Below are 55,443 nucleotides of genomic sequence, written 5' to 3'. Positions count from 1 at the left end.
CCTTCAATCACCCAGGGCTGGCGGCCGTATTCGGCCACGAACCAGCCGCTTTCAATGGCGACCCACGGCAGCGGCAAGCTCCACAGCGCCACCTTCAGCAAGCCACGGCGGCTGTCCAGACGGCCGCGCGAGGCCAGCCAGAAGGCCACGCCGAAGAACAGGATCAGGTACATGCCCACCGCCACCATGATGCGGAACGCCCAGAACAACGGCGCCACGTTGGGCACGGTGTCGATCGCGGCCTTCTTGATGTCGGCCTCGGTGACCTTGGTCATGTCTTCCTGATAGCGCTTGACCAGCAAGGCGTAGCCCAGGTCCGGCCAGGTCTTGTCAAAGACCATGCGCGCATCCACGTCCTTGGGGTTGGCGCGGATCTTCTGCAAGGCGTCGTACGCCACCATGCCATCGCGGATGCGGTTTTCAGCGCGCAGGATCAGGTCGTCGATACCCAGCAGCGGCGTGGTCAACGAACGCGTGCCGATGATGCCCATCACGTAGGGAATCTCGATGGCGAAGTCGTTCTTGCGTTCGGCTTGGTTGGGAATCGCGATCAGGTTGAAGGACGCGGGCGCCGGCTCGGTGTGCCACATGGATTCCATGGCCGCGATCTTCATCTTCTGATGTTCGGTGGTCAGGTAGCCGCTTTCATCGCCCAGCACCACGACGGACAACGCGCCCGCCAGGCCGAAGCTTGCGGCCACCGCCATCGAGCGCTTGGCCAGATCGGTGTGACGGCCCTTCAGCAGGTACCAGGCGCTGATCGACATCACGAACATCGCGCCCGCCACATAACCGGCGCTGACCGTGTGCACGAACTTGGCCTGCGCGACAGGGTTGAAGATCACCGCGGCGAAGTCGGTCATCTCCATGCGCATGGTGTCGGGGTTGAAGATTGCGCCCACCGGGTTCTGCATCCAGCCGTTGGCGATCAGAATCCACAGCGCCGAGAAGTTGGTGCCGAAGGCCACCAGCCAGGTCACGACCAGGTGGCTGACTTTCGACATGCGGTTCCAGCCGAAGAAGAACAGGCCGACGAAGGTGGCTTCCAGGAAGAAGGCCATCAGCCCTTCAAGCGCGAGCGGCGCGCCGAAGATGTCGCCTACATAGTGGCTGTAGTAGGACCAGTTCATCCCGAACTGGAATTCCATCACCACGCCAGTGGCGACGCCGAGTGCAAAGTTGATGCCGAAGAGCGTGCCCCAGAACATGGTCATCCGCTTCCAGATGGGGCGGCCGGTCATGACGTACACGCTTTCCATAATGGCCAGGATGAACGACAGGCCAAGCGTGAGGGGGACGAACAGGAAGTGGTAAAGCGCGGTCGCGGCAAACTGGAATCGCGACAGATTTACAACGTCGAGATCAATCATTGGGGCGCTCCCAAGCTGTTGAGGTGCCGCGGCAACCGGCATGGTTCCCAGGCCGACGCTGGCGCCATGTTAAGAGCGTTGGATACAACTTCATAGAGGTTTCCTGAAAAATCGAGGCGGATGGGACTTAGCCCTTGCCCCGCAATTTGCCGGCGAAGCCCAGTACTTTTTGCACTTTCGAACCCATTTTCATCAGGGTCTGAAGGGTTTCTGGCGGCAGGCGTTGAACCTCATCGAACCATCCCGTGGACAGTTCGATGAGCTCCAGCATTTCGGTCATGCGCTGCTGCGCGTAGGCGTCATCGGGACCTGAGGGCCCTTCAAGAAGCGTGTCGCGCAACAGGGTGAGCGTGGGTTCGATTTCGCGTTTGCGCTTTTCTTCCATCAGGATGCGGAAGATTTCCCAGACGTCTTTGGGCGTCTCGAAATAGTCGCGGCGGTCGCCCACTTGGTGGATCAGCTTGACCAGGCGCCACGATTGCAGCTCTTTCAGCCCCAGGCTGACGTTCGAACGGGAAAAGCCGAGGGTCTCGGCGATGTCGTCCGCGTTCAATGGTTCAGGGTGCAGAAAAAGCAGCGCGTAGATTTGGCCGACAGTGCGGTTCACGCCCCAGCGGCTGCCCATTTCGCCAAAGTGCAGGACGAAACGTTCGTTTTGAGGGGTGAGGTCCATGAGTGTTCAGCGCCAGGGTCAAGAGTGCGGCTTGGCTGTTAGATACCGTTACACCGCTTTCAGTAATTCCTGAAATTATCGAACAAACTGTGCGAAAGAGCAAACCACAACATCGATAGGGGTATTTGCGCAAGTGTTGGCGGGCGAGTGGGAAAGCGTCAACTTAGCCTGAGGATGTGACAGGCGATCGCAAATGGGGACGATGTAGCAGGCGCCATGTAAACAGCCACCGGCCGTGAGGCGGGTGGCTGTGAGGGGCCGGTGGCGATGCGGGTCCAGCAAACGGGGCAGCGATTGCCCCCGGGAATCAGCCCGCCTTGACGGAGACGGCGGCGGACACGCGTTTGGCCTTGGCGCGGGCGGCGGCAACGTCGTCGGCCACGGCCAGGCCCACGCCCATGCGGCGCTTGACGAAGGACTCGGGCTTGCCGAACAGGCGGATGTCGGTGCCGGACTCGGTCAGGGCCTCGGCGACGTTGTGGAACGACACGGCGGCGGCATCGACCCCGCCATAAATGACGCTGCTGGCGCCCGGCTGGCGCAGGCTGGTGTCCACCGGCAAGCCCAGCAACGCGCGGGCGTGCAGCTCGAACTCGTTCTGAGCCTGGGTGATCATGGTGACCATGCCGGTGTCGTGCGGACGCGGGCTGACTTCCGAGAACCACACCTGGTCGCCCGCCACGAAAAGTTCCACGCCGAAGATGCCCAGCCCGCCCAGGTCGGACGTGACGGCCAGCGCGATTTCCCGGGCGCGTTCCAGCGCGGCGGGCGACATCGGGTGCGGCTGCCAGCTTTCGACGTAATCGCCGTCGACCTGCTTGTGGCCGATGGGCTCGCAGTACTGGGTTTCGACCTTGCCGTCGGCGCCACGGGCGCGCACGGTCAGCAAGGTAATTTCGTAGTCGAAGCGGATGAAGCCTTCAACAATGGCGCGGCCGCCGCCCACCCGGCCGCCTTCCTGGGCATAGCGCCAGGAGGCCGCGACGTCGTCGGCGCTCTTGATGACCGATTGGCCCTTGCCCGACGAGGACATGACGGGCTTGATGACGCAGGGGTAGCCGATGCCGCCGTCGATGGCGGCGCGCAATTCTTCTTCGGTGTCGACAAAGCGGTACGGGGACGTCGGCAGGCCAAGCGTCTCGGCGGCCAGGCGGCGGATGCCCTCGCGGTTCATGGTCAGCTGGGCGGCGCGGGCGGTCGGCGTCACGCGCGCCACGCCCGCAGCTTCCAGCTCCACCAGCAAACTGGTGGCAATGGCTTCGATTTCGGGGACAATAACGTGCGGCTGCTCTTGCTCGATGATCTTCTTCAGGGCGTCCGCGTCGGTCATGGAGACCACATGCGCCCGGTGCGCCACCTGATGGCCCGGGGCGTCGGCATACCGATCCACTGCAATGACTTCCACGCCCAGCCTTTGCAGGGCAATGATGACCTCTTTGCCCAATTCGCCCGATCCGAGCAACATGACTCGGGTGGCCAAGGGGGACAAGGGCGTGCCAAGGACGGGGCTGGAAATGCTGGACATGGAGCGGGCCTGGAGTGAAGGATTGAAAGCCGTTGAAAAGAGCCGCCAGAATGCCATACCCCCCTGCCGGGGGCAAACGCGCCCACTGATATTAAAATCCCTGAATGACTGATCATCCCTCTACATCGTCCGATACCGCGCTGGCATCTGCTCGCCGCACGTTGCAAATCGAAAGCCAGGGTCTGCAAGACCTGTCCGCACGGCTGGACGACTCCTTCACCCAAGTGGTCGCGCTGCTGCTCGCGTGCCGTGGCCGCGTGGTGGTCACCGGCATCGGCAAGACCGGCCATATCGCCCGCAAGATCGCAGCGACGTTCGCCTCGACCGGCACGCCCGCCTTCTTCGTGCACGCCGCCGAAGCCGTGCATGGCGACCTGGGCATGATTACGAAGGACGACGTGGTGATCGCCGTGTCGTACTCGGGCGCAGGGCAAGAGCTGCTGACCATTCTGCCCGTGGCGCGCCGCATGGGCGCCAAGCTGGTGGCGATTACCGGCAACCCGCAATCCGAACTGGCCCTGCTGGCCGACGTGCACCTGGACGGCAGCGTGGCGCAGGAAGCCTGCCCGCTGAATCTGGCGCCCACAGCCAGCACCACCGCGGCGCTGGCCCTGGGCGACGCCCTGGCTGTGGCCTGCCTGGAAGCGCGGGGCTTTGGCCCGCAGGACTTCGCCCGGTCGCATCCGGGCGGCGCGCTCGGCCGCCGCCTGCTGACGCACGTGCGCGACGTCATGCGCCAAGGCGACGCCTTGCCGATCGTGCTGGCCGGCACGCCCGTGTCGCAAGCGCTGGAAGTCATGTCCGCCAAGGGCATGGGCATGACGGTGGTGACCGACGCGCAGCACCGCCCGCTGGGCATCTTTACCGACGGCGACTTGCGCCGCCTGATCGCCCGGCATGGCGATATCCGCAGTCTGACCGTGGAGGCGGGCATGACCCGTTCGCCACGCAGCATCAACCCCGACGCGCTGGCCGTCGAGGCCGCCCAACAGATGGACGAGCTGCGGCTCAACCAGATGCTGGTGCTGGACTCCGACGGCGCGCTGCTGGGCGCCTTGCATATGCATGATCTGATGGCCGCTAAAGTGGTATGACTATGACTCTTCCTGCTTCCGTGAATCACCCGGCCGAAGCGCTGGTGCTTGCCCGTATTCCCGCCACCGTGCGCGACCGCGCCGCCACCGTGCGTCTGATGGTGTTCGATGTTGATGGCGTGCTGACCGACGGCAGCCTGTACTACGGCGAAAACGGCGAACTGCAAAAGCGCTTCAACGCCCTGGACGGCCACGGCCTGCGCCTGCTGATGGAAGGCGGGCTGACGGTGGCGCTGATGACCGGCCGCTCGGGCCCCATCGTGGCGCGCCGCGCCGCCGAACTGGGCATTGCGGAAGTCATGCAGGGCGTGCGCGACAAGGGTGCGGCTTTAGCCGAACTTGCGCAGCGCTCGGGTGTCCAACTGAACCAAACCGGCTATATGGGCGATGACATCATCGACCTGCCGGCCATGCAGCGCGCGGGCTTTGCCGCCAGCGTGCCGAACGCGCCGGGCTATGTCAGCCAGGCCGCGCACTGGGTGTCCACGCAACCGGGCGGCAGCGGCGCGGTGCGCGAATGCTGCGATCTGCTGCTGGCTTCACAGGGACGCCTGGGCGCGTTCCTGGCGGCGCCGGGCTTGCTCGGCCCCGGCGCCATCCAATGACCGCTCTGACCCCCCAACCGCCCTTGTGGCGAACCCGATGAAAGAACGTTTTCCTTCCCTGATCGCGCTGTTCCTGCTGCTGGTGCTGGTCACCAGCTCGTGGTGGGCGGCCGATTACGCGCAGCGCGCCATCCAGGTGGACCCGCCCCGCCGCATCACCCATGAAATGGACGCATGGTCGCGCAACTTCGTGATGCTGCGCACCGACCCCACCGGCCGCCCCATCAACCGGCTCGAAGGCGAATACGCGGAACACTTTCCAGACGATGACTCGTATCACATCACCGCGCCCCGCGCGGTGGGCCAGCGCGAGGCCAACCCTATTACCGTAGGCGTCTCGAAAACGGCAGTGATGGAACAAGGCGGCAAGCGCATCGTCATGAATGGCGACGCCCACGTGCACCGCCAGCCCGACGCCAACAATGACGTGCTGGACGTGCGCAGCCAGCAACTGATCATCCTGCCCGACGACGACGTGGTCTTTACCGACCTGCCCGCCGAGGTGATCAAGGGCCGTTCGCGGATGAACGGCAAGGGCATGCACTACAACAACAAAACACGCCAATTGCAGGTGTCGGCGTCGACGGATGTTGAAATTGCCGGTTCTGAAGGCAAGCAACAACGCCGGACCGAGATACCCGCCAACAACTCTGACCAGAAGAAACCATGACCGACCTTCGGACTCTCCTTGCCCCGACGACTCGCCTGCTTGGCGCCGTTCTGCTGACGGCTTCGGTGTTTGCGCCGGCGCACGCGCAGGACGCGGCTGCGAAGCCCGCCGCCGGCTCCAGCAAGGCGGCCCCCGCTGAAGAGCCCAGCACGCTGATCCTGTCGGACACGCTGCACTACGACGACGTGAAGAAACAAAGCGTGTTCACCGGCAACGTGAACATGACGCGCGGCCTGATGACGCTGACGTCCGACACGCTGGAAATGCACGAAGACGCGCAAGGCGGCCAGTACGGCACGGCCACCGCCAACAAGGGCAAAGTCGTGACGATCCGCCAGGAACGCCCCGAAACGTTCGAGCTCATCGAAGGCAAGGGCTTGCGCGCCGAATATGACGGCACGAAGAGCACGTTCGACCTGATCGGCCAGGCCGTCGTCATCCGTTACGTCTGTGGCAAACCGTTCGACACGATTCGCGGCGAACGGGTACGCTACAACGAAAAAACCGGCACCTACGAAGCCCAGGGCGGCCCTAACTCCGCTGCGGCGGGCGGCCGGGTGCGCTCGGTGGCCGAACCGCGCGCCAAGTCGGATGCCGCCGTGGCTGAATGCCGCAAGCAGCAAGCCGCCAAGAAAGGGCGCTAAAGCGCCCCCCCCTGCAACACCATACGCACCCACGATGAATCAACCTTCTGTGCCGACACCCGTGACCTCCTCCCCCTCGGGGGTCAAGCAGGGCAGCCTGCGCGCAACCGGTTTGCGCAAGACCTATAACGGCCGGACCGTGGTGCAGGATGTATCCCTGTCCGTGGTCAGCGGCGAAGTCGTCGGCCTGTTGGGCCCCAACGGCGCCGGCAAGACCACCAGCTTCTACATGATCGTCGGCCTGGTGCCGGCGGACGCCGGCCGCATCGAAATCGACGGCTCCGTCATCACCGCGATGCCGATTCACAAGCGCGCGCGCATGGGCCTGTCGTACCTGCCGCAGGACGCGTCCGTGTTCCGCCGCCTGACGGTCGAACAGAACATCCGCGCCGTGCTCGAATTGCAACTGGGCCCTGATGACCGGCCGCTGTCCACACCGAAGATCAACGAGCAGATGGAGTCCTTGCTGGAAGAGCTCCAGATTGGCCACATCCGCAGCAACGCCGCGATTTCGTTGTCGGGCGGTGAACGCCGCCGCGTGGAAATTGCACGGGCGCTGGCCACCAGCCCGCGCTTCATTCTGTTGGATGAACCGTTTGCCGGCGTGGACCCCATCGCCGTGATTGAAATCCAGCGCATTGTGCGGTTCCTGAAGGGCCGCGGCATCGGCGTGCTGATCACCGACCACAACGTGCGCGAAACGCTGGGCATCTGCGACCGCGCCTACATCATCAGCGAAGGCAAGGTGCTGACCGACGGCCACCCCGATGAAATCGTGGGCGATCCGGCCGTTCGACGCGTTTATCTGGGCGAGCACTTCCGCATGTAACAGGCCCTGGGGAAGACCCCTAGGCCCCCCTCGGGCAAAGGCAAATACTCCCTAGGGCTTGCGCCATAAAAATGCCATGTTCTTGCGCTAGGTCAGCTTGTTTTATCGGCCCGAGTCTATACACTAGTACTAAACGCACCCACCCAATCAAGGAGAACGCCTAACGACCTCACCGCGCATTTTGCGCAACCATTTTTTCTCTTTTAGAAGGAGAGCACACTATGAACCTGAGCATCTGCGGTCGTCACCTCGACGTCACCCCGGCAATCCGGGAATATGTCATGAACAAATTGGCGCGAGTGCTGCGGCATTTCGATCACGTCATCGATACCCAGGTCATGCTCTCAGTAGAGCCCCTGCGGCATAGAGCCGAAATCACCATGCGTCTAAGCGGTAAGGACATTCATTGTGAAGCAACCGATGAAAACCTCTATGCAGCCATAGACCTTCTTGCTGACAAAGTCGACCGTCAGGTCATCAAGCACAAGGACAAGGTACGTAGTCACTCAGCGGAGTCCGTGAAGCGGCAAGCGGCGAACCTTTCGCCACCCCAGCAGTAACGCGCTTCATGATCACTCGCCCTGAGCGATTGAGTTAAACAGCGATTGAAAAATCCTGCCTAAGTCCCGGTGTCCCGCTAGACGTCAGTCCAGCCGGGGCATCGGCAAGACTCCCCTCCTGCACTATCCCCTCCTGCACGACTCCCTTCTGCACCACCCCTCCCCAGCTTTGTCCCTTTATTCCCGGTCCTGCCGGCGGATCTGCGTTGCGTTCGCGCTTTGCCGCTTTTACCGCGGAATCCGGTGCAATCCGGGCGATTGGCGGGGCTTGCGTGGCCGGAATGCCCACAATCCGCCGTGATCAGTCTATGCTGTCGCTCTTGCCATGCCGTCGGCCGCCCACGCAATGGGCGCCGCACGAGGCCAATTTATTGCACTGCGTCATATAACCATATAATGATCCGATGAATCATTTGTCGCGCATCCTACCCGCCGGCAACGTCGTGCTCGATATGCTCGCAACGAGCAAGAAACGGGCGTTCGAACAAGCTGGCCTTCTTTTTGAAAACAACCATGGCTTGGCACGAGCGCTCGTGTTCGACAGCCTGTTTGCCCGGGAACGTCTTGGCTCCACTGCTCTTGGGCAGGGCGTAGCCGTTCCTCACGGCCGAGTAAAGGGACTTGAGCAGGCGCTGGCGGCGTTCATCCGCTTGGCGCAGCCCATTTCCTTTGACGCGCCCGATGGGCAACCCGTGTCGATGCTGCTCTGTCTGCTGGTGCCGGAAACGGCCACGCAGCAGCACTTGGACATCCTGGCCGAACTCGCGCAGCTCATGTCGAACAAGGCATTGCGTGAAGCCCTGGCCACGGAGGCCGATCCGGCCATCGTCCACAGAATGCTCACGACCGGCCAACTCTGACCACGCGGAAACGCTGCCATGCTCACGGTGCAGGAACTCGTCGACGACAACGCCGACAAAATCCCCTTTAACTGGATTTCGGGCCAAGGCGCGGCAGACCGCGCCATTCCCGATGACGGCATGGCGGCCGCCGACCTGGTCGGCCACTTGAACCTGATCCACCCCTCGCGCATCCAGGTGTTCGGGCAGGAAGAGCTGGCGTATTACACGCGCTTTGACCTGCGCCGCCGCATGCACCACATGGACGAGCTGCTGATCGGCGGCGTGCCCGCCATTCTTCTGGCTGACGGCCTGACGCCCCCGCAAGATCTGGTTGATCAATGCGATCAGCATCAGGTGCCGCTGTTGTCCACCCCGGTAGCTGCGGCGCAGCTGATTGATCTGCTGCGCATCTATCTGGGCAAGAAGCTTGCGCCCACCACCACCGTGCACGGTGTGTTTCTGGACGTGCTGGGGTTGGGCGTGCTGATCACTGGCGAATCGGGCCTGGGCAAAAGCGAACTGGCGCTGGAACTGATTTCGCGCGGACACGGTCTGGTGGCCGATGACGCCGTGGAATTCTCGCGCACCGCGCCCAACATGATCGAAGGCCACTGCCCGCAGCTTTTGCAAAATCTGCTGGAAGTGCGTGGCCTGGGTCTGCTCGACATCCGCACCATCTTCGGTGAAACCTCCGTGCGCCGGAAGATGCGTTTGAAGCTCATCGTGCATCTGGTGCGCGCCACCGCGCAAGACAAGTTCGAACGCCTGCCGCTGCAAGACATCACGCAAGACATGCTGGGCCTGCCCGTGCGCAAGGTGATGCTGCAAGTGGCCGCTGGCCGCAACTTGGCCGTGCTGGTCGAAGCCGCCGTGCGCAACACGATACTGAAGTTGCGCGGCATCGATACGCTGGGCGAGTTCATGGAACGCCAGGCCATGGCGATCCTGCAAAGCAGCAAATGAACGCGCGTCGCTTTGCGGCACCGTGAGCCTGTACGAAACCCTGGCCGACGAGATCGCCAAGTCGATCCGGGACGGCGTGATGCGCGTGGGCGACAAACTGCCCTCGGTGCGCGACGCCTGCGCCGCGCGCGGGGTCAGCCCGTCGACGGTATTCCAGGCCTATTACCTGCTTGAAGCGCGCGGCCTGATCCGCGCCCAGCCACGCTCGGGCTATTACGTCCACGCCCCCGCCGAATCCCTGCCGCCTGAACCGGGCGCATCGTGCCCTGACGGCGAATCCACCGAACTCGCCATCAGCGAACGCATCTTCGACATCCTGGGCTCCGTGCGCAATCGCGACGTGACGCCGTTGGGGTCCGCCTTCCCTTCGCCCTTGCTGTTTCCGTTGCCCCGCCTGGCGCAAGCCATGACCGCGCATCTGAAACGCCAGGACCCGCTGGACACCGTCGAAGACCTGAGCCCGGGTAATCCGAACCTGCGGCGGCAGATCGCGCTGCGCTATCTGATCGGCGGCATGAACGTACCCGCGAACGATATCGTCATCACGAATGGCGCGCTGGAAGCGCTGAACCTGTGCCTGCAAGCCGTGACCCAACCCGGCGACACCGTCATCGTCGAAGCGCCCACGTTCTACGGCGCGTTGCAGGCGTTGGAGCGCCAAGGGCTGAAGGCGCTGGAAGTGCCCACGCATCCGCGCACGGGCATAGACCTTGCCGCGATGGAAGCGGCCATCAAGCGGCATGCGCCCAAGGCGTGCTGGCTGATGACGCAATTCCAGAACCCGCTGGGCAGCCTGATGCCGGACGACAGAAAGCGGCAGTTGGTGGAACTGCTGGCGCGCCATGACATCCCGCTGATCGAAGACGACGTCTACGGCGAACTGTATTTCGGCGCGGCGCGCCCGGTGCCCGCCAAGGCCTACGACAAGCTTGGGCTGGTGCTGCATTGCTCGTCGTTTTCGAAATGCCTGGCGCCGGGTTACCGCATCGGCTGGGCGTCTGCCGGCCGGTACACGCAACGTGTGCAAAGGCTGAAGCTATCGTCCACGCTATCGGCATCGGGCCCCGCGCAAGGCGCAATTGCTGAATACCTGGAGCAAGGCGGCTATGACCGTCACTTGCGCCGGTTGCGCGACACGCTGCAAACGCAGCAAGAGCGCATGGCCAATGCGATTGCGCATGAGTTTCCCGCCGGCACGCGCGTGACGCGTCCGCAAGGCGGCTTCTTCCTGTGGGTGGAATTGCCCGCCGCCGTGGACGCGCTGGCCCTGCATCGTGAGGCGCTGGCGCGCGGCATCAGCGTGGCGCCCGGCCCGATCTTTTCGGCAAGCGGACAATTCGCAAGCGCGCTGCGCCTGAACTACGGCCACCCCTGGAACGCGTCGCACGAGGCCGCCATCCGCGTGCTGGGCGAGCTGGCGCGCGAGGCGTGCGCGCGCGCCGTCAGGCCCGCACGCTAGCCGCGCATCAATTCAACGTAGACGCCGCCCGCGCCCGCTTTACCTCAAGCGCCGTCACGCCACCGGCCTCGTTGCCCCAGCTGTTCCGGATGTAGGACACCAGCATGGCGATATCGCTGTCATTCAGTATCTGCCCGAATGGCGGCATGCCATGCGGCCGCGGGTTCGCTGCCGTGGCGGGCGCGTAGCCGCCATCCAGCACCATGCGGATCGCGTTGACCGGCGACGGCGCCGTCACCGTGGGGTTGCCCGCCAGCGCGGGCCACGCGGTGCCGCTGCCCTCGCCCTTCGGTTGATGGCATTGCGCGCATTGCTGGCTGTAGATCTTGCTGCCCAACTCCATCGCGGCGGGCGCTACCGCCACGCTCTGCCGAGGCAGCGAGGCCGGCGTCGCGGGCAGCGACTTGATGTAGACGCCAATCGCCAGCGCGTCGTCATCAGTCAGGTGCTGCGTGCTGCCCAGCACCACTTCGGCCATCGGGCCGCTGGCGCTTGAATGCGCCGAGATACCGGTCTTGAGCAGCGCAGCAATGTCAGCCGCCGACCAGCGGCCCATGCCCGTCTGCATATCGTTCGTGAGCGGCGGCGCGTACCAATCCAGCACCGGAATGACGCCGCCTGTCAGCGGCTCGGACGAACGCGTCGCGCCAAGCCGGTTGCGCGGCGTGTGGCAAGCGGCGCAATGCCCCAGCCCTTCCACCAGGTAGCGCCCCCGGTTCCATTGCACGGACTGACTGGCGTCGGCCTCTTGTACGCCCGGCTTGAAATACAGCGCGCGCCACGCGGCCAGCAAAGCGCGCTGGTCGTAGGGGAAGTCCAGCTCGGGCGGCCGATTGGGCTGGCTGACCGGCGCCACGCTGCGCAGGTATGCGTACAAGGCATCGGCGTCGGCTCGCGTGACGCGTGTGTACTCCGTGTACGGGAACGCCGGGTACAGCAGCGAACCGTCTTTGGATTTTCCGTTGTGCAGCGCCTGCCAGAAATCGTCCGCGCTCCAGGTGCCGATGCCGGTCTTGTCGTCGGGCGTGATGTTCGGGCCGTACACGGTGCCGAACGGCGTGGGTATCGGCGTGCCGCCGGCCAAGGCTTTGCCGCCTCGGCTCGTGTGGCAAGCCATGCAATTGCCGGCCAGCGCCAGATAGCGGCCGCGCTCGACAAGTGTGGACGCGTCGGCCGCCGCCGCGGCAGGCCCTGTGCTGGCGTCATCACGCGTGCCCAGCCAATACAGGCCGCCCACGGCAATGACCACAGCCAACAGCACCACAGACAGGATTCGTTTGATGAGTGACATCGCGGCCCCCGGTCAGCGTTGCGCCTGGCTGCCGCATTCCGCGGGCAGTTTCAGCGAACCCGCCGCTTCGGGCGCATACGGCTCGACGACAGTTTGAGACGACAGCCACGCCGCCAGGGCGCCGATGTCGGTGGGGGTGAGTTTGTTGGCGATGTCCGCCATGCAGTCAGGCTCGGCGGCGCGGCGCAGACCGTTTTTCCAGCTGCCGATCTGCGAACCGATGTAGTCGCGCGGCAAGCCCAGCAAGCCGGGGATGGCGGGCATCAGGCCGCTGAGCGCGGCGCCATGACAGGACGCACAGGCGGGCAAGCCGCGCGCGGCGTCGCCCTGCATGGCCAGCGTGCGGCCGGCTTGCAGTGTGGCGCTGGACACGTCGGCGCGCGCAGGCGGCGGATACGGCACGTGCTGCTCGGAAAAGTACGCGGCCATTTCACGCAGGTAATCGTCGGGCAGGCCGGCCAGCAGATGCGACATGGGCCGGTACTGGCGGCGGTCATCGCGGAAGTTCAGCAGTTGGTGATACAGGTATTCCTGCGGCTTGCCGGCCAGACGCGGGTAGTAGCCGTCGGCGCCAGCCCGGCCCTGCGCGCCATGACAGGCCGTACAGGCCGCGACGCGAGCCGCCATGGTGTCGGGGCGCAGCGTGTTTTGGGCGGGCTGTTGCGCGTGCGCGGCACTTGTCATAAAGACAACAGCAACCGTCGCCAACACGCGGGAAATCGCCCCAAACCGCGGCAGTGAAACACTACTAATGGAAATGAGGGCTAACATCTAGGTCGAATTCCAATCCCCCGAATCGCATGACGGCGGGGCGCGTAAGTGAATCGATCGAGTATCCGGCCCACAGCTTACGCCACGGGACGAACCAGGGTACAGGCGCAGATTCTGAGTTTACGGCCATATCAGATGCTATCCCGCCGGCATCGTCCTGGAAAAGCGTGCCACAATCATGACCATGTTGAAAGTCGTCCTTGTCACCGGCATCTCAGGCTCAGGCAAATCCGTTGCCCTGCGCATGCTCGAGGATGCCAGCTACACCTGCGTCGACAACCTGCCCGTCCGCTTCCTGACCGAATTCATCGCCAACGCGCGCGACGACGGCATGGAGCGCGTCGCGGTGGCCATCGACGTCCGCTCCCCTGGCGAACTGGCCGAGCTGCCGGATGTCGTCACGGCATTGCGCGCCATGGGCACGAGCCTGCGCGTGGTCTTCCTGGACGCCAGCACCGCCACGCTGGTGCAGCGCTACTCGGAATCCCGCCGCCGCCATCCGCTGACCGACCGCCTGCAACATGGCGGGTCCACGCCATCGCTCACGGACTGCATCGCGCTTGAGCGCGAACTGCTGGCTCCGCTGCGCGAGCAAGAACATGTGATCGACACCTCGGACCTGACGCCCGGCCAATTGCGCGCCTGGATTCGCGACCTGATCAAAGCCGACCGCGCCCCGCTCGTGCTGACCTTCGAATCCTTCGCCTACAAGCGTGGCGTGCCGGGCGACGCCGACCTGGTGTTCGACGTGCGCTGCCTGCCCAACCCGCACTACGACCGCAATCTGCGGCCGCTGACCGGGCGCGACGAGCCCGTCGCAACCTGGCTGGCCGGATACGAACAGGTCGGCCAGATGATCGACGACATCGCCGGCTTCCTGAACCGCTGGCTGCCGCAATACACACAAGACACCCGCAACTACCTGACCGTGGCGATCGGCTGCACGGGCGGCCAGCACCGTTCCGTCTATGTGGTCGAACAGCTGGCGCTGCGCTTCGCCGACCACGACCCCTTGCTGGTGCGCCACCGAAACCAACTACCCGTCGAATCCGCATGACCCTGTCCCGCCCGCTCCACCTGATCCTGATGCTGTTGCTGGCCATTGCCGTGGCCGGCTGTTCGTCCACCGGGGGTCGCAAAAAGGGCGGCGGGTATTACAAGGACGACGGCCCGGACGCGAACCCGCCGTCCAACCTGGACCAGGTGCCGGATGCGGTGCCGCGTATCGAGCCCTACGCCAGCGGCGCCAACCGCCCCTACGTGGTGTTCGGCCAGCGTTATGTGCCTGACACCACCGGCCAGCCGTACAAGCAACGCGGCACGGCGTCTTGGTACGGCAAGAAATTCCATGGCAATTCCACGTCCATCGGCGAGTCCTACGACATGTACGCCATGACGGCCGCCCATACGACCTTGCCGATTCCCAGCTATGCGCGCGTTACCAGCCTGGTCAACGGCAAGACGATCGTCGTGCGGGTGAACGACCGCGGGCCGTTCCACAGCGACCGCATCATGGACTTGTCCTACGTGGCCGCGTACAAGCTCGGCATCATCGGGCCGGGTAGCGGGCAAGTCGTGGTGGAAAGTATTTCGCAAGACGAGATTCGCCGCCTGGCCTCGCAAGGCGCCCCCGCGGCGCCCGCCCCCGAACCCGCATCGGCCACAGGTTCCTTGCCGGTCATGGCGCCGGTTGCGGCCGTGCCGGTGGCGCTGGCTGCGGAACCGCTTTCGGGCGCGGCGGCGGGTCCCGCTTCCGGCTCGGCGCCGGTCCGTCAGGCGCCTGCCGCGGGTGGCATCGGCAATGTCTATTTGCAGGTGGGCGCGTTCAGCCAGCCGGGCAACGCGCAATCGCTGGTGGCCCGCATCAACTCGCAATTGAGCACGGCGGGCGCGCCGCCCGCGCAGGTTGAGCAATCAAACAACCTGTACCGCGTGAAGATCGGCCCCTACCCCGACCGGCAAAGCGCCTTGAACGCCGTGCCGCTGGTGTCCGACCGCATCGGCATTCTGCCTAGCATCGCCACGCAATAGTCGCCACGCAAAAAACGCGGCCGTCGGTTTGATCTGGCGTGTGATCTGGCGTGTGATCCGGCTGGCCGGGGAACGCGCTTGCCAGGCAACGCGACAGCCCTGACCCGCCTTCGCCCTTACCAGGGCAATTCCGCCTGACCGTCGCAAACGCGACGCGCGCGGGCGTTGCGGCTCAGGTAACGGTTGCCTTCATGCGCCAGCAGTGCCTGCTTGCGCGGCAAGCCGCCGCCAAATCCCGTCAGCGACGTATCGGCGCCGATCACGCGGTGGCACGGGATGATGATGATGATCGGATTGCGCCCCACCGCGCCGCCGACTGCCTGCGCGCCCTTGGGCCGCCCGACAGTGCGCGCCAAGTCGCCATAGCTGGCCAGCTTGCCGAAGCCCAGATCGCACAACGCATGCCACACCTTGTGCTGGAACGTGGTGCCGATGGGGTCCAGCGCCACGTCGAAATGGCGGCGCTTGCCGGCGAACCAATCGTCAAGCTCGCGGCGGGCCTGTTCCAGGATGGGATCGGTTTGCGACAGCGTCCAGCCCTCGGCGGACGGCAGCCCTTCCTGGTCGGTGAACCAGGCGCCGCGCAGGCCCTTGGGGCTGGCGACCAGGCGCAACTCGCCCAAGGGCGTGGCCATGTCACGATAGGTAATGGGCTCCAGCGGGTCGGCGGGCTTGTTCGATACGAGGGTTGCGTACGCCATGCCTTACTCCGACTCCGCCGACTTCTTGCGCGATAGCGCGCGGTTGTACAAGACGTCACGCGGCTGGCCCGTGACCTTGGCGGCGACACGCGCGGCGTCGCGCACGGACATGGATTCCAGCAACGCGTCCAGCAGCACGTCAGTGCGCGGGTCGGCGTCTTCGTCAATCTCTTGTTCGGCCTTGGCGTGCGCGATCAGCACGAATTCGCCCTGCTCGCGATGCGAGTCCGCAGCCAGCCAGGCGGCGGCCTCCCCCATCGTGATGGTGGCGATTTCCTCGAAGCGCTTGGTGAGTTCGCGCGCTACGGTCAATTGGCGGTCAGGGCCACAGACTTCCAGCAAATCGGCAAGCGTTGCCGCCAGCCGGTGTGGCGATTCGAACATCACCACGGGCGCGGGCAAGGCGCACCACGACCGCAGCCAACGCTGGCGGGCCACGGCCTTGGGCGGCGGGAAACCGGCAAACGCATAAGCGGGATTCTCGTCAGTGGTGACGCCGCTGCCCATCAGCGCCGCGATCACCGCGCTGGGACCTGGCACCGGCACCACCGCAAAACCGGCTTCGCGCACCGCGCGCACGACGCGGGCCCCGGGGTCGCTGACGGCGGGTGCGCCTGCGTCTGACACCAGCGCCACGCGCTGGCCTTGGGCCAGGCGTTCACAGATGGCTTGGGCAGCGGCCGCTTCGTTGTGGCGGTGGGCCGCCATCAACGGCGTGTTGACCCCCCAGGCGTCCAACAAGGTTCGGCTGGCGCGCGTGTCTTCGGCCGCGATCACGTCGGCGCGTTGCAGCGCATGCCAGGCACGCAGCCCCAAGTCGCCCAGGTTACCGATCGGCGTGGCCACGACGTACAAGGTCGACGCGGGCCAATGCTGCCCGGCAACGCGTTCAGCGACGCGGCTCCAGGCATCGCCGGCAGGCGGGGGTGAGACATTTTGATTCATTGCAGCCTACTGACACGGAAAACCATGTCAGTGTAGCCGCCAATGCCCGCCGCCTTGCGGCCGCAACCCCTTGGAGCCTTCATGACGGATGACGCTTTGCGACTGGCCTGCGAACTGGCGCTGGCCGCCCGCGTGCGCGCAAACAAACGCCGCAGGCGCGCCCGGCCGCGCGTCGCGCCCAACGCCATCCCCGACGATACGCCGGTGCGCCGCTCACCCATGCAGCGCCGGGGCGACGGCCACGAAGACGCCGCGCTGCGTCTGCTAAAAGCGCAGGGCCTGGTGCTGCTGGCGCGCAATCTTTGGACGCGGATGGGCGAGATCGACCTTGTCATGCGTGATGGCGACACCTTGGTCTTCGTCGAAGTCCGCGCCCGCGCACGCACGCGCTTCGGGGGTGCCGCCGCCAGCATCGGCCACGACAAGCAGGCCCGGCTGGCCCGCGCTGCGGCGCAATGGCTGCCGGAGCTGGCCCGGCGGCACTGGGCGGGTTGCCCGCCCGCCGCCCGCTTTGACGCCGTCGTCTTTGAGGCCGGCCAGCCGCAATGGCTGCGCGACGCTTTCTCGCTGCCATGACGCGGCGGACCCGCTCCGTAACGACCATCCGCACAGTCGTTACGGATGGACAGAACAGCGGGGCGGCCCCGTGAGATAATCGCGCCCATGGATATGACCTCTCGTATGACGTCGCACTTTCGCGACGCCATGGCTGCGTGCGAACAAAGTATGAACGTCCTGGCCGAACCGCTGGCAGTGGCGGTGGACGTGCTATTCGGCGCCTTGGCGAACAACGGCAAGATTCTGGCTTGCGGCAACGGTGGCTCGGCCGCCGATGCGCAGCATTTCATCGCCGAACTGGTGGGCCGCTTCGAACGCGAGCGCCTGCCGCTGGCGGGCATCGCGCTCAATACCGATACCTCGATCCTCACCGCCGTCGGCAACGACTACGGCTTTGACGAGATCTACGAACGCCAGGTCAATGCATTTGGCCAGGCGGGCGATGTGCTGGTGGCCATTTCCACCAGCGGCAATTCGCCCAACGTGGTCCGCGCCATGGAAGCCGCCAGCGCACGCGAAATGCACGTGCTGGCCCTGACGGGCAAAGGCGGCGGCGTCATGGGGGAACTCATCACGCCCATGGACGTCCATCTATGTGTTCCCAGCGATCGCACGATGCGTATCCAGGAAGTCCATATTCTGCTGCTGCACGCACTGTGCGACGGCATCGACGCTCTTCTGCTTGGAGATACCGAATGATGTCTGACGTCAGAACCGCCGTCCGCCCGCTGATGCTTGCCGCGGCCTTGTCCACGGCCGCGCTGTCGTTGTCGGCCTGCGCGCCGCTGATCGTAGGCGGCGCCGCCGCCACCACGGCGGTTGTCGTCACCGACCGCCGCACCTCCGGTATCCAGCTTGAAGACCAGAACATGGCCTTCAAGGCGCAAAGCCAGATTTCGCAGAAACTGGGCGACACCGCCCGGGTCAACGCCATGGCCTACGGCGGCCACCTGTTGCTGACGGGCGACGTGCCCACCGAAGAGGCCAAGTCCCAGGCCACCGCCATTGCGCAAAGCATCGAGAACGTCAAACAGGTCATCAACCAGTTGAACGTGGGCCCCATCGCCTCGTTCGGCACGCGTTCGAACGACACCTGGCTCACCTCCAAGGTCAAGACCGCGCTGATCAACACCAAGTACGTGCCGTCCGGCACCATCGCCCTGACCACCGACCACAGCGTCGTCTACCTGATGGGCAAGGTCACGCAGGCTGAAGGCGAGTACGCCGCCAACGCCACCGCGGACGTGGGCGGCGTGGCCAAGGTGGTTAAACTGTTCGAGACCATCAGCCGCGAAGAAGCGATCCGGCTGTCCAACAGCAGCACCCGAGACGCCTCCACCGAAACCAAAGCGCCCATTCAAAGCGGCGCCGGCGCAGCACCCAGCGATAACAACGCGGCCGGCACAAGCAATGGCGTAGAAGCAATGCCCATCAAATGAAAAAAGCCATCGTAGCCCTGGCCGTCCTGGTGGCGGTTGGTATCGGCGCCTGGTTCGTCTGGCGCCCAGCCCAGACCGCGCCCGACGTCACCTTCACCACCCTGGAAGGCAAAACCTTCTCAATGCAGGATCTGCGCGGCAAGGTCGTGCTGGTCAAATTCTGGGCAACCAGCTGCGTGACGTGCGTGAAGCAGATGCCGGAAACCATCGCCGCCTATAAGGAATACGCCGGCAAGGGTTACGAGGCCGTGGCGGTCGCCATGAATTACGACCCGCCCAACTTCGTCTTGAACTTCGCCGACCAGCGCAAGCTGCCGTTCCCCGTGGCGCTGGACACCAAGGGCGACATCGCGCGCGCCTTCGGCGACATCCGGTTGACCCCGACGGCCTTTTTGATCGACAAGCAGGGCCACATCATCAAGCGCTATCTGGGCGAATACGATGTGGCCGAATTCCACGCCACCGTGGAAAAGGCGCTGGCGGCGGGTTGATGCCCCGGGCATCGCCCCCGCCTCCAAAGACCGCCCGCTTGGGCGGTTTTTGTTTTAGAACGCCGGAACCACGGCGCCCTTGTACTTTTCCTGGATGAATTTCTTCACGTCCGGCGAGTGCAGCGCGTCGACCAGCTTCTTGATGCCCGGCGCGTCTTTGTTGTCAGTGCGGGTGACCAGGATGTTGGCGTAGGGCGAATCGGCGCCTTCGATGAACAGCGCGTCTTTGGTCGGCACCAGACCGGCTTCCAGCGCGTAGTTGGTGTTGATCAGCGCCAGGTCCACGTCGTCCAGCGAACGCGGCAACATCGCGGCTTCAAGTTCGCGGAACTTCAGCTTCTTGGGGTTCTCGACCACATCAGCGGCGGTCGCCAGGATGTTGGACGGGTCCTTCAGCTTGATCACGCCCTGCTTTTGCAGCAGCACCAGCGCGCGGCCGCCGTTGGACGGGTCATTCGGGATGGCGACCGTGGCGCCGTCCTTGAGTTCGGACAAGCTCTTGATCTTCTTGGAATAACCGCCAAACGGCTCGACGTGAACCAGCGCCACCGGCACCAGCGTGGCCTTGCGGTCTTTGTTGAACGAATCCAGATAGGGCTTGTGCTGGAAGAAGTTGGCGTCCAGCTGCTTGTCGACCAGTTGCAGGTTGGGCTGCACGTAATCGCTGAACACCTTGATGTCGAGCTCGACGCCTTGCTTGGCCAGCTGCGGCTTCACCACTTCCAGAATTTCGGCATGCGGCACCTGGGTTGCGCCCACCACCACTTTTTCAGCATGAGCGGCATTGGCTGCCACCAGGAAGGCCGATGCCATCAGGGCAGAGCGGACGAAGTTCAAACGCATGTGTCGCCTCTTTTATAGGATAAAAATTGGGGGCTGATGCCCAACCGGTGCGGATTCACCCCCTTTTGCGGGGCGCCGCGTGCTGGAAAACGCCCCCAATTTACCTGAATGACGGTTATTTGTCGGGCATATGAACATGGGTTTTGGGTATATGAAACGTGTGGTACTACAATCCGTCGTATGCTTGCGCTACCGCGTGCCAAACGCGTTTTTGTGCAGGCATTTTTTCTAACCACTTACACGTATATTGCCGACTTAGCTGCCATGACCGACACCCCCGACCCTGCTGCCGTTTCGTCCCCCGCTGTCAAAGCCGCTGTGCTGTCTGAAGCACTGCCGTATATCCGACGATTCCACGGCAAGACCATCGTGGTCAAGTACGGCGGCAACGCCATGACGGAAGAGCGCTTGCAGCGTAGCTTCGCGCACGATGTCGTGCTGCTCAAGCTGGTGGGTCTGAACCCGGTGGTGGTGCACGGCGGCGGTCCGCAGATCGACGACGCGCTGCGCCGCATCGGCAAGCAAGGCACCTTCATCCAGGGCATGCGCGTGACCGATGCCGAGACCATGGAAGTGGTCGAATGGGTGCTGGGCGGCCAGGTCCAGCAAGACATCGTCATGATGATCAACGAGGTCGGCGGCAAAGCCGTGGGCCTGACCGGCAAAGACGGTGGCTTGATCCAGGCCCAGAAAAAGCTGATGGCCAACAAGGACAACCCCGCTGAACCGATCGACATCGGCTTTGTGGGCGACATCACGCTGGTTGAGCCGGCCGTGGTGAAGGCCTTGCAAGACGACCAGTTCATCCCCGTCATCTCGCCCATTGGTTACGGCGAAGACGGCACGGCCTACAACATCAACGCCGACGTGGTCGCCGGCAAGATGGCCGAAGTGCTGGGCGCTGAAAAGCTGCTGATGCTGACGAACACCCCGGGCGTGCTGGACAAGGCCGGCAAGCTGCTGCGCAGCCTGTCTGCCCAGACCATCGACGAACTGTTCGCTGACGGCACCATCTCGGGCGGCATGCTGCCCAAGATCTCGTCGGCGCTGGACGCCGCCAAGAACGGCGTGAACTCTGTCCACATCGTCGACGGCCGCGTGCCGCACTGCCTGCTGCTTGAAATCCTGACCGATCAAGGCGTAGGCACGATGATCAGCTCGCATTGATGCGAGCACAGCGTCTGCTGTTGCGGCCGGCGGTGCGCATGCGCCGCTCGCGCCGCGTCGCCACGGGCGTTTCCGAACGCCTGTGGCTGTTTGACCTGGACAACACGCTCCACGACACCTCTCACGCCATCTTTCCGAAGATCGACCACGGCATGACCATGGCCGTGGCCGAGGCGTTGAATGTCGATATCGATACCGCCAACGACTTGCGCCGCCAATACTGGCAGCGCTACGGGGCCACGATGATCGGCATGGTCCGGCATCACGGCGTGAACCCGCACGATTTCCTGCATCGCAGCCATGACTTCGACGTCAACCCGCTGGTGCGCGCCGAAAAGGCGCTGGCCTACAAGCTGCGGCAACTGCCGGGCCGCAAGGTGCTGCTGACGAATGCGCCGCTGCACTATGCGCGATCGGTGCTGGCGCGGCTGGGTATCTTGCGCCAGTTCGACAGCCTATGGGCCATTGAACACATGCGCCTGCATGGCGAATTCCGCCCCAAGCCGTCGCCCGCGCTGCTGCGCTACGTGCTGGCCCGCGAAGGCGTGCCGGCTCACCGCGCGGTGCTGGTGGAAGACACGCTGGCCAACCTGCGCGGCGCACGGCGCGTCGGCGTACGCACCGTGCACGTCTATCACCCTGGCACCCCCTTTTCGCGCGGCCAATCCCACCGTCCGGGCTACGTCGACTTGCGAGTAAACTCCGTCAGTGATTTGTTGTTACGCCGGCGTCCCCTGCGGGGATAGCGGCGCGCTCCACCCCCCTTTCACCGTCAAGCCTGCGCGAGAGCAGTCCCTTCCATGGCGAGCAAACCCGGCGAGCGCAAGACCCAGATTCTGCAAACTCTGGCCGAGATGCTGGAGCAGCCGCATGCGGCGCGCATCACCACGGCCGCGCTGGCCGCGCGTCTTGAGGTGTCGGAAGCCGCGCTGTACCGGCACTTCGCCAGCAAGGCGCAGATGTTCGAAGGGCTGATCGAATTCATCGAAACCAGCATCTTCACCTTGGTGAACCAGATCGCCGCCGCCGAACCCTACGGCGTGCCGCAAGCCCACAAGACCGTGGCCATGCTGTTGACGTTTTCCGAACGCAACAAGGGCATGACGCGCGTGCTGACCGGCGATGCGCTGGTCACGGAAGACAATCGGCTGCAAGAACGCATCAACCACATCAACGACCGCATCGAAACGTCGTTAAAGCAATCGCTGCGCATCGCCATCACCGATGGCGGTTTGCCCTCGGACGCGAATGTGGCCGCGCACGCGAGCCTGCTGACGCATCTGGTGCTGGGCCGCTGGCTGCGCTATGCGCAAAGCGGCTGGCGGGTGGCGCCGACGTTGCACCTGGATGAGCAACTGCGTCTGGCGCTGGGCTGACCCCCACCGCCCAAGGCTTGCGACCAGCGCGGGCGGACGAGCATAATGCCCCGGGTGGCTTTCCTCAAGCCCAAATTTCCATCGGTTTGATCCACATCAATGCGGGTTTTCCTCAATGCCGTCACGATCTTCCTGTAGCGTCGACACATCGAATTAGATAAACCCGTGCTCGCGGGGAGTGTGTCGTCAGTTTGACTTCAACCGGAGATGGATATGACCGCGCCAGCCGCTGTCCCTGCCTCACAGGCACCCAAGAAAGCAAAAATTCCAATCGGACTCGTCGCCGGCATCGTGGTGATGATCGGAGTGCTGATGATGCCCCTGCCCGCCGATCTGCCCGTCGCGGGTCACCGCATGTTGGCGATCCTGGCGTTTGCGGTGGTGGTCTGGATTACCGAAGCCGTGTCTTACGAAGCCAGCGCGATCATGATCACGACGCTGATGGCTTTCCTGTTGGGCACGGCTCCGACAATCAAAGACCCGAACGTGCTGTACGGCACGTCGGCCGCCATCAGCATGGCGCTGACAGGCTTTGCAAACTCGGCGCTGGCGCTGGTGACCGGCGCCTTGTTCATTGCGGCCGCCATGACCTTCACCGGGCTGGACCGGCGCATTGCGCTGGTCACGCTGTCCCGGGTGGGCACCAGCACGCGCCGCATCCTGATCGGATGTATCGCCGTGACGATCGTGCTGAGCCTGGTTGTGCCCAGCGCCACCGCGCGCAGCGCCGCCGTCGTGCCGATCATGATGGGCGTTATCGCGGCCTTCGGCGTGGACAAGCGCTCGAACATCGCCGCCGGCATCATGATCATCGTGGCGCAAGCCACCAGCATCTGGAACGTGGGCATCCAGACCGCCGCCGCGCAGAACTTGCTGACGGTCGGCTTCATGGAAAAGATGCTGGGCGAACGCGTGGCGTGGTCGGACTGGCTGATTGCCGGCGCGCCCTGGTCGCTGATCATGTCGGCCGTGCTGATCATCGTGGTCCTGAAGCTGCTGCCGCCGGAAAGCGACAGCATCGCCGGGGGCAAGGAAGCGGTCGAAAAGTCGCTGCTTGAGCTGGGCCCGATGACGGGCGCGCAAAAGCGCCTGATGGCCGTGTCGATCATGCTGCTGCTGTTCTGGTCGACTGAAGGCAAGCTGCACAAGTTCGACACCACCTCGACCACCTACTTTGGCCTGGTCCTGCTGATGCTGCCGCGCTTTGGCGTGATGACGTGGAAAGACGTGCAATCGCGTATCCCATGGGGCACGGTGATTGTGTTCGGCGTGGGTATCAGCCTGGGCACCGCCCTGTTGACGACGCAAGCGGGCCAATGGCTGGGCAACCAGGTCGTGGCGCACACCGGGCTGGATCACCTGGGGCCGCTCGCCATCTTCGCCATTCTGGCAGCCTTCCTGATCGTCATCCACCTGGGTTTCGCCAGCGCAACGGCACTGACGTCCGCCATGCTGCCCATTCTGATTTCGGTGCTGGCCACGCTGCCGGGCGACTTCAGCCGCCTGGGCATGACGATGCTGCTGGGCTTTGTGGTGAGCTACGGCTTCATCCTGCCCATCAACGCGCCGCAGAACATGGTGTGCCTGGGTACGGAAACGTTTAACGCCAAGCAGTTTGCGAAGGTCGGCATCATTGTCACCATCGTGGGTTACCTGCTGATGCTGGTGATGGGCGCGACCTACTGGCGCTGGCTCGGCTGGCTTTAAGGAGAACGCATCATGAAACTCTCTTTAGCTCAAGCCAATGAATACGGCCGCCTGGTGCTGATGGCGCAAGGCGTGCCGGAAGACATCGCCCGCGACGTGGCCGAACACCTGGTCGAGTCCGACCGGGTGGGCTACACCAGCCACGGCCTGTCGATCCTGACGAACTACCGCCGCGTGCTGTCCGAAGGGCTGGCCAAGCCCGACGGCCGCCCCGAACTGGTGAACGACCGCGGCGCGATGCTGGCCTATGACGGCCACCATGGTCTGGGTCAGTACGTGGGCAAGGTCGTGATTGAAAAAGCGATCGAGCGCACGCAGGAACATGGCCAATGCATTCTGACGTTGCGCCACAGCCATCACCTGGGCCGCATGGGCCACTTTGGCGAAATGGTGGCGGCCAAGGGCCTGATCCTGCTGGCCTTCACTAACGTGATCAACCGCGCGCCCACCGTCGCGCCGTTTGGCGGCGCGCAAGCGTGCCTGACCACGAACCCGCTGTGCTTTGCCGGCCCGCTGCCCGGCGGCCGCCCGCCTTTCATCGTGGACATGGCGACCAGTTCCATCGCCGTGAACAAGGCGCGCGTGTTGGCCGCCAAGGGCGAACAAGCGCCTGCGGGGTCGCTGATCGACGCCGAAGGCAATCCCACAACAGACCCCGGCGCGCTGTTCTCGGACCCGCCCGGCGCGTTGCTGCCGTTCGGTGGCCACAAGGGCTATGCGCTGGGTCTGGTGGCCGAACTGCTGGCCGGCGTGCTGTCTGGCGGCGGCACGATCCAACCCGAACACCCGCGCATCGGCGTGGCAACGAACAACATGTTCGCATTGCTGCTGGACCCGCAGGTGGACTTCAATACGGATTGGCGGTCGATGGAAGTAGGTGCGTTCATTGACTACCTGCACGCTTGCAAGCCGCAACCCGGCGTGGAAGCGGTGCAATACCCCGGCGAGTACGAAGCTCGTAACCGGGCGGTGAATGCGGACTCGGTAGAGTTCGACAGCCGCATCTGGGATGGGTTGAGTAGGTTGGCTGTCGAACTGGGGGTGCCTGAGGCGTTGCCTTGAGAGATCAGGGTTTTTTATGGGCTGTCGGTTGGGTTCTTTAGACGCCCGTGGCGGCGGTGGCCTGCGGGGCGCGGGGCAACGATTGCGGTCCGGAGCCTTCGCTCCGGACTGCCCCGTCGTCATCTTCGTCACCCGCCGAAGGCGGGTTCCTTCAGATTCCCTCGGGCTTATCGACGCCCCGCGCCCCGCAGGCCACCGCCGCCACGAGCTCGGGTAGTTGCAATCTGACGTCAGCTGGGGCGATTTGTTTTCTTAGGGTTCTCGCCACCGGGTGTAGGTGGTGGAAGATCTTGCGGGGCCCGCTCCAGGCCGGCCGCGCGGGCGGCCTTTTGGAGCTTACGCGCGGTGGGGCGTCGTGATGCTTTTCGCTTCGCGTGTGGCTGCTTGGTCCGGGTTTTTTTGGCGTGAGTGCTGTCTAGGAATATCTCGCAGGGTCGTCCCTTATCTACTGCGCGGACGGCCTATTTACGCTAGCGATGTGCCGTATCGCGACGACTCTGATCGCCTTCATAGAATGGGTGACGTCCGCGATGGCCGCCACTTGAACCCCAGTGCGTGGCGCGCAACGGGTCGGCATGCGCAAGACAGTGCGCGCTGCGCGCCACCCTTTACCCCCCCAAAAAACCGCGGCGGGGCACTAGAAAACCACTCCCCACATTCGCGCAAGCGACTACCGCGCAAACGCCCACCACTGCGTATGCCGAGTAAGGCCGCCCGCGCGGCCGCCACTCGGCGGGCCCCGCAGCACTCGTCAATAAGGCACACCCTAGCAGCGCATCAGGCCAAGACGCTGGCAGCACGTCGGCGCGGTGGCCCTGACTGCGCGCAACCTCGATGCGCCCGAGGGAATCCGAAGGGAGCCGAAGGCGGACGAGGATGACGAAGGGGGCGTCCGGAGCGAAGGCTCCGGACCGCAATCGTGGGCGCGCGCAGTCAGGGCCACCGCGCCGACGGGCGACCTACAAAGCGCTACAGCCAGTCCGACAAGCCAACAACCGACCCACGAAGATCAAAGACCGCTGCAAAAAAAATCAAGCCTTCACCGACCGATGCCGGCTGATACTCATCATGATGCCGAACGCAATTCCCATCGTGAACAACGCCGTCCCCCCGTAACTCATGAACGGCAACGGAACCCCGACGACAGGCAAAATCCCCGTCACCATGCCAACGTTTACGAATACGTAGATGAATAGCATCATCGTCAGCGCCCCCGACAGCAGCCGTCCGAACTGCGACGCCGCGCGCGATGCGATGGTCAGGCCGCGGGCCATCATCAGGCCGTACAGCACCAGGATGGCGATACCGCCATACAAACCGAATTCCTCGGCGTACACCGCGAAGATGAAGTCCGTCGTGCGCTCGGGGATAAAGTCCAGGTGCGTCTGCGTGCCCTTCATGTAGCCCTTGCCGTACACGCCGCCCGAGCCCACCGCGATCATGGATTGGATCGTATGGAAGCCCTTGCCCAGCGGGTCAGAGCTGGGATTCAAGAGCGTGCAGACCCGGTGCTTTTGGTAGTCGTGCAGCACCACCCAATTCACGTCAGGTTCGCACAACTGGTCTTCGTAGTAGACCAGCGTGCCAATCGCGATGATGCCGGCCAGCATCACCGGCACCAGCAGCTTGAACGACAGGCCGGCGAAGTAGATCACGAAGAAACCGGCGCCGAACACCAGCAGCGCCGTACCCAGGTCAGGTTGCAGCACGATCAGGCCGAAGGGTGCGGCCAGCATCGCGGCGGCGGCCAGAAAGTCGCGGATGCGCACCGCGCCCTCGTGGCGCTGGAAGTACCAGGCCAGCATCATCGGCACGGCGATCTTCATCATCTCGGATGGCTGGATGCGCGTCACGCCCAGGTTCAGCCAGCGGGTCGCGCCCTTGCTGGTTTCGCCGAAGAACTCCACGCCCAGCAGCAGCACCACGCCCACCACGTAAAACGGCAAGGCCAGCTTCATCAGCCACTTTGGCGGGATCAGCGCCATCGTCCACATCGCGAAAAACGCGATGATGAAATTGCGCGACTGCTCGGCGAAACGCCAGTCCGTGCCGCCCACGGCGGAATGCATCACGGTCAGGCCCAGCGCCGCGAACATCAGCAAGATGGCCAGCAGCGGCCAATCGAATGCCGTGAACACGCGTAACAGGATAAGGCCCAAGCGCTTCATTATTGGCGCACCACATCGGAGGTAATGGTTTCGACCGACGCCAAGGGGTCATTGCGGTCGGGCCGCACGATCTTGTCCTGCCGGTCTTTGGCCAGCCAATAATCGAACACCTTACGCGCCACAGGCGCGGCCACGCTGGCGCCCCAGCCGGCGTTTTCGACGATCAGCGACACCGCGATGCGCGGATGTTCAAGCGGCGCGAAGCCCATGAACAAGGCGTGGTCGCGCAGGCGTTCGTCGATGGCGCTGGCGCGGTAGTGGCCGCCGCGCAGGCTGAACACCTGGGCCGTGCCGGTCTTGCCGGCGGCTTGGTATGGGGCGTTGGCGAAGGCGCGGCGCGCCGTGCCGGCACGCACCACGTCGCCCATCGCGTTCTTGATGACGTCCAGGTTGGCCTGCTTCAACGGAATACGGTAATCGGGAGTGGACTCGGTGGGCTTGGCCACGCCGGTGCGCGGGTCACGCACCGCATGCACCAGATGCGGACGGCGATACAGGCCGTTGTTGGCCAGCGTTGACGTGCCTTGCGCCAGCTGCAACAGCGTGAACGCGTTGTAGCCCTGGCCCACCGCCACGGAAATGGTTTCGCCCGCATACCAGCGCTGGCGGTCCTTGTCTTTGTAGGCCGAACGCTTCCAGTCGGTGGACGGCAGCACGCCGCGCTTCTCGCCTTCCAGATCGATGCCGGTGATCTGCCCAAAGCCGAATTGCTTGGTGAAATCGTGCAGCGCATTCACGCCGATCTCGGGGCCGAGCGAATAGAAATATGTGTCGGACGACACCACGATGGCCTTGTGCATGTCGGTCATGCCGTAGGCCGCGCCGCCCGCGTTGCGGAATTTCTGTCCGCCGAATTCGTAGTAGCCGGGGTCCGAGATGCGATCCGTTGCGCGGCGCTTGCCCAGTTCCAGGGCGGCCAGGCCGACGAAGGGCTTGTAGGTGGAGCCGATGGGGTACGTGCCGTACAAGGGGCGGTTGATCAGCGGGTGGTCCGGCGATTCATTCAGCATGCGCCAGTTGTCCACGTCGATGCCATCCACGAACAGATTGGGGTCAAACGACGGTTGCGACACAAAGGCCAGCACTTCGCCCGTGTCCGGGTCGATGGCGACTAGCGCGCCGCGCTGGCCTTCGAAGGCTTCTTCCGCCACCTTCTGCAAGCCCAGGTCGATGGACAGCATGATGTCCGACCCCGGCACTGGGTCGATGCGGCGCAACGTGCGCATGGGGCGGCCGCCTGCGGTGACTTCGACTTCTTCCAGGCCGGTGCGGCCGTGCAGCTGTTCTTCCCAGGTTTTCTCGATGCCCTTCTTGCCGATGACATCCGTGCCGCGGTAGTTGCCCAGCTGGCCGGCGCGTTCCAGCTCTTCGTTGTCGCCTTCGGCGATGCGGCCGATGTAGCCCACCACGTGCGCGGCCGACACGCCTTGCGGATACTCGCGCACCCAGCGTGCGCGCAGTTCAACGCCAGGAAACTGGAACGCGTGCGCGGCGAACCAGGCGGCCTCGGTCTCGTTCAGGTTGTTGCGCAGTTGCAGGCTGGCGTAGCGGCTGGATTCCGCCGCGCGCCGCTTGAAGCGCCGCTGGTCGGACGGGCTGATATAGACCACTTCGGTCAGGCGTTCGAACAGCTCGTTCATGTTGCCGGCGTGGGCCGGCACCACTTCCAGCGTATAGGTGCGGTAGTTGCGCGCCAGCACTTCGCCATTGCGGTCCAGGATTTCGCCGCGGCGCGGCGGAATCGGCACTACCGCGATGCGGTTGCGGTCGGCACGTTCGGACAGGCCTTCGTAGCGGTCCACCTGCAAATACCAGAAGCGGCCCACCAGCACGCCAAAGCACGCCAGCGCGAACACGCCGCCCACCCAGGCGCGCAGGCGGAAGCGCTGCTTTTGCTGCTGGCCGGTTTTCTTGAATTCAAACATGAGGCGACGCCGCCATCAGGCGGAGGAAGATTCGGCGTCGTCGGCACCGCGCTGCGGCAAGTGCAGGACCCAACCCGCCAACGGCCACAGGGCGGCCGTGATGGCAACGCTGATCGTCCAGTCCCAGCCCGGCCATTTGCCGGCCAGCCAAGCGTGGATGATCTGGGTCAGGAAACGAGCAATGAAGAAGACAGGCAGCATGTGCATCGCCTGGCTCCAGAGGTCGAACCGTTGCAGCCGGCGGTGCAGCACCACAGCGCCATAGGCGACCAGGGTGTAGGACAACGCGTGCTCGCCGAGCAGGCCCGCATCGTGCACATCCATCAGCAAGCCGAAGAAGAAGGCAGTGAACAAGCCGACGCGGCGCGGCTCGTGCACGCACCAGAAGGCGATGATCAGCAGCAGCACATCGGGCGCGCCCTGCCACAAGCGCCACGGCAGCAACGACACCAGCCACACCAGCAGCAGCGTGCCCCAGACGAACACGCCGTGCGCTGGACCAGACAGGCGGTCGGGGTGCACATTGCTGGGCGTACCCAGGCGGCGCCTGGGTTGCGATTGATTAGTCCGATCCACCGGAATCGACCTCCTGACGGTTGGACTCGGCGCGGGCCACATCCACCTGGAGCACCAGGAAGTGGCGATAGCGTTCGGGATGGGCCAGCGGTTCACACACGGCGCGGGCGAAACCGGAAGCGGTGTCGCGTTCGACCGAGGTCACTTTGGCCACGGGCAGGCCGGCAGGAAACAATCCGCCGACGCCGCTGGTAACGATAGTATCCCCTTCCTTGATGTCCGCATTGGCGGCAAGGTAACGGACTTCCATCTTGCCGGGCGAGTTGCCGCCAAAGGCAATCAGGCGCAGGCCGTTGCGCAGCAGCTGCACGGGAATGGACACTTGCTCATCGGTGACGAGAGCGGCTTCGGCCGTCATCGGCGTCACGCGGACGATCTGGCCAACCACGCCGCCTTCGTCGATGACGGGCATGCCCGGCGCCAGACCGGCCTTGCTGCCCTTGTTGAACACCAGCCGCTGCGTAAACGCGTTGGTGGGTTCGTACATCACTTCGACCACCACGGCGGATTGCGCCACCGTATCGGTCACGCCCAGCAGACGGCGCAATTGCGCGTTTTCGGCGGCCAATTGGGCCGCATGCGACGCCACCTGTGCCAGCTCGATGCGCTGGCGCTGCAAGGCTTCGTTTTCACTGCGGATAAGGTTCGCCGCGTTGACCCATTCGTTGACCTGTTGCACAAGGTCGCGCGGCGCCATGACGGCGCGCTGGAAGGGGTAAATCGCCACGGACATCGCACGGCGTGCTGGTTCCAGCATGCGGAATTGCGAATCAATGATGATCAGGGCCAAAGCAAGGACGACCAGAACGACCAGCCGCACCTCCGCAGGTGGGCCGCGCCTGAATAGGGGGGGAGTCCCTTGTCGTTGCATGAATCTCAGCCCGGACGCCCGCGTCCGTAGCCACCGCAGCGGCCGGAGCCGGAAAAAAGCGGGGCTCCGGGCTGGCGGGCGGTATTAATCGTTGATGAAGATGGCGCCCAGTTTCTCAAGGTGTTCCAGCGCCTCGCCGCAACCGCGCACGACGCAGGTCAGGGGATCGTCGGCCACCACGACGGGCAGGCCGGTTTCTTCCTGAAGCAGGCGATCGAGATCGCGCAGCAGCGCGCCGCCACCGGTCAGGGCGATGCCCTTGTCGGTGATATCGGCGCCGAGTTCGGGCGGGGTTTGCTCAAGGGCGATCTTCACTGCGGATACGATCTGGTTCAGCGGATCGGTCAGCGATTCCAGGATCTCATTGGAAGAGACCGTGAAACTGCGCGGCACGCCTTCGGCCAGATTGCGGCCCTTGACTTCAATTTCGCGGACTTCGGAACCCGGGAATGCGGAACCGATTTCCTTCTTGATCAGTTCGGCGGTAGGTTCGCCGATCAGCATGCCGTAGTTGCGGCGGATGTAGTTGACGATGGCCTCGTCGAACTTGTCACCGCCCACGCGCACCGAGCCCTTGTAGACCATGCCGCCCAGCGAGATGACGGCCACTTCCGTGGTGCCGCCGCCGATGTCGACGACCATGGAGCCGCTGGCATCGGACACGGCCAGGCCGGCGCCGATGGCCGCGGCCATGGGTTCTTCGATCAGGAAGACGTGGGACGCGCCCGCGCCCAACGCGGATTCGCGAATGGCGCGGCGTTCAACTTGGGTGGAACCGCAAGGCACGCAGACGATAATGCGCGGACTGGGCGCCAGCATGTTGCGGGGGTGCACCATGCGAATGAACTGTTTGAGCATCTGTTCGGTGACCGTGAAGTCGGCGATAACGCCATCCTTCATGGGCCGAATGGCCTCGATATTGCCGGGAACTCGGCCAAGCATTTGCTTGGCTTCGTGGCCGACGGCCTGGATGATCTTTTTGCCGTGAGGCCCGCCTTCATGACGGATTGCGACCACGGAGGGCTCATCGAGCACGATGCCCTTGCCGCGGACGTAAATCAGCGTATTGGCGGTACCGAGGTCAATCGCCATATCGCTGGAAAAATAACTGCGCAGGAATCCGAACATGGGAGCTCAGCTAAATTCTGGGGGGAATTGGGTTCATGCCGCGGGGCGTTTGGCCCGAAAAAGGTCGGGTCCGCCTGTCATCACGGCGATTAAACCGTGAATCATAACTTATAATTTCACCGGAAATAGCGCATAAATGCAGGCTATTCAAGCTTTGTAACGGGTTTGGTGCGTACATACTGCCCAGTCCCGCCCTTCGGCCTTCGCTTATCGATTTTGCAATCCCTATGGCGCTCAATGACACAGATGTGGCCCGCATTGCCCGGCTGGCCAGAATCGAACTGACCCCCGACCAGCGCACGCTTGCGCAGGCCGAGCTTAACGGCATCCTCCACCTGATCGAACGGCTTCAGTCCGTCGACACCCAAGGCGTCGAACCCCTGGCTCACCCCCTGTCCGCCCATGAGGACATTGTGCTGCGCCTGCGTGAAGACGCCGTGACCGAGACCAGCTCGGAAGCCCGCCGCCAGGAACTCCTGGCCAACGCCCCCGATGCCCAGGAAGGCTTGTTCCTGGTCCCGAAAGTCCTAGACTAAGCCATGACGAAACCCGCCCTGCATACCCAATTCGAGGGGATCGCCGCCTTGCGCGCGGCCCTCGCCCAACGCCAGATCAGCGCCGTCGAACTGGCGCAAAGCGCGCTGGCGGCCGCCGATGCGGCCAGCGGCCTGAATTGCTTTTTACATATTGACGCTGAATTGACGCTGGCCCAGGCCCGCGCCGCCGACGCCGCCCTGGCCGATGGCTCGGCCGGCCCGTTGGCAGGCGTGCCCATCGCCCACAAAGACGCCTTCGTGACGCGCGGCTGGCGCACCACCGCCGGCAGCAAAATGCTGGACGGCTACGTCAGCCCGTTTGACGCCACCGTTGTCGAGCGCCTGAGCGCAGCCGGCGCCGTGTCGATCGGCAAGCTGAACTGCGACGAATTCGCCATGGGTTCCGGCAACGAGAATTCGGCCTACGGCGTCGTGAAGAACCCCTGGGATCACGCCGCGGTGCCGGGCGGGTCGTCGGGTGGTTCGGCCGCTGCCGTGGCAGCCCGTCTGGTGGCCGCCGCCACCGGCACCGACACCGGCGGTTCGGTGCGCCAGCCCGCCGCGCTGTGCGGCGTGAGCGGCATCAAGCCGACGTACGGCACGGTGTCGCGCTTTGGCATGGTCGCCTTCGGTTCCAGCCTGGATCAGGCCGGCCCCCTGGCGCAATGCAGCCGCGACCTGCTCGAACTGCTGGATGTTGTCAGCGGCTTCGATCCGCGCGACGCCACCAGCCTGGAAAAGTGCGATGCCGCCGTGAACGAACCGGGGCGCGTGCGCCGTGATTTCGACGCGGCGCAAGGTGCGTTCGACGCCGCCGGCAGCCAGCCCCTGAAGGGCCTGCGCATTGGCGTGCCGGAAGAATATTTCGGCGCCGGTCTGGCTGCCGATGTGGCGGCTGCGGTGGAAGCCGCGCTGGCCCAATTCGAAGCGCTGGGCGCCGTGCGCGTGCCCGTGTCGCTGCCGCGCACGGAACTCGCCATCCCGGCCTACTACGTCATCGCCCCGGCCGAAGCGTCCAGCAACCTGGCCCGCTACGACGGCGTGCGCTACGGCCACCGCACCGAGCAGTACGGCGACCTGAACGAGATGATCAGCCGCTCGCGCGCCGAAGGCTTCGGCGACGAGGTCAAGCGCCGCATCCTGATCGGCACCTACGTGCTGTCGCACGGCTACTACGACGCCTACTACTTGCAAGCGCAACGCCTGCGCCGCCTGATCGCGCAGGACTTCCAGCGCGCCTACGCCGGCCAGTGCGACGTGATCATGGGCCCGGTCACGCCGACGGTCGCCAAGAACATCGGCGACAACCGCGACGACCCCACGGCCGACTGGCTGGCCGACGTCTACACGCTGGGCGTAAGCCTGGCCGGCCTGCCCGCGATGTCGATCCCGTGCGGCTTCGGCGGCGACAACGGCAAGCGTCCGGTCGGTTTGCAGATCATCGGCAACTACTTCGACGAAGGCAGGCTCCTTGCCATCGCCGACCGCTACCAACAAGTCACCGACTGGCACAAGCGGTCCCCGCTCTGATGACGCCCCCACGCTCTCTTCGCTCGCAGCCCCCCGAAGGGGCCGCCGGCGTTTGGGGTGGCCCGGCGCCGCGGCCGCGGCACTACTGATTGGAACTACAAATAATGAACTGGGAAATCGTCATCGGTCTGGAAACGCACACGCAGCTTTCCACCGACTCCAAGATTTTTTCGGGTAGCAGCACGCAATTCGGCGCCGCGCCCAACACGCATGCCAACGTGGTTGACCTGGCCTTGCCGGGCAGCCTGCCGGTCATGAACCGCGGCGCCGCGGAACGCGCCATCCGCTTCGGCCTGGCCGTGGGCGCAACGATTGCGCCGCGCTCGGTCTTTGCGCGCAAGAACTACTTCTACCCCGACCTGCCCAAGGGCTACCAGATCAGCCAATACGAGCTGCCGGTGGTTGTTGGCGGTTCGCTGTCGTTCTTCGTCGGCGAAGAAGAAAAAACCATCAACCTGACGCGCGCCCACCTGGAAGAAGACGCCGGCAAATCGCTGCACGACGACTTCACGCTGGCCAACGGCTCGCCCGCCAGCGGCATCGACCTGAACCGCGCCGGCACTCCGCTGCTGGAAATCGTGACCGAGCCCGAAATGCGCTCGGCCGCCGAAGCCGTGGCCTACGCCCGCGCGCTGCACAGCCTGGTCGTCTGGCTGGGCATCTGCGACGGCAACATGCAGGAAGGCTCGTTCCGCTGCGACGCCAACGTCTCCGTGCGCCCGGTGGGCCAGAAGGAATTCGGCACCCGCACCGAAATCAAGAACGTCAACTCGTTCCGCTTCCTGGAACGCGCCATCGTCTACGAAGCGCGCCGCCAGATCGAGCTGATCGAAGACGGCGGCACGGTGGTGCAGGAAACGCGCCTGTACGACGCCGACCGCGACGAAACGCGCAGCATGCGCAGCAAGGAAGACGCGCACGACTACCGCTACTTCCCGGACCCCGACCTGCCCACGCTGGTGATCTCCAGCGCGTGGGTGGACGAAGTCCGCGCCGCGATGCCCGAATTGCCGGCCGCCCAGCGCGCCCGCTTCGAAACGCAATACGGCCTGCCGGCGTACGACGCCGCGCAACTGACCGTCAGCCGCGATCTGGCTGCTTACTTCGAAGCCGTGGCGCACGCGCTGCCGGCGGGCCAAGCCAAGCTGGCCGCGAACTGGGTCATGGGCGAAGTCGCCGCCGCCTTGAACAAGGACGAAAAGAGCATCGCCGATTCGCCCGTGCAAGCACCGGCCCTGGCTGCCCTGATCGGCCGCATCATCGACGGCACGATCTCGAACAAAATCGCCCGCGAAGTCTTCGGCGCGATGTGGGCGGGTGAAAACGGCGGCGACGCTGACGCCATCATCGACGCGCGCGGCTTGAAGCAGATCAGCGACACGGGCGCCATCGGCGCCATGATCGATGAGGTGCTGGCCGCCAACCCGGCAATCGTGGAAGAGTACCGGGCCGGCAAGCAAAAGGCGTTCAACTCGCTGGTGGGCCAGATCATGAAGGCCGCTCGCGGCAAGGCCAACCCGCAACAAGTGAACGACCTGCTCAAGCAGAAGCTCGACAACTGACAGTCCCCACGGGGATCAGTCTGATAAAAAGCCGCGGCACATTGCCGCGGCTTTTTATTTTGCGAAGAATGGGGACGGCCAATTTTTTGATCGGAGCCCCGAAATGTCTGACTACATCGAAGTGCCGCAGGAAGCGGTGGCGGATTGCCTTGAAGCGCTGATTGTGGCGGCGCAAAATGGCGCGCGCATCGTGATCATGAAAGGCGGCAAGGCGCGCGCCTATATTCGGCCCGCTAATCCCGCAATGACCAAGGATGCCTATGACGCGCTCCTTGCTCTCAAACGCTTTCCTCGCGTGCCTGGCGTACCCGACGATCAGTTGCGCGCTTGGCTAAAGGAGGATCAGCGTTGATCACGATACTAGATGCCTCCGTCGCCTTGGCGTGGCTTGCCGACCGCACTGATGCCACGGAAGCCATGCTGGCACGCCATTTGTTCGAGGAAGTGGATCATTTCGACATGCTTGTTCCTCAACACTGGCGAGTGGAAGTCGCCAACGGCATGCTACGACTGCAACGCGCGCAACTTGTGTCGCCCGCCAAGGTCACCTTGTTCGCCAACCAGCTTGAGGCCCTTGCCATAGAAAGCGACAAGGCGAACATCCCGCATCGGTGGGCGCATATCAGACTAATCGCGTTGGCTCACGCGTTGACAGCGTACGACGCGGCGTATGTTGAATTGGCAGTGCGTTCAGGTGGCTGCCTAGCCACGTTTGACCGCAAGTTGGCCGATGCAGCCAGGGCCTGCGGGATTCCGATTTTCGGACAAGCACACGGCATCGCAGAACCCATGGCGGTCTATGGCTAGCGAGGTAGCACACCGCGCCACCTCTGCCGTTACCGGTCGTTCGCGGCCTTACTTCACCCCGTACTTCGTCCGGTATGCCTGCACCGCGTCGCGGTTTTCCGCGAATGACGCGTCGTCTTGCAGCAGCGCCATGATGTCCGACAGCGATGCAATCGACACCACCGGAATGCCGTAGGTCTTCGCCACGTCTTGCACGGCCGAATGGGCCGACAGGGCATCGTCGGGGCCTGCGCGTTCCATGCGGTCCATGGCGATCAGCACGGCAGCGGGTTCAGCGCCCGCGTTGCGGATGATTTCCACCGATTCACGTACCGACGTGCCCGCCGTGATCACGTCGTCGATGATGACTACCTTGCCCTTGAGCGGCGCGCCGACCAGCGTGCCGCCTTCGCCGTGGTCCTTGGCTTCCTTGCGGTTGTAGGCAAAGGGCACGTCGCCCCGGCCGTCCATGCCCGGGTGCGCGGCCAGCGCCACGGCCGTTGCGGTGGCCAGCGGGATGCCCTTGTACGCGGGGCCGAACAGCATGTCGAACGCCACACCCGAATCCAGCAACGCCTGGGCGTAGAACTGCGCCAGCTTGCCGACCGAGCGGCCGCTGTTGAACAGGCCGGCATTGAAGAAATAGGGGCTGATGCGGCCCGACTTGACCTTGAAGCTGCCAAAGCGCAGCACGCCTTCGTTCAGGGCAAAGCGGACAAAATCCAGGGAAGTGGCGGAAGCGGTCTTGGAAGCAGGGGCGGCGGGCATGCGAGTGGGTCCGGTAGATGGCAAACCCCCGCATTTTATCCGTTGTCAGGGCTATTCCCGAGGCTGGCTGCCGAGTCGGTTAAATTCCTGGCATTGTTCCGGCCCCTGGCGGCCGCTCTACAGGAGTTTCGCTTTGCTGCGCATCACGTCGATCAATCTCAACGGCATCCGGTCCGCCTTTCGCAAGGGCCTGCAACCTTGGATGGAAAAGCATGCCGCAGACGTCCTTTGCCTTCAGGAAATCAAGATCGCCGACGCCGATCTGACTGACGACCTGCGTCACCCGCCCGGCTACACCGGCCACTTCCATCACGCGGTGAAGAAGGGCTATAGCGGCGTGGGCATCTACCTGCGCGACGCGGCCGAACGCGTGAACATCGGCCTGGGCTGCGATGAATTTGACCCCGAAGGCCGCATCATCCGTGCCGACTGGAAGAACCTGTCGGTGATCAGCGCCTACCTGCCCTCGGGCTCCAGCGGCGACGAACGCCAGCAGGCCAAGTACCGCTTCCTGGACCGCTTCGGCCCGTGGATCGACGCCTTGATGCATGAACACAAAACCACCGGCCGCGAGTTCGTTATTTGTGGCGATTGGAACATTGCGCACAAGGAAATCGACCTGAAGAACTGGAAGGGCAACATGAAGAATTCGGGCTTCCTGCCCGAAGAGCGCGCCTGGCTGACCGACGTGTTCGACAAGCGCGGCTTTGTGGATGTTTTCCGCACCATTGACGACCGGCCCGACCAGTACACATGGTGGAGCAACCGCGGCCAGGCCTGGGCGAAGAACGTGGGGTGGCGTATCGACTACCAGATCGCCACGCCCGGCATCGCCGCGCGCGCGCGCAACGTCGCCATCTACAAAGACGAACGCTTCTCTGACCACGCGCCGCTGACGATCGACTACGACACCACGCTTTAAGCCATGCCGGCCGGAGTTGGGTCTGGCGGGGCGGCGCCCGCACCTGCAACGCCCGGCGCGGCCCTGGCCGGCGTATCGCCGCGCACCGCCTCCCGCAGCGTACGCGCCGCTTCTTGCCGCAACCAAGCCAGAAACGCCGCCGCCCGGGGGTCATTGGCGAACGGCCGGGGCGACAACAGGAAATACGCGGACCCGTCGCGCGCAAAGCCGAGCGGCGCTTCAAGCCGATGGTCCTGCAACGCGTCCCGCGCCATCAGCGCCGACCCGATCGCAACACCCAACCCCGCCGCGGCCGCCTGCAAGCTCAGATAGAAATGCTCGTAGACCGGGCCGGCGCGGCGCGGAGGCTTGTGGCCTGAGGCCTGCGCCCATTGCCGCCACGCGCGCGGACGCGTCGCGCTGCCCAACGCCACGCCGTCGATCCAATCCGCTGCCGGTTCCGTGCCCGGCCGGCGCACCGGCCCCGTCCATTCGTCACACACCCGCTCTGCATGCAGCGCGGCGTCCCATTCGAAATCATTGCGCCTGAACGCCACATCCACGCCTTGCGCCGCAAAATCGACCGCGCCGCCTGCCGCGTAAAGATGCACCTGCACGCCGGGATGAGTGCGCTGAAAATCGGGCAGGCGGGGAATCAGCCACATCATGGAGATTGTGGGTTCACAGGACACGACGAGAGGCGCGCCCGCATCCGGCTGCTGCAACTGCGCCAAGCCCGCCCTCAACTGTTCGAACAGGCCTTGCGTCACGGCAAGCAGTTGCCGCCCGGCATCGGTTAGAAAAACAGCTCGATTCCGGCGTTCGAACAGCGTCAATCCCAGCGCTTCTTCCAGCAGCTTGATCTGACGGCTAACCGCGCCATGGGTCACATGCAGCTCTTGCGCAGCGCGGCCAAAAGCTTCATGGCGGGCGGCCGCATCAAAGACGCGCAGCGAATTGAGCGGTGGCAGTTTCATGATGGTCGTTGAGTTTTTCTAACGGATATCTGGCATTAAAAATCGTTTTTCACCGTCACGCCAGGGTCACACAATGGGCGCCCGTTCCCGATATCCCTGCTTCTGCCCGCCATGACCGAACTCATCGCCGTCGCCCTCATCACCCTGCTCGCGGTCATCAGCCCGGGGCCGGACTTTGCCATGGTGACGCGTTACAGCTATCAGTTTGGCCGGCGTACCGGGCTGGTCTGCGCGCTGGGCATCGGGCTGGGCGTGCAGGTGCATGTGTTCTATACGATGTTCGGGGTCAGCCTGCTGGCCCATTACGCGCAGCCGGTGTTGCAGGGCATCAAGCTGGCGGGCGCCTGTTATCTCGTCTACATGGGATGGAAGACGTTTTTCAACCGCACTCCGGTCAGCCAGGATCTGTCTGCGCCGCCCGCGATCACGGCCTGGCAAGCGCTGGGCAGCGGCTTTCTGACCAATGCGCTCAACCCCAAGACCACGCTATTCGTGATCAGCACCTATACCCAGGTGGTGTCGCCCGGCACGCCGCTGGCGCAGCAGTTCGGCTATGGGCTGTTCATGTCGTTCGCGCATTGGCTGTGGTTCAGCTTTGTGGCGTGGTCGATCTCGTCAGACGGCTTGCGCCGGCTGTTGCTGGGGCGCCAGCGGGCGGTGGACCGCGTGGTGGGCGTTGTCTTGATGCTGCTGGGCGCCGCGTTGGCGGTGGTTCAGGTGTGACACCGGACTTGCCCTCCATCAAATAAATATTAGGGACGCATAGAAACAAATATACACGGCCGGCAATAAGCCAGACGCCGACGCGAGCCTTTGTTTACTGGGTAATTGCCCCTGTTCCGCTCGGAGGCGAATCCCAAATAAATGGGGGACATATTAAATTTCCCTGTGAATTCAAGGATCAGGTACTTTTCAAGCTGCATTTCAGCTTGTTTTCAACATTGCCACGCAATAATGCGTCCCCATTAATAATCAGAAAAAAGTCTTTTGATATCAAGCCCCTGGCGGACTTTTCGGGCTTTGCGCAGGGCAGCAATTTTCCCTACACTTGCGCACCAAGCCGGTGCAGTTCATGCACCAGAATAAATATTCAGCGCCCCACAATGGCGCAATCCGCACCTATTCGAAGCACCCCCGAGGAGATCATGTTGAAAGTGCAGAGTCTGGACGACTTTCTGCGTGGCGTCGCCGCGCGCGACCCGCAGCAACCTGAATTCATGCAAGCCGTCCAGGAGGTGATGCTGAGCTTGTGGCCGTTCATCGAAAAGCACCCCCACTACGCCGAGCACGCCCTGCTTGAGCGCCTGGTGGAGCCGGAACGCGTGATCCAGTTCCGCGTGTGCTGGACCGATGACCAGGGCCGCGCCCAGGTCAACCGCGCTTTCCGCATTCAGCACAGCTCGGCAATTGGCCCGTTCAAGGGCGGCATGCGCTTTCACCCCTCGGTGAACCTGTCCATCCTGAAGTTCCTGGCGTTTGAACAAACGCTGAAGAACTCGCTGACGACGCTGCCCATGGGCGGCGGCAAGGGCGGTTCGGACTTTGACCCCAAGGGCAAGTCCGACGCCGAAGTCATGCGCTTCTGCCAAGCCTTGATGATTGAGCTGTATCGCCACCTGGGCCCGGACACCGACGTCCCCGCCGGCGATATCGGCGTGGGCGCGCGCGAAGTCGGCTTCATGGCCGGCATGATGAAAAAGCTGTCGAACTCCACCGCCAGCGTCTTCACCGGCAAGGGCCTGACGTTCGGCGGCAGCCTGATCCGCCCCGAAGCCACCGGCTACGGCACCGTGTACTTCGCGGAAGAAATGCTCAAGCGCGTGGGCAAGTCGTTTGATGGCTTGCGCGTCTCGGTCTCGGGCTCGGGCAACGTGGCGCAATACGCCATCGAAAAGGCCATGTCGCTGGGCGCCAAGGTGGTGACGGTGTCGGATTCGAACGGCACGGTCGTCGACGAAGCCGGGTTCACGCACGAAAAGCTGGTCGCGCTGATGCACATCAAGAACGACCTGCGCGGCCGCCTGGACACGTATGCCCAGCAATTCGGCCTGAAATACGAAGCGGGCAAGCGCCCGTGGCACGTGCCGGTTGACGTGGCTCTGCCGTGCGCCACCCAGAACGAACTGGAATTGGCCGACGCCCAGACGCTGATCAAGAACGGCGTGCTGTGCGTGGCCGAAGGCGCCAACATGCCGGCCACGCTGGATGCCGCCAAGGCATTCATCGCCGCCCGCGTGCTGTACGCCCCGGGCAAGGCCACCAACGCTGGCGGCGTGGCCGTGTCGGGCCTGGAAATGGCCCAGAACTCGGCCCGCCTGGCCTGGACGCGCGAAGAAGTCGACGCGCGCCTGCACGCCATCATGCGCGACATCCACGAGAACTGCGTGCGCCACGGCCACAGCGAGCGCGAATACGTCAACTACCTGGACGGCGCCAACATCGCCGGCTTCGTCAAGGTTGCCGACGCCATGCGCCAGCAAGGCCTGTATTGATTCTGCCGATGCGGGCGGGTCGTTGTGCCTTTTTGCGCGCCGCAAACCCCTGACGCGTCACAAAAATGGCGGCCCCTGAAACAGGGGGCCGCCATTTTTTATGCCTGCGCCAAATGGCGCAATGCCTGATCAGTGCTTCATCGCGCCGTGGTCGTGGCTCATGCCGGGGTTGTGCGAGGCCGGCTTGACCTTGAACTGCACCGCCACTTCGCCCGCCTTTTCGAACTTCAATGTGGCGGGCACGGTTGCGCCATCGGTGAACGGCGCTTTCAGCTTGATGAACATGACGTGATAGCCGCCCGGGCTGAGCTTGACCTCTTTATCCGCGGGCAAGGGGATGCCGCCTTCGACCTGGCGCATCTTCGACACGCCGTTCTCGGTCTGCACCGTGTGCAGCTCGACACGCTCGGCGGCGTCGGACGACACCGACAGCAAGCGGTCTTCGGTCTTGGCGTCGTTGTCGATATCCATATAACCCGCCCCATTGGACTGGCCCGGCGCCGACGCGCGGACCCACAGGTCGTCGACTTCGATCTGCCCGACCTTATAGTCCTTCGCCCAAGCCGAGCCGGCCGTACACAAGCCCAATGCGGCAATGACTGCGAACTTGCGGATGTTCATGGGGTGTCCTCCTAGTGGGTTAACGCCGCCGGACCAAGCTGCGGGCGGCTGACAGAACCGAATCGGTCAAGGCTTCCATCGCCTCGGAGTTTACCCGCCAATGCTGCCAATAAAGGGGCACATCCTCCCAGGCGCGCCCCCGAAGCAGCATCAGATGACCGGCATCAAGGTGTTCCTGCACCAGCGGCAGCGGATTCATCGTCCAGCCCAGCCCGCCCAACGTGGCTTGCACGAACGCGCGCGTTGACGGCACCCACCAGACCGGCGGCTGCCACGGCGCCGGGTCCGAGATCTTGTGCGCAAAGCGCGCCTGCAAGGCGTCCTTGCGGTTGAACACCAGAACCGGGGCCTGCGCCAACGTCTGCGCGTTCACGCCGCTTGCGAAGTAGCGCTTGTGGAAATCGGGCGTGCAGGTCGCCACGTAGCGCATGCTGCCCAGCGCGTGGATGCGGCAGCCCTGCACCGGGTCCGCCAGTGTCGTCACCGCCCCCAGCACCGAGCCGTTGCGCAGCAGCGCGGCGGTGTGGTCCTGGTCTTCAGACAGCATGTCCAGCGTGGCGCGGGTGCGGGCCGAGAACGCAAGCGCCGCATCGACGAACCAGGTTTCCAGGCTGTCGTGATTGACCGCGATGGGGATGCTGGCGTGCGGCACATCGTCGTCCGTCACGCCCAAGCGGTTCAGCGCGTCGTGTTCAAGCAGCGCCGTCTGCTCGGCCAGTTGCACCAGCACCCGCCCATCTGCCGTGGCTGCCGCCGGCACCGTGCGCTGCACCAGCAGGCGGCCCATGCGGTCTTCCAGCGCCTTGATCCGCTGCGACACGGCCGACGGCGTCACGCTCAGCGATAACGCGGCGCGCTCGAAACTGCCTTCGCGCACCACGGCGGCCAGCGCCCGCAGGTTGCCATGATCGATTTTCATAAATTAGTTTTGCTTAATATAGTGAAGGAAAATTAGCTGTATTTCATAGCGTGCGCAAGGGACAATTCGTTATCACCGGAGCGCGCAATGCGTCCGGCACCGACATCAAAGCGCCGCCACAGGCGTTGCAGTTACAGGTATTCGCATCATGTTCGCCACCCTTTCGTCCCCCCTCTTCCTGACCGCCTGGGCCAGCGGCACCGCCACGGGCCTGGGCTTGTTCGCCGTCGTCGGCGCGCAAAGCGCCTTCATCCTGCGCCAGGGCCTGATGCGCGCGCATCTGCTCAGCGTGGTCGCCATCTGCGCGCTGATCGACGCCGTCTTCATCTTCGCCAGCGTGTCCGGCTTGCAAGCGCTGACCGCCTGGTTTCCGTGGCTGACCACCGCCGTGCTGTGGTTCGGCGTGGCATTTTTGTCCTGGTACGGCCTGCAATCGGCACGCCGCGCCTGGACCGCCACCGGCGGGCTTGCCGCCGCGCGTGACGTGGTGCCGTCGCGCCGCGCCGCCATGCTGGGCGCGCTGGGCTTTTCGCTGCTGAACCCCCATTTCTGGCTGGACATGGTGGTGGTCGGTTCGCTGGCGCACGGCTTTGACGATGCCCGTATGGCATTTGCCGGCGGCGCGTTCACCGCCAGCTTGTTGTGGCTGGCCGTGCTGGGCATCGGTTCGCGCCTGTTCGCGCCGTTCTTTGCCCGCGCATCGGCGTGGCGCGTGCTGGATGGCGTCATCGCGGTTGTGATGATCGGGCTGGCGATCAGCCTGGCCGTCAAGGGCGTCTAAGCCCCATCGCGCAGCCGTCTTTCGGCAATCGTCACCGCTCTGCGCCCGCCTGACAACCGAAGCAGGCCGGGCGCGGGGCGTTCGTACGCCAGCTCGGCAAGCGCGCCCCCCGAGGTGGCGCGGGGCCATCACTTTTATAATCCCCCCGTTGCCACTCTTCGTCGGGCGCACGGCCGGCCCGCCAGACGATCATGCGCGGTTCCTCACTTCGCAGTGCCTCACTGTCCAAAGACGTACGCCTGCCTCCGCTTGCCGCCATCCAGGCGTTCGAAGCGGCGGCGCGGCTGGGTTCTTTCGAACGCGCCAGCGAAGAACTCTTCGTCACCGCCAGCGCCATCGGCAAACGCATTGCCGCGCTGGAAGCCTTGCTGGACGTTTCCCTGTTCATCCGCAGCAGCCGTGGCGCGACGCTTAGCGCCGCCGGGCGCGACTACCTGAATCAGGTCCGCACCGCGCTGGACTTGCTGTCAGACGCCTCGCTGCACCAACGCGGCGAGCCCAAGCCCGAACCGCTGCGCGTCGTCTCGACACCCACCTTCGCCCGCCAGGTGCTGATCCCCTTCCTGCCCGGCTTCACTGCGGCGCACCCCGAGGTCGAACTCGAGATCATGCTGTCCATTCCCTATCTGGACATCATGCCGCCCAACGCCGATGTCTGGGTGCGCTTTGGCAGCGGCAAGTACCCCGGCCTGACCGCGCGCCAATTAACGTCGGACCGCGTGTTCGCCGTTTGCTCGCCCGCCTATCTGGCCGAACACGGCCCCTTTGACCGCCCGGAAGACCTGGTCCGCGCCGACTTGCTGCGTTGCCCGATGGAGCCATGGCGCCCGTGGCTGGCCGAAGCCGGGCTGGACTGGCCCGAGCCGTCACGCGGGGTCTGGCTGGTGGACCTGGGCATGATGCTGGCGGCGGCGCGCGCGGGCCAGGGTCTGGCGCTGACCCGCCGTACGCTGGCGGCGGAATGGCTGGACGAGGGCAAGCTCGTGCGCGTGCTCGGCATCGACATCCCCGGCGAATCCCAATATCACCTTTGCACTGAAACCTCGCGGCCGCCCGGCAGCGCGGTCCAAGCGTTTTCCCTATGGCTGGAAGACGTCTGCAAACAAGCCTCCCAATGGCCACGCGGCCTGGCGGCCAGTCAGGAATAAATTTCCAGTCTGATGCGGAATGAATTTCCGCGCGCGGGCATAAGCCGCTGGCTAGCATGCGGCCAACGCGGGTGTCTGCCCGTCGCCCCTCCTTGGCGCCCCTTGCGCTCGTACTAGGTATTTACGCGGAAAACCCCCGCCGGGTCAGATTCGCGTAAGCGATTAAGCAGACAGTCACAACACGCAACACAGGAGCGCGCCGCCACATTGATTTCCCGCCGCCTGGCGCCGGCAACCGGTTTTCCACGCAGTCAATCTAATTACAACGGAGACATCCATGGATTTTCGTTTGAAGCTGCTAGCAGGAACCCTTGCATTTGCCGCATCGGCCGCGTCTTACGCCGCCGACCCCATCAAGATCGGCGTGGCCGGCCCTTACACCGGCGGCTCCTCATCCATGGGCGTCAGCATGCGCGACGGCGTGCGTCTGGCCATCGAAGAAATCAATAAGAGCGGCGGCGTCCTCGGCCGCCAGCTGGTTGCCGTCGAACGCGACGACGAAGCCAAGAACGAGCGCGGCGTGCAGATCGCCCAGGAACTGATCAACAAGGAACAAGTGGCCGCCACCGTCGGCTACATCAACACCGGCGTGGCGCTGGCCTCGCAACGGTTCTACCAGGACGCGAAGATCCCCGTCTTCAATAACGTGGCGACGGGCAGCGTGATCACGCACCAGTTCAAGGCCCCGGAATACCCCGACAACTACGTGTTCCGCAATGCGGCGCATGACAGCATCCAGGCCCCGATGATCGTGGAAGAAGCGGTCACGCGGCGCGGGTTCAAGAAGGTCGCCATCCTGGCCGACTCCACCAACTACGGCCAGCTTGGCCGCGAGGATCTGGAAAAGGCCCTGGACGCCAAGGGCATCAAGCCCGTGGCCGTTGAAAAATTCAACATCAAGGACGTCGACATGACGGCCCAGCTGTTGAAGGCCAAGGCAGCCGGCGCCGAAGCCGTGCTGACCTACGGCATCGGCCCCGAACTGGCCCAGATCGCCAACGGCATGACCAAGCTGGGCTGGAAGGTGCCGATCATCGGCAGCTGGACCTTGTCGATGGCCAACTACATCGACAACTCCGGCGCCAACGGCGAAGGCGCGCGCATGCCGCAGACCTTCATCCAGGACCCCGACACGCCCAAGCGCAAGGCCTTCATCGACGCCTACCTGGCCAAGTTCAAGCCCAAGAACAACCGCATCGACTCCCCGGTGTCGGCGGCCCAGGGCTATGACTCGATCTTCTTGCTGGCCGCGGCCATCAAGCAGGCCAACTCCACCGACGGCCCCAAGGTGCGCGAGGCGCTTGAGAACCTGCAAACGCCCGTCGAAGGCGTGGTGATGACCTACAACAAGCCGTTCACGCACGACAACCACGACGCCATCACCGCGAAGGAAGTGGTAATCGGCGAGGTCAAGGGCGGCCGCGTCGTCAAGGCCAACTAAGCCTGAAACAAGCAGGAAGGCGGCGGCTTCCCGGCCGCCGCCGCCCGCGCCCCGGTGATCGGGTGCGGGGCATGCAGCCGTCTGAAAACAGCGTTCTGCCCAAGGGGGTTGGGACGGAACACAGCGCCTCAAGACACACACCATGATTCTTCTACAGCTCATCTATAGCGGTATCGCGCTAGGCATGATCTATGCCGTGATTGCGTTCGGGTACCAGCTCACCTTCGCCACATCCGGCACACTGAACTTCGGTCAAGGCGAAGCCTTGATGCTGGGCGCGCTTGTCGGGCTGACGCTTGTCGGCCTGGGCGTGAACTACTGGGTCATGATTCCCATCGTCTGCATCTTCGGCTTCGCGCAAGGCGCGCTGGTCGAGCGGGTGGGCGTGCGGCCGGCCATCAAGACGCGATCGGAATTCGGCTGGATCATGGCCACCATCGCCTTGGGGATCATCTTCAAGAACGTGGCCGAAAACATCTGGGGCCGCGATGACTTGCGTTTCCCCTCCCCGCTGCCCGAAGCGCCCATCCAGGTGCTGGGCGCAAACGTCTTGCCGATGGAGCTGCTGGTGGTCTTCGGCGCGCTGGGCATGATGATTCTGGTGGAAATCTTCAACCGCAAATCCATCTACGGCAAAGCGTTTGTCGCTACGTCCAATGACCGCGACGCGGCGGGCCTGATGGGTATCAACACCGGCATGGTGATCACGTTCTCGTACGCGCTGTCGTCGCTGACCGCCGCGTTTGCGGGCGTGCTGGTCGCGCCGCTGACGCTCACCGGCGCCACGATGGGCGCGGTGCTGGGCTTGAAGGCGTTCGCCGTGGCGATTATCGGCGGCCTGTCCAGCGGGATGGGTGTCGTGGTGGGCGGGCTGATCCTGGGGATCGCCGAAACGACCACCGGTTTCTATCTTTCGACGGGGTACAAAGACGTGCCGGGATTGGTGTTGCTGCTGCTCGTACTGACCTTCAAGCCCGCCGGCCTGTTCGGCAAGACCGCGATCAAGAAGGTGTAAGCGATGAAACCCTTGCACCTGTTGCTATCCATCGTAGCTATCGCCTGCCTGGCCGCCGTGCCGCTGGGCGTGACCAACACGTATTACCTGCACCTGATCGAAACGATCATGATCTATTCGATCCTGCTGTTCGGGCTCGATATCGTGGTGGGCTACACCGGCCAGGTCTCGCTGGGCCACGCCGGGCTTTTCGGCATCGGCTCGTATGTGGCGGGCGTGCTGTTCTTTCATTTGCAGATGCCCATCTGGGTGATTCTTCCCGCCGCCATCCTGATTGCGGCGGCGTTTGGCGCGGTGCTGGCGCTGCCCGCGCTGCGGGTCACGGGGCCGTACCTGGCGATGGTGACGCTGGCGTTTGGCACCATCATCCAGATCCTGATCAACGAGATGACCTTCATGACCGAAGGCCCCTTGGGCATCAAGATTCCCAAGCCGTCCATTGGCGGGCACATCCTGACCAAAAGCGAATACTTCTGGCTGGTGGGCGCGCTGCTGGTGATCTCGCTGATCGTCGTGCACCGCATCCTGAAGTCGCACCTGGGCCGGTCGTTCGAAGCGCTGCGCGACAGCCCGATTGCGTCAGACTGCATGGGCGTGTCGGTCTACCGGCACAAGGTGTTCGCGTTCGTCATCAGTGCCGGTTTTGCCGGCCTGGCGGGTGCGCTGTATTCCTATTCCGAGCAGTACATTTCGCCCAACACGTATAACTTCGAACTGACCATCCTGTTCCTGCTGGCCATCATCATGGGCGGGCGCAAGAGCCGCACGGGCGCGCTGCTGGGCGCATCCATCATCGTGCTGCTGCCGAAGATGCTGGACGACATCGGCACCTTCCGGCTGATTGCGCTGGCGGTGGCCATTCTGGTGACGGTGGGCAGCATCATCGCCGTGTCCAAGGGCCGCGCCGAGCCGCGCCGCGTGGTAGTGCCGGTGGCAGGCACCATCGTGCTGGCGATCTTCTCGTACTGGCTGGACGCGGTGACCGACTGGCGTCTGACCATCTTCGGCGCCATGATCCTGTTCGTTGTGTACTACCTGCCTGATGGCATCGTGGGCTTTGTGCGCAACCTGTTCTTCTCGAATCGCCGTGCGGCGCTGTCGGTGAAGAAGGACCTGGTCAAAGAGCAGGACGCGGTGCCGGAAGCCGTGGTGGCCGGCAAGGGCGAGACATTGCTGACGGCCAAGCACGTGCTGATGCAGTTCGGCGGCCTGAAGGCGTTGAACGAAGTCGACCTGACCATCAAGCGCGGCACCATCCACGGCTTGATCGGCCCGAACGGTTCGGGCAAGAGCACCATGATGAACGTGCTGACGGGCATCTATGTGCCAACGGCGGGCGCGGTGGAGTTCTCGGGCAAGTCGCTTGTCGGCCTGCCGCCCGCGGACATCGCGGCCGCAGGCATTGCCCGCACTTTCCAGAACGTGCAGCTGTTTGGCGAGATGACGGCGCTGGAGAACGTGCTGGTGGGCTTGCATCACACCTTCACTACGGGTCTGGCCGGCATTGCGCTGCGCACGCCGAAGTGGAAGGGCGAAGAGCAAGGCGCACGCGCTCGCGCGATGGCGCTGCTCGAGTTCGTGGGCCTGGAATCCTTGGCTACCGAAGAAGCGCGCAACCTGCCCTATGGCAAGCAGCGCCTGCTTGAAATCGCCCGCGCGCTGGCGCTGGACCCGCAACTGCTGCTGCTGGACGAACCCGCGGCTGGCCTGACCGCGCCTGACATCGTCGAGCTGCTGGCCATCATCCGCAAGGTGCGCGACCACGGCATCACGCTGATCCTCATCGAGCACCATATGGATGTGGTGATGGGAGTGTGCGACACGGTGTCGGTGCTGGACTTCGGCCAGAAGATCGCCGAAGGCCTGCCGAACGAAGTGCAAAGCAACGCCAAGGTTATCGAGGCGTATCTGGGCGGCGCGCCCGCCTGACGCCAAGAGGACAACAAGATGCTATTGATCAAGAATCTGGAAGCGGGTTACGGCAAGGTGAAGGTGCTGCACGGCATCAGCATGGAGGTGCCGAAGGCGAAAGTCGTGACGCTGATTGGCTCTAACGGGGCGGGCAAGACGACAACGATGCGTGCGGTGTCGGGCATGATCCGCCCGACGGCGGGCGAAATCACGTTGGGCAGCAAGCGCATTGATGGCCTGGAGTCGCACCGCATCGCGCGGCTGGGGCTGGCGCATTCGCCGGAGGGGCGGCGTGTGTTTCCGACGCTGTCAGTGACGGACAACCTGCTGCTGGGCGCGTTTCCGCGCTTGACGGGAAGCCGGCCGAAGGGCGATGTGCAGGCGGATCTGGGACGTGCGATGGATTTGTTTCCGCGTCTGAAGGAACGCCGCGATCAACTGGCTGGGACGCTGTCGGGGGGTGAGCAACAGATGCTGGCCATGGCGCGGGCGGTGATGCTGAATCCCGAACTCGTGCTGCTAGATGAACCGTCGATGGGGTTGGCGCCGATTCTGGTGGAAGAGGTGTTCCGGATTATTGCGCGGCTCAAGGATGAAGGGGTGACGATGCTGCTGGTTGAGCAGTTCGCGGCGGCGGCGTTGCAGGTGGCTGATTACGGGTATGTGCTGGAGAACGGGCGGATTTCTGTGCATGGGAGTGCAGAGAAGTTACGGGGTGATCCGGCTGTGGTGGCGGCTTATTTGGGTGGGGGGCATTGAAGGGGTTTTTTGGTTGTTGCGTTGGTTCTTTTCTTATGACGCTCGTGGCGGCGGCGGCCTGCGGGGTGCGGGGCAACGATTGCGGTCCGGAGCCTTCGCTCCGGACTTCCCCGTTGTCATCTTCGTCACCCGCCTTCGGCGGGTTCCTTCAGATTCCCTCGGGCTTATCGACGCCCCGCACCCCGCAGGCCACCACCACCACGAGCTCGGGTAGTTGAAATCTGACGTCAGCTGGGGTGAGTTGTTTTCTTAGGGTTCTTGCCGCTGATTTGGGGTGGCGGAAGATCTTGCGGGGCCCGCTCCAGGCCGGCCGCCCGGGCGGCCTTTTGGAGCTTACGCGTTGGGGTGCGTCGTGGCTCTTCTCGCTTCGCGTGTGGCTGGTCCATCGGAGCCTGACTGCATTTCTTAGTCGGAGTCAGACTGCATTTCAAACGTAGCGAAAAACGCATTCGAAAAAACGGAGTCAGACTGCATTTTCCACGGAGCGGTCCATGGAGAAATGCAGTCTGACTCGATTCACCCGATTCACCGGACTCGGTTTACCGATTCACAACCTTCTCTTGACGATCAGACAATCGTCAACGTCACATCGATGTTGCCGCGCGTGGCGTTCGAGTACGGGCAGACGATGTGGGCGGCGGCGACCAGCTTTTCCGCCTGTTCGCGATCCATGCCCGGCAGCGAGATCTTCAGTTCAACTTCGATGCCGAAGCCGGTGGGGATCGCACCGATACCCACGATGCCATTCACCGACACGTCTGCCGGAATCGCGATCTTGTCACGGCCGCCGACGAACTTCATGGCGCCCAGGAAGCAGGCCGAATAACCCACTGCGAACAGTTGTTCGGGGTTCGTGCCGGCCGCGCCTGCGCCGCCCAGTTCGCGCGGGGTCGTCAGCTTGACGTCCAGGTTGCCGTCGTCGCTGACGCCACGGCCTTCACGGCCGCCGGTGGCGGTGGCATTGGCGCGATAGAGAACTTTTTCGATAGACATGATGCGTTTCCTTGTTGGAATGAAAAGTTGAACTGCGTGCCGGGCGGCACCTCCCGCCTCGGCGTTTACTTGAAATCTGCAAACCTACTTTCGTACTTACCTGCTGCCTGCTTTTCTCTCACAGGCCTTCGTACTTACCTGCTTTCTGCTTTCTGCCTTCTGCTTCGTACTTTTTGCTTCTTACTTACCCAAAAACATCGCACACAACTAAATCGTGCGCTACTAATTAGACCGAATGATGACACGCATCACTCCACGCTTCAAACACTATCGACCAGCTTTTCCCGCAGCGCGTGCAGCGTCTTCATCATGCCTTGCGCTTCGTCCAGCGTGCATTGCGCGGCGCCGGCAATCGCGTGCGGCACGGACTCCGCTTTTTCTCGCAAGTCGCGGCCTTGCTTGGTCAGCGTCACGATCACCTGGCGCTCATCGTCCACCGCCCGTTTACGCGTTACCAAACCTGCCGCTTCCAGCCGCTTTAACAGCGGCGTCAGCGTGGCGGAATCCAGGAACAGGCGGTCGCCGATATCCGTCACCGTAATTTCATCGCGTTCCCACAGCACCAGCATCACCAGATACTGCGGATACGTCAGATCCAGACCGCGCAAGAGCTTGCGGTACACCTTGTTCATCGCCAGTGACGTTGAATACAGCGCGAAGCACAGCTGGCTGTCGAGCAGCAGCGGATTGAATGCGCTTTTAGGTTTGGATCTGGATTTCATTTGTGCAATATTAAATAGCGCACTATTTAACGTCAAGCGGTTTTTTCAACTTTTTATTTGCCCGGCCACTTGATTTGCCCGGCCGCTTTTGCCGTCAGGCCGCGTGTTCGCCTTCCACCGTGCTGCGATCCGACCCGTATTGTTTCAGGCCATCCAGGTCCAGCACACGCACCGCGCCGTATTCCACATTCAGCAAGCCCGCCTCTTCCAGCTTGCGCAGCGCCTGGTTTGCGCGCTGGCGCGACACCCGGGCCAGATAGCCCACTTCTTCTTGTGTAATCGTCAGGCGCATCCCCATGCCGGGATACAGCAAGGGGTTGAAGAGTTCAGCCAGACAGCGGGCCACGCGCGCGTCCGGGTCCAGCAGACGGTCGTACTCCGCTTTGCCGATGAACTGCGCCACGCGCTCATTCAGTTGGTGGAGCAGGTAGCGGTTGAAGGGGATGCTGGTGTCCAGCAGCCAATCAAAAGTGGGCGCCGGCAGGCGCGCCACTACCGAATCTCGCAAGGCGACGATGTCATATTTGCGGACTTCGCGTTTCAAGAGCGAGCCCTCGCCGATCCAGCCGCCGGCGGGCACGCCCGTCAATGATGCGACCTTGCCTTCCGCGTTGCCGACCGACACCTTCACCAATCCGGCCAATACGCCAATCCAAGCCTGTGCGAGTTCCCCTTTGCGCTCTATGATCGATCCGGCAACGACTTGCTGCACGGACAGGTCCCGCTCGACGCGCGATTGCTGCTCGGCGTTGAGCACGCGAAACCAGGCCGCGGCAAGTTGCAGGGAGTCGGCTAGCTGCATCGGGAATACCCTAAAAGTTCCTTGAATGTCGCGATGGTGACAGTTGGTAGCAACCCAACCTTATACCTTAACTCCTGCCGTAAATCTAAAACCAACTGGTCAAGCCCCTCATCGCCATCACCGCTCCCGCGGGCCCTGGCGCGATGTGCCCAAACCGGAGGAGACAACGTGGCACATTCATCGCCCGCATCTGCACAGGTGCCGGCGGCGCTGGATACCTTTCCAGCGCTGCTGTTCGCGCATGCCAAGGTTCGTGGGTCGCGGCCCGCGATACGAGAGAAAGATCTGGGGATCTGGCAAACCCTGACGTGGTCTGATGTGGCGACGCATGTGCGCCATGTGGCCAATGGCCTGGCGTCGCTGGGCATCCGCCCCGGCATGCACGTCGCCGTCATCGGCGAAAACCGTCCTCGTCTGTATATGGCCATGATGGCCGCGCAGTCGCTGGGCGCGATTCCGGTGCCGCTCTATCAGGACGCGGTTGCGCAGGAAATGGTCTACGTGCTGCAAGACGCCGAGATCAGCGTGGCCGTTGTCGAAGACCAGGAACAGGTCGACAAGATGCTGGAAGTGCGCGAGCAATGCCCCGCGCTCAAAGCGGTGGTGTTCGATGACCCGCGCGGCCTGCGCCATTACACCGACCCGATGCTGCAATCGTACGAGCAGCTGGAAACGCTGGGCCAGCAATACGCCGCGCAGCATCCCGATTATCTGGACCGCGCCATCGCCGCCGTGCAGCCGCAGGACCCGGCCGCCATGTTCTACACATCAGGCACCACGGGCAAGCCCAAGGGCGTGGTGCTGACGCACCATGCGCTGATCGACCGCGCGCGCGCCGTGTCTGACATGGAAAAGCTGACCGACCAGGAAGACGTGCTGGCGTATCTGCCGCCCGCGTGGATCGGCCAGAACATGTTTTCGTACACGCAGCTGCTGGTCACGGGCTTTACCGTGAACCATCCCGAATCGCCCGACACCGTGTCGATCGACATGCGCGACATCGGCCCCACCTATTACTTTGCGCCGCCGCGCGTGCTGGAAGGCCTGCTGACGCACGTGATGATCCGCATGGAAGACGCGGGCTACATCAAGCGCAAATTGTTCGGCGCCTGCATGAAGCTGGCGCGCCGCGTGGGCACCAAGATCCTGGATGGCGAATCCGTCAACGCCTGGGACCGCCTGCGCTACGCCATCGGCAACATCCTGATCTACGGCCCCTTGCGCAACGCGCTGGGCATGAGCCGCGTGCGCGTGGCGTACACGGCAGGCGAAGCCATTGGCCCCGACCTGTTCGTGTTCTACCGGTCTATCGGCATCAACCTGAAGCAGTTGTACGGCTCAACCGAAACGTCGGTCTTCGTGTGCGTGCAGCCCGATGGCCAGGTGCGTGACGACACCGTCGGCCCGCCCGTGGCCGGCGTGGAGATCCGCGTGGCGGACAACGGCGAAATCCTGGTGAAGAGCCCGGGCTTGTTCAAGGAGTACTACCGCAACCCGGCCGCCACGGCGGAAGCACGCAGCGCCGATGGCTGGTTCCACACGGGCGATGCGGGCTACCTGGACACCGATGGCCAGTTGAAGATCATCGATCGCGCAAAAGACGTGGGCAAGCTGGCCAATGGCAGCCTGTTTGCGCCGAAGTACATCGAGAACAAGCTCAAGTTCTTCCAGCACATCAAGGAAGCCGTGGCGTTTGGCGCCGACCGCGATGACGTCTGCGCCTTCATCAACATTGATCTTGAAGCCGTGGGCAACTGGGCCGAGCGCCGTGGCCTGCCGTATGCGGGCTACACCGATCTGGCCGCCAAGGAAGAGGTCTATCAACTGATCGCCGAATGCGTCGAACAGGTCAACGCGGATCTGGCGACCGACCCCAAGCTGTGCGCTTCGCAGATCAGCCGCTTCCTGATCCTGCACAAAGAGCTGGACCCGGATGACGACGAGCTGACCCGCACGCGCAAGGTGCGCCGCGCGTTCATTGCGCAGAAGTATGGCGTGCTGATCGACGCGTTGTTCGGCGGCAAGCAATCGCAGTTCATCGAGACCGAAGTGAAGTTCGAAGACGGACGCACCGGCAAGATCTCGGCGGACCTGAAGATCCGCCCCGTCAAGACGTTCCCCGCCATCACAGCCCGAGCCGCGTAGAGATCATGAGCAACAACGACCGCGACCAGCGTATCGGCGACGTCATGCTGGACATGCAGAACATCTCCTTGTCCTTTGGCGGCGTGAAAGCGCTGACGGATATTTCCTTCAACGTGCGCGAGCATGAGATTCGCGCCATCATCGGCCCCAACGGCGCCGGCAAAAGTTCGATGCTCAACGTCATCAACGGCGTCTACACGCCGCAGAAAGGCGGCATCGAATTCCGCGGCGAACGCTTTTCGAAAATGAACCCGCGCCGCGCCGCCGAAATGGGCATCGCGCGCACGTTCCAGAACCTGGCCTTGTTCAAAGGCATGAGCGTGCTGGACAACATCATGACGGGCCGCAAC

General features: G+C 63.8%; 56 protein-coding genes (2 of these 56 cut by a window edge). 36 read left to right on the top strand and 20 right to left on the bottom strand.

Going from position 1 to position 55,443, the window contains the following annotated elements; all coding sequences use genetic code 11:
* The 3 genes from ACFZAI_RS01350 to purT all read right to left on the bottom strand — a co-directional run.
* Positions 1-1,370: the 5' portion of a cytochrome ubiquinol oxidase subunit I gene (locus ACFZAI_RS01350; protein ID WP_391565230.1), read on the bottom strand. 202 nt of this gene lie to the left of the window's left edge; 1,370 of the gene's 1,572 nt are visible here — the first part of the coding sequence; its start codon is at positions 1,368-1,370; its stop codon lies beyond the left edge, outside the window.
* A gap of 127 nt (positions 1,371-1,497) precedes the next feature.
* Positions 1,498-2,043 carry a GbsR/MarR family transcriptional regulator gene (locus ACFZAI_RS01345; protein WP_391565229.1) on the bottom strand — a complete coding sequence of 182 codons (546 nt, stop codon included), beginning with the start codon at positions 2,041-2,043 and terminating at the stop codon, positions 1,498-1,500.
* Between the two features lie 307 nt (positions 2,044-2,350).
* A complete protein-coding gene (gene purT / locus ACFZAI_RS01340; RefSeq protein WP_391565228.1) occupies positions 2,351-3,568 on the bottom strand; it encodes a formate-dependent phosphoribosylglycinamide formyltransferase in 1,218 nt (405 codons plus the stop codon).
* A gap of 104 nt (positions 3,569-3,672) precedes the next feature.
* Here purT and ACFZAI_RS01335 point away from each other — a divergent pair, with 104 nt between their 5' ends.
* The 9 genes from ACFZAI_RS01335 to ACFZAI_RS01295 all read left to right on the top strand — a co-directional run bounded on the left by ACFZAI_RS01335 (position 3,673) and on the right by ACFZAI_RS01295 (position 11,234).
* Positions 3,673-4,662: an SIS domain-containing protein gene (locus ACFZAI_RS01335; protein ID WP_391565227.1), complete on the top strand. Its 990-nt coding sequence runs from the start codon at positions 3,673-3,675 to the stop codon at positions 4,660-4,662.
* Positions 4,659-5,267 (top strand): KdsC family phosphatase, encoded by a 609-nt coding sequence (locus ACFZAI_RS01330; RefSeq protein WP_391565226.1) that lies wholly within the window; start codon positions 4,659-4,661, stop codon positions 5,265-5,267. Before ACFZAI_RS01335 ends, ACFZAI_RS01330 begins: the two co-directional genes overlap by 4 nt.
* A gap of 37 nt (positions 5,268-5,304) precedes the next feature.
* A complete protein-coding gene (gene lptC, locus ACFZAI_RS01325) occupies positions 5,305-5,937 on the top strand; it encodes an LPS export ABC transporter periplasmic protein LptC (protein ID WP_391565225.1) in 633 nt (210 codons plus the stop codon).
* On the top strand, positions 5,934-6,581 hold the full coding sequence (gene lptA / locus ACFZAI_RS01320; protein ID WP_391565224.1) for a lipopolysaccharide transport periplasmic protein LptA: 648 nt from the start codon (positions 5,934-5,936) through the stop codon (positions 6,579-6,581). The genes lptC and lptA overlap by 4 nt, the downstream gene beginning before the upstream one ends.
* Before the next feature lie 34 nt (positions 6,582-6,615).
* Entirely contained in the window at positions 6,616-7,410 is a 795-nt protein-coding gene (gene lptB, locus ACFZAI_RS01315) for an LPS export ABC transporter ATP-binding protein (protein ID WP_391565223.1), read from the top strand.
* A 221-nt stretch (positions 7,411-7,631) separates the two neighbouring features.
* Positions 7,632-7,970: a ribosome hibernation-promoting factor, HPF/YfiA family gene (gene hpf / locus ACFZAI_RS01310; protein ID WP_050446225.1), complete on the top strand. Its 339-nt coding sequence runs from the start codon at positions 7,632-7,634 to the stop codon at positions 7,968-7,970.
* A 404-nt stretch (positions 7,971-8,374) separates the two neighbouring features.
* The gene (locus ACFZAI_RS01305) at positions 8,375-8,830 is read left to right on the top strand and encodes a PTS sugar transporter subunit IIA (protein ID WP_391565222.1); all 456 of its coding nucleotides are present in this window, start codon (positions 8,375-8,377) and stop codon (positions 8,828-8,830) included.
* 18 nt (positions 8,831-8,848) lie between these two features.
* Entirely contained in the window at positions 8,849-9,775 is a 927-nt protein-coding gene (hprK, locus tag ACFZAI_RS01300; RefSeq protein WP_006216298.1) for an HPr(Ser) kinase/phosphatase, read from the top strand.
* 22 nt (positions 9,776-9,797) lie between these two features.
* On the top strand, positions 9,798-11,234 hold the full coding sequence (locus ACFZAI_RS01295) for a PLP-dependent aminotransferase family protein (RefSeq protein WP_391565221.1): 1,437 nt from the start codon (positions 9,798-9,800) through the stop codon (positions 11,232-11,234).
* Positions 11,235-11,241: 7 nt separating this feature from the next.
* Here the strand turns inward: ACFZAI_RS01295 and ACFZAI_RS01290 are convergent, their stop codons facing one another.
* On the bottom strand, positions 11,242-12,525 hold the full coding sequence (locus ACFZAI_RS01290; protein ID WP_391565220.1) for a c-type cytochrome: 1,284 nt from the start codon (positions 12,523-12,525) through the stop codon (positions 11,242-11,244).
* A gap of 12 nt (positions 12,526-12,537) precedes the next feature.
* Complete coding sequence (locus ACFZAI_RS01285) at positions 12,538-13,296, bottom strand: c-type cytochrome (protein WP_391565219.1); 759 nt, start codon at positions 13,294-13,296, stop codon at positions 12,538-12,540.
* A gap of 184 nt (positions 13,297-13,480) precedes the next feature.
* Here ACFZAI_RS01285 and rapZ point away from each other — a divergent pair, with 184 nt between their 5' ends.
* Together rapZ and ACFZAI_RS01275 are read left to right on the top strand one after the other, a co-directional pair.
* The gene (rapZ, locus tag ACFZAI_RS01280) at positions 13,481-14,353 is read left to right on the top strand and encodes an RNase adapter RapZ (RefSeq protein ID WP_391566244.1); all 873 of its coding nucleotides are present in this window, start codon (positions 13,481-13,483) and stop codon (positions 14,351-14,353) included.
* The gene (locus tag ACFZAI_RS01275) at positions 14,350-15,327 is read left to right on the top strand and encodes a septal ring lytic transglycosylase RlpA family protein (RefSeq protein ID WP_391565218.1); all 978 of its coding nucleotides are present in this window, start codon (positions 14,350-14,352) and stop codon (positions 15,325-15,327) included. The genes rapZ and ACFZAI_RS01275 overlap by 4 nt, the downstream gene beginning before the upstream one ends.
* A 116-nt stretch (positions 15,328-15,443) precedes the next feature.
* Here the strand turns inward: ACFZAI_RS01275 and ACFZAI_RS01270 are convergent, their stop codons facing one another.
* Both ACFZAI_RS01270 and rsmI read right to left on the bottom strand, forming a co-directional pair.
* Entirely contained in the window at positions 15,444-16,028 is a 585-nt protein-coding gene (locus ACFZAI_RS01270) for a methylated-DNA--[protein]-cysteine S-methyltransferase (protein ID WP_391565217.1), read from the bottom strand.
* Between the two features lie 3 nt (positions 16,029-16,031).
* Positions 16,032-16,973, bottom strand: a complete 942-nt coding sequence (rsmI, locus tag ACFZAI_RS01265) for a 16S rRNA (cytidine(1402)-2'-O)-methyltransferase (protein WP_391565216.1) — start codon at positions 16,971-16,973, stop codon at positions 16,032-16,034.
* Between the two features lie 81 nt (positions 16,974-17,054).
* On the opposite strand from rsmI, the gene ACFZAI_RS01260 reads away from it, so the two are divergent.
* The 4 genes from ACFZAI_RS01260 (at position 17,055) to ACFZAI_RS01245 (ending at position 19,461) form a co-directional block, all read left to right on the top strand.
* Positions 17,055-17,549, top strand: coding sequence for a YraN family protein (locus tag ACFZAI_RS01260; RefSeq protein ID WP_391565215.1), 495 nt, complete (start codon positions 17,055-17,057; stop codon positions 17,547-17,549).
* An 87-nt stretch (positions 17,550-17,636) separates the two neighbouring features.
* A complete protein-coding gene (locus tag ACFZAI_RS01255) occupies positions 17,637-18,230 on the top strand; it encodes a phosphoheptose isomerase (protein WP_013396736.1) in 594 nt (197 codons plus the stop codon).
* Positions 18,227-18,970, top strand: coding sequence for a BON domain-containing protein (locus ACFZAI_RS01250; protein ID WP_391565214.1), 744 nt, complete (start codon positions 18,227-18,229; stop codon positions 18,968-18,970). Before ACFZAI_RS01255 ends, ACFZAI_RS01250 begins: the two co-directional genes overlap by 4 nt.
* A complete protein-coding gene (locus ACFZAI_RS01245) occupies positions 18,967-19,461 on the top strand; it encodes a peroxiredoxin (RefSeq protein WP_054420676.1) in 495 nt (164 codons plus the stop codon). The genes ACFZAI_RS01250 and ACFZAI_RS01245 overlap by 4 nt, the downstream gene beginning before the upstream one ends.
* A 54-nt stretch (positions 19,462-19,515) precedes the next feature.
* Here ACFZAI_RS01245 and ACFZAI_RS01240 read toward each other — a convergent pair whose 3' ends face one another.
* Positions 19,516-20,304: a MetQ/NlpA family ABC transporter substrate-binding protein gene (locus ACFZAI_RS01240; RefSeq protein WP_391565213.1), complete on the bottom strand. Its 789-nt coding sequence runs from the start codon at positions 20,302-20,304 to the stop codon at positions 19,516-19,518.
* A 264-nt stretch (positions 20,305-20,568) separates the two neighbouring features.
* On the opposite strand from ACFZAI_RS01240, the gene argB reads away from it, so the two are divergent.
* The 5 genes from argB to ACFZAI_RS01215 all read left to right on the top strand — a co-directional run bounded on the left by argB (position 20,569) and on the right by ACFZAI_RS01215 (position 25,616).
* Positions 20,569-21,471, top strand: a complete 903-nt coding sequence (argB, locus tag ACFZAI_RS01235) for an acetylglutamate kinase (RefSeq protein WP_006216311.1) — start codon at positions 20,569-20,571, stop codon at positions 21,469-21,471.
* Entirely contained in the window at positions 21,471-22,217 is a 747-nt protein-coding gene (locus ACFZAI_RS01230) for a pyrimidine 5'-nucleotidase (protein ID WP_391565212.1), read from the top strand. Before argB ends, ACFZAI_RS01230 begins: the two co-directional genes overlap by 1 nt.
* A 54-nt stretch (positions 22,218-22,271) precedes the next feature.
* Complete coding sequence (gene slmA / locus ACFZAI_RS01225; protein ID WP_054420679.1) at positions 22,272-22,847, top strand: nucleoid occlusion factor SlmA; 576 nt, start codon at positions 22,272-22,274, stop codon at positions 22,845-22,847.
* Between the two features lie 213 nt (positions 22,848-23,060).
* Positions 23,061-24,554 (top strand): DASS family sodium-coupled anion symporter, encoded by a 1,494-nt coding sequence (locus ACFZAI_RS01220; protein WP_391565211.1) that lies wholly within the window; start codon positions 23,061-23,063, stop codon positions 24,552-24,554.
* A gap of 12 nt (positions 24,555-24,566) precedes the next feature.
* Positions 24,567-25,616, top strand: coding sequence for an Ldh family oxidoreductase (locus ACFZAI_RS01215; protein ID WP_391565210.1), 1,050 nt, complete (start codon positions 24,567-24,569; stop codon positions 25,614-25,616).
* Between the two features lie 1,031 nt (positions 25,617-26,647).
* On the opposite strand, the gene rodA is transcribed toward ACFZAI_RS01215, so the two are convergent.
* The 5 genes from rodA to ACFZAI_RS01190 all read right to left on the bottom strand — a co-directional run bounded on the left by rodA (position 26,648) and on the right by ACFZAI_RS01190 (position 32,284).
* The gene (gene rodA, locus ACFZAI_RS01210; protein WP_054420682.1) at positions 26,648-27,784 is read right to left on the bottom strand and encodes a rod shape-determining protein RodA; all 1,137 of its coding nucleotides are present in this window, start codon (positions 27,782-27,784) and stop codon (positions 26,648-26,650) included.
* Entirely contained in the window at positions 27,784-29,709 is a 1,926-nt protein-coding gene (gene mrdA, locus ACFZAI_RS01205; RefSeq protein WP_391565209.1) for a penicillin-binding protein 2, read from the bottom strand. The genes rodA and mrdA overlap by 1 nt, the downstream gene beginning before the upstream one ends.
* 15 nt (positions 29,710-29,724) lie before the next feature.
* Entirely contained in the window at positions 29,725-30,285 is a 561-nt protein-coding gene (mreD, locus tag ACFZAI_RS01200; RefSeq protein ID WP_054420684.1) for a rod shape-determining protein MreD, read from the bottom strand.
* Positions 30,272-31,156, bottom strand: a complete 885-nt coding sequence (mreC, locus tag ACFZAI_RS01195; RefSeq protein WP_054420685.1) for a rod shape-determining protein MreC — start codon at positions 31,154-31,156, stop codon at positions 30,272-30,274. The genes mreD and mreC overlap by 14 nt, the downstream gene beginning before the upstream one ends.
* A gap of 84 nt (positions 31,157-31,240) precedes the next feature.
* Positions 31,241-32,284, bottom strand: a complete 1,044-nt coding sequence (locus tag ACFZAI_RS01190) for a rod shape-determining protein (RefSeq protein ID WP_006216320.1) — start codon at positions 32,282-32,284, stop codon at positions 31,241-31,243.
* A gap of 227 nt (positions 32,285-32,511) precedes the next feature.
* Here ACFZAI_RS01190 and gatC point away from each other — a divergent pair, with 227 nt between their 5' ends.
* From gatC to ACFZAI_RS01165, 5 genes are all read left to right on the top strand, one after another.
* Positions 32,512-32,820, top strand: a complete 309-nt coding sequence (gene gatC / locus ACFZAI_RS01185) for an Asp-tRNA(Asn)/Glu-tRNA(Gln) amidotransferase subunit GatC (protein ID WP_054420686.1) — start codon at positions 32,512-32,514, stop codon at positions 32,818-32,820.
* 3 nt (positions 32,821-32,823) lie between these two features.
* Positions 32,824-34,350, top strand: coding sequence for an Asp-tRNA(Asn)/Glu-tRNA(Gln) amidotransferase subunit GatA (gene gatA, locus ACFZAI_RS01180; RefSeq protein ID WP_391565208.1), 1,527 nt, complete (start codon positions 32,824-32,826; stop codon positions 34,348-34,350).
* 104 nt (positions 34,351-34,454) lie between these two features.
* Positions 34,455-35,912 carry an Asp-tRNA(Asn)/Glu-tRNA(Gln) amidotransferase subunit GatB gene (gatB, locus tag ACFZAI_RS01175; protein WP_391565207.1) on the top strand — a complete coding sequence of 486 codons (1,458 nt, stop codon included), beginning with the start codon at positions 34,455-34,457 and terminating at the stop codon, positions 35,910-35,912.
* Positions 35,913-36,015: 103 nt separating this feature from the next.
* Positions 36,016-36,264, top strand: a complete 249-nt coding sequence (locus tag ACFZAI_RS01170; RefSeq protein ID WP_391565206.1) for a hypothetical protein — start codon at positions 36,016-36,018, stop codon at positions 36,262-36,264.
* Positions 36,261-36,719, top strand: coding sequence for a type II toxin-antitoxin system VapC family toxin (locus ACFZAI_RS01165; protein ID WP_391565205.1), 459 nt, complete (start codon positions 36,261-36,263; stop codon positions 36,717-36,719). The genes ACFZAI_RS01170 and ACFZAI_RS01165 overlap by 4 nt, the downstream gene beginning before the upstream one ends.
* 48 nt (positions 36,720-36,767) lie before the next feature.
* On the opposite strand, the gene pyrE is transcribed toward ACFZAI_RS01165, so the two are convergent.
* Positions 36,768-37,466: an orotate phosphoribosyltransferase gene (gene pyrE, locus ACFZAI_RS01160; protein WP_391565204.1), complete on the bottom strand. Its 699-nt coding sequence runs from the start codon at positions 37,464-37,466 to the stop codon at positions 36,768-36,770.
* A gap of 133 nt (positions 37,467-37,599) precedes the next feature.
* On the opposite strand from pyrE, the gene ACFZAI_RS01155 reads away from it, so the two are divergent.
* Positions 37,600-38,388 carry an exodeoxyribonuclease III gene (locus ACFZAI_RS01155; RefSeq protein ID WP_391565203.1) on the top strand — a complete coding sequence of 263 codons (789 nt, stop codon included), beginning with the start codon at positions 37,600-37,602 and terminating at the stop codon, positions 38,386-38,388.
* On the opposite strand, the gene ACFZAI_RS01150 is transcribed toward ACFZAI_RS01155, so the two are convergent.
* Positions 38,385-39,344 carry a LysR substrate-binding domain-containing protein gene (locus ACFZAI_RS01150; protein ID WP_391565202.1) on the bottom strand — a complete coding sequence of 320 codons (960 nt, stop codon included), beginning with the start codon at positions 39,342-39,344 and terminating at the stop codon, positions 38,385-38,387. The genes ACFZAI_RS01155 and ACFZAI_RS01150 overlap by 4 nt on opposite strands.
* Before the next feature lie 111 nt (positions 39,345-39,455).
* On the opposite strand from ACFZAI_RS01150, the gene ACFZAI_RS01145 reads away from it, so the two are divergent.
* A complete protein-coding gene (locus ACFZAI_RS01145) occupies positions 39,456-40,067 on the top strand; it encodes a LysE family translocator (RefSeq protein ID WP_391565201.1) in 612 nt (203 codons plus the stop codon).
* A 422-nt stretch (positions 40,068-40,489) separates the two neighbouring features.
* Complete coding sequence (gdhA, locus tag ACFZAI_RS01140; RefSeq protein ID WP_054420693.1) at positions 40,490-41,836, top strand: NADP-specific glutamate dehydrogenase; 1,347 nt, start codon at positions 40,490-40,492, stop codon at positions 41,834-41,836.
* Between the two features lie 129 nt (positions 41,837-41,965).
* Here the strand turns inward: gdhA and ACFZAI_RS01135 are convergent, their stop codons facing one another.
* Entirely contained in the window at positions 41,966-42,457 is a 492-nt protein-coding gene (locus ACFZAI_RS01135; RefSeq protein ID WP_391565200.1) for a copper chaperone PCu(A)C, read from the bottom strand.
* 19 nt (positions 42,458-42,476) lie between these two features.
* On the bottom strand, positions 42,477-43,376 hold the full coding sequence (locus ACFZAI_RS01130) for a LysR family transcriptional regulator ArgP (protein ID WP_054420695.1): 900 nt from the start codon (positions 43,374-43,376) through the stop codon (positions 42,477-42,479).
* Positions 43,377-43,524: 148 nt separating this feature from the next.
* On the opposite strand from ACFZAI_RS01130, the gene ACFZAI_RS01125 reads away from it, so the two are divergent.
* From ACFZAI_RS01125 to ACFZAI_RS01100, 6 genes are all read left to right on the top strand, one after another.
* Positions 43,525-44,157 carry a LysE/ArgO family amino acid transporter gene (locus ACFZAI_RS01125; protein WP_391565199.1) on the top strand — a complete coding sequence of 211 codons (633 nt, stop codon included), beginning with the start codon at positions 43,525-43,527 and terminating at the stop codon, positions 44,155-44,157.
* Between the two features lie 191 nt (positions 44,158-44,348).
* A complete protein-coding gene (locus ACFZAI_RS01120; RefSeq protein WP_391565198.1) occupies positions 44,349-45,305 on the top strand; it encodes a LysR substrate-binding domain-containing protein in 957 nt (318 codons plus the stop codon).
* A gap of 277 nt (positions 45,306-45,582) precedes the next feature.
* Entirely contained in the window at positions 45,583-46,746 is a 1,164-nt protein-coding gene (locus ACFZAI_RS01115; RefSeq protein WP_391565197.1) for an ABC transporter substrate-binding protein, read from the top strand.
* Between the two features lie 142 nt (positions 46,747-46,888).
* A complete protein-coding gene (locus tag ACFZAI_RS01110) occupies positions 46,889-47,761 on the top strand; it encodes a branched-chain amino acid ABC transporter permease (RefSeq protein ID WP_006216335.1) in 873 nt (290 codons plus the stop codon).
* A gap of 3 nt (positions 47,762-47,764) precedes the next feature.
* Positions 47,765-49,690, top strand: a complete 1,926-nt coding sequence (locus ACFZAI_RS01105) for an ATP-binding cassette domain-containing protein (protein ID WP_391565196.1) — start codon at positions 47,765-47,767, stop codon at positions 49,688-49,690.
* Positions 49,691-49,708: 18 nt separating this feature from the next.
* Positions 49,709-50,431, top strand: coding sequence for an ABC transporter ATP-binding protein (locus tag ACFZAI_RS01100; RefSeq protein WP_391565195.1), 723 nt, complete (start codon positions 49,709-49,711; stop codon positions 50,429-50,431).
* A 567-nt stretch (positions 50,432-50,998) separates the two neighbouring features.
* Here ACFZAI_RS01100 and ACFZAI_RS01095 read toward each other — a convergent pair.
* The 3 genes from ACFZAI_RS01095 to ACFZAI_RS01085 form a co-directional block, all read right to left on the bottom strand.
* Positions 50,999-51,424, bottom strand: a complete 426-nt coding sequence (locus tag ACFZAI_RS01095; protein WP_006216338.1) for an organic hydroperoxide resistance protein — start codon at positions 51,422-51,424, stop codon at positions 50,999-51,001.
* A gap of 260 nt (positions 51,425-51,684) precedes the next feature.
* Positions 51,685-52,146, bottom strand: a complete 462-nt coding sequence (locus ACFZAI_RS01090; protein ID WP_391565194.1) for a MarR family winged helix-turn-helix transcriptional regulator — start codon at positions 52,144-52,146, stop codon at positions 51,685-51,687.
* 94 nt (positions 52,147-52,240) lie between these two features.
* Complete coding sequence (locus ACFZAI_RS01085) at positions 52,241-52,948, bottom strand: Crp/Fnr family transcriptional regulator (RefSeq protein ID WP_391565193.1); 708 nt, start codon at positions 52,946-52,948, stop codon at positions 52,241-52,243.
* 168 nt (positions 52,949-53,116) lie between these two features.
* Here ACFZAI_RS01085 and ACFZAI_RS01080 point away from each other — a divergent pair, with 168 nt between their 5' ends.
* On the top strand, positions 53,117-55,093 hold the full coding sequence (locus tag ACFZAI_RS01080; protein WP_391565192.1) for an AMP-dependent synthetase/ligase: 1,977 nt from the start codon (positions 53,117-53,119) through the stop codon (positions 55,091-55,093).
* Between the two features lie 5 nt (positions 55,094-55,098).
* Positions 55,099-55,443 carry the start of an ABC transporter ATP-binding protein gene (locus ACFZAI_RS01075; RefSeq protein WP_054420705.1) on the top strand. 453 nt of this gene lie beyond the right edge of the window, so only the first 345 of its 798 coding nucleotides appear in the window; it begins with the start codon at positions 55,099-55,101; the stop codon falls past the right edge of the window.

This window comes from Achromobacter sp. NPDC008082 (assembly GCF_042957345.1).
Taxonomy (GTDB): domain Bacteria; phylum Pseudomonadota; class Gammaproteobacteria; order Burkholderiales; family Burkholderiaceae_B; genus Achromobacter; species Achromobacter kerstersii_A.
Note: the sequence above shows the minus strand (reverse complement) of the source record. Positions and strands in the feature narration are given on the sequence as shown.

Excerpts from the sequence above, each read along its gene's own strand:
- ACFZAI_RS01345 (WP_391565229.1), bottom strand. The coding sequence starts at position 2,043 with ATGGACCTCACCCCTCAAAACGAACGTTTCGTCCTGCACTTTGGCGAA.
- purT (WP_391565228.1), bottom strand. The coding sequence starts at position 3,568 with ATGTCCAGCATTTCCAGCCCCGTCCTTGGCACGCCCTTGTCCCCCTTG.
- ACFZAI_RS01335 (WP_391565227.1), top strand. The coding sequence starts at position 3,673 with ATGACTGATCATCCCTCTACATCGTCCGATACCGCGCTGGCATCTGCT.
- ACFZAI_RS01330 (WP_391565226.1), top strand. The coding sequence starts at position 4,659 with ATGACTATGACTCTTCCTGCTTCCGTGAATCACCCGGCCGAAGCGCTG.
- lptC (WP_391565225.1), top strand. The coding sequence starts at position 5,305 with ATGAAAGAACGTTTTCCTTCCCTGATCGCGCTGTTCCTGCTGCTGGTG.
- lptA (WP_391565224.1), top strand. The coding sequence starts at position 5,934 with ATGACCGACCTTCGGACTCTCCTTGCCCCGACGACTCGCCTGCTTGGC.
- lptB (WP_391565223.1), top strand. The coding sequence starts at position 6,616 with ATGAATCAACCTTCTGTGCCGACACCCGTGACCTCCTCCCCCTCGGGG.
- hpf (WP_050446225.1), top strand. The coding sequence starts at position 7,632 with ATGAACCTGAGCATCTGCGGTCGTCACCTCGACGTCACCCCGGCAATC.
- ACFZAI_RS01305 (WP_391565222.1), top strand. The coding sequence starts at position 8,375 with ATGAATCATTTGTCGCGCATCCTACCCGCCGGCAACGTCGTGCTCGAT.
- hprK (WP_006216298.1), top strand. The coding sequence starts at position 8,849 with ATGCTCACGGTGCAGGAACTCGTCGACGACAACGCCGACAAAATCCCC.
- ACFZAI_RS01290 (WP_391565220.1), bottom strand. The coding sequence starts at position 12,525 with ATGTCACTCATCAAACGAATCCTGTCTGTGGTGCTGTTGGCTGTGGTC.
- ACFZAI_RS01285 (WP_391565219.1), bottom strand. The coding sequence starts at position 13,296 with ATGTTAGCCCTCATTTCCATTAGTAGTGTTTCACTGCCGCGGTTTGGG.
- rapZ (WP_391566244.1), top strand. The coding sequence starts at position 13,481 with ATGTTGAAAGTCGTCCTTGTCACCGGCATCTCAGGCTCAGGCAAATCC.
- ACFZAI_RS01275 (WP_391565218.1), top strand. The coding sequence starts at position 14,350 with ATGACCCTGTCCCGCCCGCTCCACCTGATCCTGATGCTGTTGCTGGCC.
- ACFZAI_RS01270 (WP_391565217.1), bottom strand. The coding sequence starts at position 16,028 with ATGGCGTACGCAACCCTCGTATCGAACAAGCCCGCCGACCCGCTGGAG.
- rsmI (WP_391565216.1), bottom strand. The coding sequence starts at position 16,973 with ATGAATCAAAATGTCTCACCCCCGCCTGCCGGCGATGCCTGGAGCCGC.
- ACFZAI_RS01260 (WP_391565215.1), top strand. The coding sequence starts at position 17,055 with ATGACGGATGACGCTTTGCGACTGGCCTGCGAACTGGCGCTGGCCGCC.
- ACFZAI_RS01255 (WP_013396736.1), top strand. The coding sequence starts at position 17,637 with ATGGATATGACCTCTCGTATGACGTCGCACTTTCGCGACGCCATGGCT.
- ACFZAI_RS01250 (WP_391565214.1), top strand. The coding sequence starts at position 18,227 with ATGATGTCTGACGTCAGAACCGCCGTCCGCCCGCTGATGCTTGCCGCG.
- ACFZAI_RS01245 (WP_054420676.1), top strand. The coding sequence starts at position 18,967 with ATGAAAAAAGCCATCGTAGCCCTGGCCGTCCTGGTGGCGGTTGGTATC.
- ACFZAI_RS01240 (WP_391565213.1), bottom strand. The coding sequence starts at position 20,304 with ATGCGTTTGAACTTCGTCCGCTCTGCCCTGATGGCATCGGCCTTCCTG.
- argB (WP_006216311.1), top strand. The coding sequence starts at position 20,569 with ATGACCGACACCCCCGACCCTGCTGCCGTTTCGTCCCCCGCTGTCAAA.
- ACFZAI_RS01230 (WP_391565212.1), top strand. The coding sequence starts at position 21,471 with ATGCGAGCACAGCGTCTGCTGTTGCGGCCGGCGGTGCGCATGCGCCGC.
- slmA (WP_054420679.1), top strand. The coding sequence starts at position 22,272 with ATGGCGAGCAAACCCGGCGAGCGCAAGACCCAGATTCTGCAAACTCTG.
- ACFZAI_RS01220 (WP_391565211.1), top strand. The coding sequence starts at position 23,061 with ATGACCGCGCCAGCCGCTGTCCCTGCCTCACAGGCACCCAAGAAAGCA.
- ACFZAI_RS01215 (WP_391565210.1), top strand. The coding sequence starts at position 24,567 with ATGAAACTCTCTTTAGCTCAAGCCAATGAATACGGCCGCCTGGTGCTG.
- rodA (WP_054420682.1), bottom strand. The coding sequence starts at position 27,784 with ATGAAGCGCTTGGGCCTTATCCTGTTACGCGTGTTCACGGCATTCGAT.
- mrdA (WP_391565209.1), bottom strand. The coding sequence starts at position 29,709 with ATGTTTGAATTCAAGAAAACCGGCCAGCAGCAAAAGCAGCGCTTCCGC.
- mreC (WP_054420685.1), bottom strand. The coding sequence starts at position 31,156 with ATGCAACGACAAGGGACTCCCCCCCTATTCAGGCGCGGCCCACCTGCG.
- ACFZAI_RS01190 (WP_006216320.1), bottom strand. The coding sequence starts at position 32,284 with ATGTTCGGATTCCTGCGCAGTTATTTTTCCAGCGATATGGCGATTGAC.
- gatC (WP_054420686.1), top strand. The coding sequence starts at position 32,512 with ATGGCGCTCAATGACACAGATGTGGCCCGCATTGCCCGGCTGGCCAGA.
- gatA (WP_391565208.1), top strand. The coding sequence starts at position 32,824 with ATGACGAAACCCGCCCTGCATACCCAATTCGAGGGGATCGCCGCCTTG.
- gatB (WP_391565207.1), top strand. The coding sequence starts at position 34,455 with ATGAACTGGGAAATCGTCATCGGTCTGGAAACGCACACGCAGCTTTCC.
- ACFZAI_RS01170 (WP_391565206.1), top strand. The coding sequence starts at position 36,016 with ATGTCTGACTACATCGAAGTGCCGCAGGAAGCGGTGGCGGATTGCCTT.
- pyrE (WP_391565204.1), bottom strand. The coding sequence starts at position 37,466 with ATGCCCGCCGCCCCTGCTTCCAAGACCGCTTCCGCCACTTCCCTGGAT.
- ACFZAI_RS01150 (WP_391565202.1), bottom strand. The coding sequence starts at position 39,344 with ATGAAACTGCCACCGCTCAATTCGCTGCGCGTCTTTGATGCGGCCGCC.
- ACFZAI_RS01145 (WP_391565201.1), top strand. The coding sequence starts at position 39,456 with ATGACCGAACTCATCGCCGTCGCCCTCATCACCCTGCTCGCGGTCATC.
- gdhA (WP_054420693.1), top strand. The coding sequence starts at position 40,490 with ATGTTGAAAGTGCAGAGTCTGGACGACTTTCTGCGTGGCGTCGCCGCG.
- ACFZAI_RS01135 (WP_391565200.1), bottom strand. The coding sequence starts at position 42,457 with ATGAACATCCGCAAGTTCGCAGTCATTGCCGCATTGGGCTTGTGTACG.
- ACFZAI_RS01130 (WP_054420695.1), bottom strand. The coding sequence starts at position 43,376 with ATGAAAATCGATCATGGCAACCTGCGGGCGCTGGCCGCCGTGGTGCGC.
- ACFZAI_RS01125 (WP_391565199.1), top strand. The coding sequence starts at position 43,525 with ATGTTCGCCACCCTTTCGTCCCCCCTCTTCCTGACCGCCTGGGCCAGC.
- ACFZAI_RS01120 (WP_391565198.1), top strand. The coding sequence starts at position 44,349 with ATGCGCGGTTCCTCACTTCGCAGTGCCTCACTGTCCAAAGACGTACGC.
- ACFZAI_RS01115 (WP_391565197.1), top strand. The coding sequence starts at position 45,583 with ATGGATTTTCGTTTGAAGCTGCTAGCAGGAACCCTTGCATTTGCCGCA.
- ACFZAI_RS01110 (WP_006216335.1), top strand. The coding sequence starts at position 46,889 with ATGATTCTTCTACAGCTCATCTATAGCGGTATCGCGCTAGGCATGATC.
- ACFZAI_RS01105 (WP_391565196.1), top strand. The coding sequence starts at position 47,765 with ATGAAACCCTTGCACCTGTTGCTATCCATCGTAGCTATCGCCTGCCTG.
- ACFZAI_RS01100 (WP_391565195.1), top strand. The coding sequence starts at position 49,709 with ATGCTATTGATCAAGAATCTGGAAGCGGGTTACGGCAAGGTGAAGGTG.
- ACFZAI_RS01095 (WP_006216338.1), bottom strand. The coding sequence starts at position 51,424 with ATGTCTATCGAAAAAGTTCTCTATCGCGCCAATGCCACCGCCACCGGC.
- ACFZAI_RS01090 (WP_391565194.1), bottom strand. The coding sequence starts at position 52,146 with ATGAAATCCAGATCCAAACCTAAAAGCGCATTCAATCCGCTGCTGCTC.
- ACFZAI_RS01085 (WP_391565193.1), bottom strand. The coding sequence starts at position 52,948 with ATGCAGCTAGCCGACTCCCTGCAACTTGCCGCGGCCTGGTTTCGCGTG.